The organism is Streptomyces sp. NPDC000348 (assembly GCF_042898795.1).
Taxonomy (GTDB): domain Bacteria; phylum Actinomycetota; class Actinomycetes; order Streptomycetales; family Streptomycetaceae; genus Streptomyces.
The window spans coordinates 57,672-115,342 of record NZ_JBIAZD010000015.1; the positions used below are offsets into that span (position 1 = coordinate 57,672).

39 protein-coding genes and 1 riboswitch (2 of these 40 cut by a window edge) are annotated in these 57,671 nt (G+C 72.8%); of the genes, 9 read left to right on the forward strand and 30 right to left on the reverse strand.

What is annotated here, in order from left to right; translation table 11 throughout:
* Positions 1 to 1,174, reverse strand: partial view of an MMPL family transporter gene (locus ACFY3N_RS26400; RefSeq protein ID WP_390819215.1) — the 5' portion only. Its footprint begins 1,073 nt before the window's first position; 1,174 of the gene's 2,247 nt are visible here — the first part of the coding sequence; its start codon is at positions 1,172 to 1,174; its stop codon lies beyond the left edge, outside the window.
* 411 nt (positions 1,175 to 1,585) lie between these two features.
* On the opposite strand from ACFY3N_RS26400, the gene ACFY3N_RS26405 reads away from it, so the two are divergent.
* Positions 1,586 to 2,389, forward strand: coding sequence for a methyltransferase domain-containing protein (locus ACFY3N_RS26405; protein ID WP_390819216.1), 804 nt, complete (start codon positions 1,586 to 1,588; stop codon positions 2,387 to 2,389).
* A gap of 66 nt (positions 2,390 to 2,455) precedes the next feature.
* Here the strand turns inward: ACFY3N_RS26405 and gatB are convergent, their stop codons facing one another.
* The 9 genes from gatB to ACFY3N_RS26450 form a co-directional block, all read right to left on the reverse strand.
* Positions 2,456 to 3,970 (reverse strand): Asp-tRNA(Asn)/Glu-tRNA(Gln) amidotransferase subunit GatB, encoded by a 1,515-nt coding sequence (gene gatB, locus ACFY3N_RS26410; protein WP_390819217.1) that lies wholly within the window; start codon positions 3,968 to 3,970, stop codon positions 2,456 to 2,458.
* A 15-nt stretch (positions 3,971 to 3,985) separates the two neighbouring features.
* Positions 3,986 to 4,225 carry a hypothetical protein gene (locus ACFY3N_RS26415; RefSeq protein ID WP_390819218.1) on the reverse strand — a complete coding sequence of 80 codons (240 nt, stop codon included), beginning with the start codon at positions 4,223 to 4,225 and terminating at the stop codon, positions 3,986 to 3,988.
* Complete coding sequence (gene gatA, locus ACFY3N_RS26420) at positions 4,222 to 5,718, reverse strand: Asp-tRNA(Asn)/Glu-tRNA(Gln) amidotransferase subunit GatA (RefSeq protein WP_390819219.1); 1,497 nt, start codon at positions 5,716 to 5,718, stop codon at positions 4,222 to 4,224. The genes ACFY3N_RS26415 and gatA overlap by 4 nt, the downstream gene beginning before the upstream one ends.
* Positions 5,719 to 5,724: 6 nt before the next feature.
* The gene (gatC, locus tag ACFY3N_RS26425) at positions 5,725 to 6,021 is read right to left on the reverse strand and encodes an Asp-tRNA(Asn)/Glu-tRNA(Gln) amidotransferase subunit GatC (protein WP_003973500.1); all 297 of its coding nucleotides are present in this window, start codon (positions 6,019 to 6,021) and stop codon (positions 5,725 to 5,727) included.
* 803 nt (positions 6,022 to 6,824) lie between these two features.
* A complete protein-coding gene (locus ACFY3N_RS26430; RefSeq protein ID WP_390819220.1) occupies positions 6,825 to 9,140 on the reverse strand; it encodes a putative bifunctional diguanylate cyclase/phosphodiesterase in 2,316 nt (771 codons plus the stop codon).
* A 260-nt stretch (positions 9,141 to 9,400) separates the two neighbouring features.
* The gene (gene ligA, locus ACFY3N_RS26435) at positions 9,401 to 11,596 is read right to left on the reverse strand and encodes an NAD-dependent DNA ligase LigA (protein ID WP_390819221.1); all 2,196 of its coding nucleotides are present in this window, start codon (positions 11,594 to 11,596) and stop codon (positions 9,401 to 9,403) included.
* A gap of 15 nt (positions 11,597 to 11,611) precedes the next feature.
* Positions 11,612 to 12,613: a methionine synthase gene (locus ACFY3N_RS26440; protein ID WP_390819222.1), complete on the reverse strand. Its 1,002-nt coding sequence runs from the start codon at positions 12,611 to 12,613 to the stop codon at positions 11,612 to 11,614.
* A 119-nt stretch (positions 12,614 to 12,732) separates the two neighbouring features.
* A complete protein-coding gene (locus tag ACFY3N_RS26445; RefSeq protein ID WP_390819224.1) occupies positions 12,733 to 13,431 on the reverse strand; it encodes an SDR family oxidoreductase in 699 nt (232 codons plus the stop codon).
* A gap of 18 nt (positions 13,432 to 13,449) precedes the next feature.
* The gene (locus ACFY3N_RS26450; RefSeq protein WP_390819225.1) at positions 13,450 to 13,989 is read right to left on the reverse strand and encodes a TIGR00730 family Rossman fold protein; all 540 of its coding nucleotides are present in this window, start codon (positions 13,987 to 13,989) and stop codon (positions 13,450 to 13,452) included.
* Between the two features lie 128 nt (positions 13,990 to 14,117).
* Here ACFY3N_RS26450 and ACFY3N_RS26455 point away from each other — a divergent pair, with 128 nt between their 5' ends.
* On the forward strand, positions 14,118 to 14,441 hold the full coding sequence (locus ACFY3N_RS26455; protein ID WP_390819226.1) for a DUF427 domain-containing protein: 324 nt from the start codon (positions 14,118 to 14,120) through the stop codon (positions 14,439 to 14,441).
* Between the two features lie 96 nt (positions 14,442 to 14,537).
* The gene (locus tag ACFY3N_RS26460) at positions 14,538 to 15,317 is read left to right on the forward strand and encodes an alpha/beta fold hydrolase (RefSeq protein WP_390819227.1); all 780 of its coding nucleotides are present in this window, start codon (positions 14,538 to 14,540) and stop codon (positions 15,315 to 15,317) included.
* Between the two features lie 28 nt (positions 15,318 to 15,345).
* Here the strand turns inward: ACFY3N_RS26460 and mnmA are convergent, their stop codons facing one another.
* Positions 15,346 to 16,476 carry a tRNA 2-thiouridine(34) synthase MnmA gene (gene mnmA, locus ACFY3N_RS26465; protein WP_390819228.1) on the reverse strand — a complete coding sequence of 377 codons (1,131 nt, stop codon included), beginning with the start codon at positions 16,474 to 16,476 and terminating at the stop codon, positions 15,346 to 15,348.
* A gap of 60 nt (positions 16,477 to 16,536) precedes the next feature.
* Between mnmA and ACFY3N_RS26470 the strand changes: the two genes are divergently transcribed.
* Positions 16,537 to 17,241, forward strand: coding sequence for an N-acetylmuramoyl-L-alanine amidase (locus ACFY3N_RS26470; RefSeq protein ID WP_390819229.1), 705 nt, complete (start codon positions 16,537 to 16,539; stop codon positions 17,239 to 17,241).
* On the opposite strand, the gene ACFY3N_RS26475 is transcribed toward ACFY3N_RS26470, so the two are convergent.
* From ACFY3N_RS26475 to ACFY3N_RS26485, 3 genes are all read right to left on the reverse strand, one after another.
* Positions 17,238 to 18,407 carry a cysteine desulfurase family protein gene (locus ACFY3N_RS26475; RefSeq protein ID WP_390819230.1) on the reverse strand — a complete coding sequence of 390 codons (1,170 nt, stop codon included), beginning with the start codon at positions 18,405 to 18,407 and terminating at the stop codon, positions 17,238 to 17,240. The two genes, ACFY3N_RS26470 and ACFY3N_RS26475, sit on opposite strands and share 4 nt — an antisense overlap.
* Positions 18,408 to 18,476: 69 nt before the next feature.
* Positions 18,477 to 18,743: a DUF4190 domain-containing protein gene (locus ACFY3N_RS26480; RefSeq protein WP_390819232.1), complete on the reverse strand. Its 267-nt coding sequence runs from the start codon at positions 18,741 to 18,743 to the stop codon at positions 18,477 to 18,479.
* A 64-nt stretch (positions 18,744 to 18,807) separates the two neighbouring features.
* Positions 18,808 to 18,975 (reverse strand): hypothetical protein, encoded by a 168-nt coding sequence (locus ACFY3N_RS26485; RefSeq protein ID WP_390819233.1) that lies wholly within the window; start codon positions 18,973 to 18,975, stop codon positions 18,808 to 18,810.
* 112 nt (positions 18,976 to 19,087) lie between these two features.
* On the opposite strand from ACFY3N_RS26485, the gene ACFY3N_RS26490 reads away from it, so the two are divergent.
* The gene (locus tag ACFY3N_RS26490) at positions 19,088 to 19,738 is read left to right on the forward strand and encodes a TetR family transcriptional regulator (RefSeq protein ID WP_390819234.1); all 651 of its coding nucleotides are present in this window, start codon (positions 19,088 to 19,090) and stop codon (positions 19,736 to 19,738) included.
* A gap of 112 nt (positions 19,739 to 19,850) precedes the next feature.
* Here the strand turns inward: ACFY3N_RS26490 and ACFY3N_RS26495 are convergent, their stop codons facing one another.
* The 10 genes from ACFY3N_RS26495 to ACFY3N_RS26540 form a co-directional block, all read right to left on the reverse strand.
* On the reverse strand, positions 19,851 to 20,711 hold the full coding sequence (locus ACFY3N_RS26495) for a thioesterase family protein (RefSeq protein WP_390819235.1): 861 nt from the start codon (positions 20,709 to 20,711) through the stop codon (positions 19,851 to 19,853).
* Between the two features lie 59 nt (positions 20,712 to 20,770).
* Positions 20,771 to 21,427, reverse strand: coding sequence for a trimeric intracellular cation channel family protein (locus tag ACFY3N_RS26500; RefSeq protein ID WP_390819236.1), 657 nt, complete (start codon positions 21,425 to 21,427; stop codon positions 20,771 to 20,773).
* A 118-nt stretch (positions 21,428 to 21,545) separates the two neighbouring features.
* Positions 21,546 to 23,078: an ABC transporter ATP-binding protein gene (locus ACFY3N_RS26505; RefSeq protein ID WP_390819237.1), complete on the reverse strand. Its 1,533-nt coding sequence runs from the start codon at positions 23,076 to 23,078 to the stop codon at positions 21,546 to 21,548.
* Positions 23,075 to 24,076, reverse strand: a complete 1,002-nt coding sequence (locus tag ACFY3N_RS26510) for an ABC transporter ATP-binding protein (RefSeq protein WP_390819238.1) — start codon at positions 24,074 to 24,076, stop codon at positions 23,075 to 23,077. Before ACFY3N_RS26510 ends, ACFY3N_RS26505 begins: the two co-directional genes overlap by 4 nt.
* 6 nt (positions 24,077 to 24,082) lie before the next feature.
* A complete protein-coding gene (locus ACFY3N_RS26515; protein ID WP_390819239.1) occupies positions 24,083 to 25,042 on the reverse strand; it encodes an ABC transporter permease in 960 nt (319 codons plus the stop codon).
* A 1-nt stretch (position 25,043) separates the two neighbouring features.
* Positions 25,044 to 26,048, reverse strand: coding sequence for an ABC transporter permease (locus ACFY3N_RS26520; protein WP_390819240.1), 1,005 nt, complete (start codon positions 26,046 to 26,048; stop codon positions 25,044 to 25,046).
* Between the two features lie 107 nt (positions 26,049 to 26,155).
* The gene (locus tag ACFY3N_RS26525) at positions 26,156 to 27,826 is read right to left on the reverse strand and encodes an ABC transporter substrate-binding protein (RefSeq protein ID WP_390819241.1); all 1,671 of its coding nucleotides are present in this window, start codon (positions 27,824 to 27,826) and stop codon (positions 26,156 to 26,158) included.
* Positions 27,827 to 28,224: 398 nt separating this feature from the next.
* Positions 28,225 to 28,974, reverse strand: a complete 750-nt coding sequence (locus tag ACFY3N_RS26530) for an enhanced serine sensitivity protein SseB C-terminal domain-containing protein (protein WP_390819299.1) — start codon at positions 28,972 to 28,974, stop codon at positions 28,225 to 28,227.
* A 227-nt stretch (positions 28,975 to 29,201) separates the two neighbouring features.
* Complete coding sequence (locus tag ACFY3N_RS26535; RefSeq protein ID WP_390819242.1) at positions 29,202 to 29,981, reverse strand: enhanced serine sensitivity protein SseB; 780 nt, start codon at positions 29,979 to 29,981, stop codon at positions 29,202 to 29,204.
* A gap of 52 nt (positions 29,982 to 30,033) precedes the next feature.
* The gene (locus ACFY3N_RS26540) at positions 30,034 to 30,702 is read right to left on the reverse strand and encodes an AAA family ATPase (RefSeq protein ID WP_390819243.1); all 669 of its coding nucleotides are present in this window, start codon (positions 30,700 to 30,702) and stop codon (positions 30,034 to 30,036) included.
* A 222-nt stretch (positions 30,703 to 30,924) separates the two neighbouring features.
* A riboswitch (glycine riboswitch) is annotated at positions 30,925 to 31,025 on the forward strand.
* Positions 31,026 to 31,231: 206 nt separating this feature from the next.
* On the opposite strand from ACFY3N_RS26540, the gene gcvT reads away from it, so the two are divergent.
* The 4 genes from gcvT (at position 31,232) to ACFY3N_RS26560 (ending at position 35,655) form a co-directional block, all read left to right on the forward strand.
* Positions 31,232 to 32,350: a glycine cleavage system aminomethyltransferase GcvT gene (gene gcvT / locus ACFY3N_RS26545; protein WP_390819244.1), complete on the forward strand. Its 1,119-nt coding sequence runs from the start codon at positions 31,232 to 31,234 to the stop codon at positions 32,348 to 32,350.
* 124 nt (positions 32,351 to 32,474) lie between these two features.
* Positions 32,475 to 32,852 carry a glycine cleavage system protein GcvH gene (gene gcvH / locus ACFY3N_RS26550; RefSeq protein WP_390819245.1) on the forward strand — a complete coding sequence of 126 codons (378 nt, stop codon included), beginning with the start codon at positions 32,475 to 32,477 and terminating at the stop codon, positions 32,850 to 32,852.
* A 14-nt stretch (positions 32,853 to 32,866) separates the two neighbouring features.
* Positions 32,867 to 34,126, forward strand: a complete 1,260-nt coding sequence (gene glyA / locus ACFY3N_RS26555) for a serine hydroxymethyltransferase (protein WP_390819246.1) — start codon at positions 32,867 to 32,869, stop codon at positions 34,124 to 34,126.
* 161 nt (positions 34,127 to 34,287) lie between these two features.
* Positions 34,288 to 35,655: an L-serine ammonia-lyase gene (locus tag ACFY3N_RS26560; RefSeq protein WP_390819247.1), complete on the forward strand. Its 1,368-nt coding sequence runs from the start codon at positions 34,288 to 34,290 to the stop codon at positions 35,653 to 35,655.
* A gap of 368 nt (positions 35,656 to 36,023) precedes the next feature.
* Here the strand turns inward: ACFY3N_RS26560 and ACFY3N_RS26565 are convergent, their stop codons facing one another.
* The 6 genes from ACFY3N_RS26565 to ACFY3N_RS26590 all read right to left on the reverse strand — a co-directional run.
* The gene (locus ACFY3N_RS26565; protein ID WP_390819248.1) at positions 36,024 to 37,241 is read right to left on the reverse strand and encodes an FAD-dependent monooxygenase; all 1,218 of its coding nucleotides are present in this window, start codon (positions 37,239 to 37,241) and stop codon (positions 36,024 to 36,026) included.
* Positions 37,238 to 38,716, reverse strand: coding sequence for an MFS transporter (locus ACFY3N_RS26570; protein ID WP_390819249.1), 1,479 nt, complete (start codon positions 38,714 to 38,716; stop codon positions 37,238 to 37,240). Before ACFY3N_RS26570 ends, ACFY3N_RS26565 begins: the two co-directional genes overlap by 4 nt.
* A 251-nt stretch (positions 38,717 to 38,967) precedes the next feature.
* Complete coding sequence (locus ACFY3N_RS26575; RefSeq protein WP_390819250.1) at positions 38,968 to 39,660, reverse strand: response regulator; 693 nt, start codon at positions 39,658 to 39,660, stop codon at positions 38,968 to 38,970.
* On the reverse strand, positions 39,657 to 40,883 hold the full coding sequence (locus ACFY3N_RS26580; protein WP_390819251.1) for a sensor histidine kinase: 1,227 nt from the start codon (positions 40,881 to 40,883) through the stop codon (positions 39,657 to 39,659). The genes ACFY3N_RS26575 and ACFY3N_RS26580 overlap by 4 nt, the downstream gene beginning before the upstream one ends.
* 177 nt (positions 40,884 to 41,060) lie before the next feature.
* Complete coding sequence (locus ACFY3N_RS26585; RefSeq protein WP_390819252.1) at positions 41,061 to 41,645, reverse strand: type VII secretion system-associated protein; 585 nt, start codon at positions 41,643 to 41,645, stop codon at positions 41,061 to 41,063.
* Positions 41,629 to 57,671, reverse strand: partial view of a lonely Cys domain-containing protein gene (locus ACFY3N_RS26590; protein WP_390819253.1) — the 3' portion only. It continues 8,737 nt past the right edge of the window; 16,043 of the gene's 24,780 nt are visible here — the last part of the coding sequence; its start codon lies off the right edge, out of view; it ends in the stop codon at positions 41,629 to 41,631. Before ACFY3N_RS26590 ends, ACFY3N_RS26585 begins: the two co-directional genes overlap by 17 nt.

The window sequence follows — 57,671 nt, forward strand, 5'->3', positions numbered from 1 at the left end:
CGGAGGTGCCCAGGTGCAGCGAGAGGGTGGGCAGGGCGAGGACGGTCATGACGACGATCGCGACGGCGCCGAGCAGCTTCGGGTGGCGCTCCACGAACGCCGACCAGCGGGCGGCGAACCCGGTCGGCACCTCCGGCTCGGGCCCGTGCTCCGCCAGCCGGCGCCGCTCCCGGCGGCTGAGCGCGCGCGTGCCGATCAACGACAGCAGCGCGGGCAGCAGGGTGACGGAGGCGGCGACGGTCAGCACGACGGTGAGCGAGGCCGCTATGGCGACGCCGTTGAGGAAGTTCAGCCGGAGGATCAGCATGCCCAGCAGGGCGATGCACACGGTGGCGCCCGCGAAGACGACCGCCCGTCCGGTGGTGGCGACGGCGTTGGTGGCGGCCTCGGTGACGGTGAGGCCGCGTTTCAGTCCGCGCCGGTGCCGGGTCACGATGAACAGCGCGTAGTCGATGCCGACACCGAGCCCGATCAGCATGCCGAGCATGGGGGCGAAGTCGGCGACGGTCATGGCGTGCCCGAGGAGCACGATCCCGGCGTAGGCGGTGCCGACGCCGACCAGGGCGGTGGCGATGGGCAGCAGCGAGGCGGCGAGCGAGCCGAAGGCGAGGAACAGCACGACGGCGGCGACCAGCACGCCGACGATCTCGGCGACGTGTCCGCCGGAGGACTCGCTGAGCTCGACGGCGCTGCCGCTCAGCTCGACCCGGAGTCCGTCGGTCTCGGCGGCCTCGGCCGTTTTCACCACGGCGGCGGCCTCGCCCGCGTCGATGTCCTTGGCCTGGTCGTCGAAGGTGACCGTGGCGTAGGCGGTGCGGCCGTCCGCGCTGACCCGGCCGGCGCCCTGACCGTCGTACGGACCGCTCACCGCGGCCACGCCGGGCAGGTCCCCGATCCGGTCCAGGGTGCGGGTCATGGTCTGTTCGACGCCGGTGTCCCGGACGCTGCCGGACGTGGTGTGCCAGACCACGGTGTCGCTGTCGCCGCCGAGATCCGGGAAGCCCTCCTCCAGCAGCTGGGTGGCCCGTCCGGACTCGGTGCCGGGCACCTGGTAGTCGTTCGAGTAAGCGGAGCCGGCGGCGAAGGCGCCGGCGGAGACCCCGCCGAGGGCGAGGAGCCAGAGCAGAACGGTGATCAGACGGCGTTGGACACACCAGCGTGCGAGGGCTGCCACGAAACGTGCTCCCGGAGTGACTGAGGTGTGGATCTTTGACCGGGAACAGTTGCGTATGAGCCGAACATCCCGCAAAGAACGCATGGGTAATGCACTGACCACTGTTGCAGGTAAAAATGATCGTTTGTCGATTTCGTGTACTAATTCACATTTCCCGGGCATCTCGGCCGGATCGGTCCCCAGCACCATGACCATGGGTTCCGCAGGCCTACGCGGCGGGGACGGGGACCGGCGCGCGGTGTCCGGCCCCCGGAAATCCGGATGCGGGGGCGCGGGGACGACTGCTAGCGTCGCCCGGTCCGACGTTCCGCGGCAGTCCGCCGCCGGCCGAAGCAGGTGCTTTGATGCTTGTCCGTCCGATCTCCGACGCGACCCCTTCCCCCTTCACGGCCCCAAGGAGCCCGTTCACCGATGTCGGACATCACACCGAACACCCCGCACGACGACCTCGCTAGCCGCATCGCCCTGCCCCGGTACCCCCGCAGCAGCGCCTACGACGCCCGCTGGGCCGTCGACAACCAGATGGGCCCGCACGCGCTGTGGCTGCTGGAGTGGCTCGCCCCGGCCCTCGGCCTCGACACCCTGCGCCCCGGCGCGCGCGTGCTCGACCTGGGCTGCGGACGCGCCATGACGTCGGTCTTCCTGGCCAGGGAGTACGACCTCCAGGTCACCGCGGCCGACCTGTGGATCAGGCCGGACGACAACGCGCGCCGCATCGCCGAGGCGGGCGTCGCCGACCGGGTGTTCCCGGTCCTCGCCGAGGCGCACGACCTGCCCTTCGGGGAGGAGAGCTTCGACGCGATCGTCTCCGTCGACGCGTACCAGTACTTCGGCACCGACGACCTGTACCTTCCGACGCTGACCCGGCTGCTGAAGCCCGGCGGGCGGATCGGGGTCGTCGTCCCCGCGCTGACCGGGGAGATCGAGGGCAGCGAACCGCCGGAGCACCTGAAGCCCTTCTGGGACCCCGCTTTCTGGTGCTTCCACACCCCCGCCTGGTGGCGCCGCCACTGGACCCGCAGCGGGGCCGTGGAGGTCGAGACGGCCGACTGGCTGGAGGACGGCTGGCGGGAGTGGCTGCTCTGGTGCGACGTCGTCCACGAGGAGAGCACGGAGGAGTTCCACGTGCGGATGAGCCGGGAGTGCGCGGAGATGCTCCGCGTGGACCTGGGCCGCACGCTGGGCTTCGCACGCGTGGTGGGCCGCCGCCCCTGACCGCGTGACCGCATGAGGGAGGGGGCGCATCGAATCCGATGCGCCCCCTCCCGCCCCCTTCGGCGATCAGCCCTCGGCGACGCCCAGCTTCTCCAGGATCAGCTCCTTGACGCGGGCCGCGTCCGCCTGTCCGCGCGTGGCCTTCATGACCGCGCCGACCAGGGCGCCGGCCGCGGCCACCTTGCCACCGCGGATCTTGTCCGCGATGCCCGGGTTGCCGGCGATGGCCTCGTCGACGGCGGTGCCCAGGGCACCCTCGTCGGAGACGACCTTCAGACCGCGCTTGTCGACCACCTCGTCGGGAGTGCCCTCACCGGCGAGCACGCCCTCGATGACCTGACGGGCCAGCTTGTCGTTGAGATCACCGCCGTTCACCAGTTCGGTGACCCGGGCCACCTGCTCCGGGGTGATCGCCAGCTCGTCGAGTCCCTTGCCGGACTCGTTGGCGGCACGGGCCAGCTCGCCCATCCACCACTTGCGGGCGGAGGCCGCGTCGGCACCGGCGTCGATCGTGGCGACGATCGGGTCCAGCGCACCGGCGTTGAGGATGGCCTGCATGTCGGTGCCGGAGACGCCCCACTCCTCGCGGAGCCGGTTGCGGCGCACCAGCGGCAGCTCGGGCAGGGCGGAACGGATCTCCTCGACCCACTCGCGGGGCGGGGCGACCGGCACCAGGTCGGGCTCCGGGAAGTACCGGTAGTCCTCGGCCTCCTCCTTCACGCGGCCCGAGGTCGTGGACCCGGTGTCCTCGTGGAAGTGACGGGTCTCCTGGATGATCGTGCCGCCCGAGGAGAGGACCGCCGCGTGCCGCTGGATCTCGAAGCGGGCCGCGCGCTCCACGGACCGCAGCGAGTTGACGTTCTTCGTCTCCGAGCGGGTGCCGAACTTCTCGGTGCCGTGGGGGCGCAGCGACAGGTTCACGTCGCAGCGCATCTGGCCCATCTCCATGCGGGCCTCGGACACGCCGAGCGCCCGGATGAGCTCGCGCAGCTCACGGACGTACGCCCGGGCGACCTCGGGGGCGCGCTCGCCCGCTCCCTCGATCGGCTTGGTGACGATCTCGATGAGCGGGATGCCGGCGCGGTTGTAGTCCAGCAGGGAGTGGGAGGCGCCGTGGATGCGTCCGGTGGCACCGCCCACGTGCGTGGACTTCCCGGTGTCCTCCTCCATGTGGGCGCGCTCGATCTCCACGCGGAAGGTCTCGCCGTCCTCCAGCTGCACGTCGAGGTAGCCGTTGAAGGCGATCGGCTCGTCGTACTGGGAGGTCTGGAAGTTCTTCGGCATGTCCGGATAGAAGTAGTTCTTCCGGGCGAAGCGGCACCACTCGGCGATCTCGCAGTTCAGCGCGAGACCGATCTTGATCGCCGACTCGACGCCGGTCGCGTTGACGACCGGGAGCGCGCCGGGCATGCCGAGGCAGACGGGGCAGGTCTGGGTGTTCGGGTCGGCGCCCAGGGCGGTCGAGCAGCCGCAGAACATCTTGGTGCGGGTGCCGAGCTCGACATGGACCTCTAGGCCCATGACGGGGTCGTACGACGCCAGCGCGTCCTCGTACGACACCAGGTCAGTCGTGGTGGTCACGGTGAAACTTCCCTCTCAGCCCAGCAGGACGTCGTCGTCGCCGAGGCTCTTCAGCTCGCGGTAGAGGATGGCGAGGTTGGTGACGACCGCGGCACCGGTGACGACGGCGTCGAGCAGCCGCAGCGTGTCGTTCTCGCCACGCGCCTTCTTGATCTGCTTGTACACACCGACGGCGCCGAACGCCGAGGTGGCCATGGAGACGTACAGACCGGACTTGGACTTCCTGAAGCCCTTGGCCTTGGACAGTGCGCTCACAGCGACGGTGCCTCCTCGATCAGCGGGTGGCCCCACTTTTCCACGAAGGCGGCCTCGACGGCGGCGCCGACCTTGTAGAGCCGGTCGTCCTTCAGGGCGGGGGCGATGATCTGCAGACCCACCGGCAGGCCGTCCTCGGGGGCGAGGCCGCAGGGCAGCGACATGGCCGCGTTGCCCGCCAGGTTGGTGGGGATGGTGCACAGGTCGGCGAGGTACATCGCCATCGGGTCGTCGGCGCGCTCGCCGATCGGGAAGGCGGTGGTCGGGGTCGTCGGGGAGACGATCACGTCGACCTGCTCGAAGGCCGCCTCGAACTCCTGCTTGATCAGGGTGCGGACCTTCTGGGCGCTGCCGTAGTACGCGTCGTAGTAGCCGGAGCTGAGCGCGTACGTGCCGAGCATGATGCGGCGCTTGACCTCGTCACCGAAGCCGGCCTCACGGGTCAGCGAGGTGACCTCCTCGGCGGAGCGCGAGCCGTCGTCGCCGGTCCGCAGCCCGTAGCGCAGGCCGTCGAAGCGGGCGAGGTTGGAGGAGCACTCGGAGGGCGCGATCAGGTAGTACGCGGAGAGCGCCAGGTCGAAGGACGGGCAGTCCAGCTCGACGATCTCGGCGCCCAGCTCCTTCAGCAGCTCGACGGACTCGTCGAACCGCTGGACGACACCGGCCTGGTACCCCTCGCCGCGGAACTGCTTGACGACGCCGACGCGCATGCCGGCGACGCTGCCGTTGCGGGCGGCCTCGACGACCGGCGGGACCGGGGCGTCGATGGAGGTGGAGTCCATCGGGTCGTGCCCGGCGATCACCTCGTGCAGCAGGGCGGCGTCCAGGACCGTACGGGCACAGGGCCCGCCCTGGTCGAGCGAGGACGAGAAGGCGACCATGCCGTACCGGGACACGGCGCCGTAGGTCGGCTTCACACCGACGGTGCCGGTGACGGCGGCCGGCTGGCGGATGGAACCGCCGGTGTCGGTGCCGATGGCGAGCGGCGCCTGGAACGAGGCGAGCGCGGCGGACGAGCCGCCGCCCGACCCGCCGGGGATCCTGGTCAGGTCCCAGGGGTTGCCGGTCGGCCCGTAGGCGCTGTTCTCGGTGCTGGACCCCATGGCGAACTCGTCCATGTTGGTCTTGCCGAGGATGACCACGTCGGCGGCCTTCAGCCGCTTGGTGAGCGTCGCGTCGTACGGCGGGATCCAGCCCTCGAGGATCTTGGAACCGACCGTGGTCGGGATGCCCTCGGTGGTGAAGATGTCCTTGAGCGCGAGCGGGACGCCGGCCAGCGGACCGAGCTTCTCGCCGCGGGCCCGCTTCTCGTCGACGGCACGCGCCTGGGCGAGGGCGCCCTCACGGTCGACGTGCAGGAAGGCGTGCACCTTCTCGTCGACGGCCTCGATCCGGGCCAGGTGCGCCTCGGTGACCTCGACGGCCGTGAGCTCACCGGAGGCGATCTTCTCGGCGGTCTCGGCGGCGGTGAGCTTGATGATGTGATCGCTCATGGCGGGTTACTCCTCCCCCAGGATCTGCGGCACCTTGAAACGCTGCTGCTCCTGGGCCGGGGCGCCGGAGAGCGCCTGCTCGGGGGTGAGCGAGGGACGGACCTCGTCCGGCCGCATGACGTTGGTCAGCGGGAGCGGGTGCGAGGTCGGCGGTACGTCTTGGTCGGCGACCTCGCTGACGCGGGCGACCGCGCCGATGATGTCGTCCAGCTGGCCTGCGAAGTGTTCGAGCTCTTCGGGCTTCAGCTCCAGACGCGCCAGCCGGGCGAGGTGGGCGACCTCCTCGCGCGTAATGCCAGGCATGCAGCGATCCTCTGGGGTGAGTGTGTGTGGTTTGGGGCCAATCCTATGGGGCGGGGGGCCGTGCCCGTGAAACCCTTTCCCCGGGCCCGCCCCGTCGGACGCCGTACGGCGTTTCTCCGCCTGCGCCGGAAGGCCGGGGACGCTTCGCGTCGCCGGCGAGCGGGGGTGGTTTCGCGGGTTGCCCCGCGCCGGTGCCGGGTGGGATCACGCGGCCCGGCGCCTTGCGGGTGCCCCGCGTCGGTGTGGGCCGGAGGTGTTCGCGCAGCCCGGCGCTTGCGGGGTGCCTCCCCCAGAGGGGGTACCCCCAGCGCCCACCCGTGCCGCCCAAGCGGCACGACTGCCCGCGGGAGCGGTCGCCTGCCTGCGGGAGCGGTCGCCTGCCTGCGGGAGCGGAGGCGGCGGCAGCGGCTGCCCGCAGGAGCGGCGGGGCGGCGGCAGATAGCCGCGTACGGCGGGAAGGGGTCGGGGCGGGGGTGGCCGCCCGCAGTGGCCGGCGCGTCCGCGCCCCGCACCCCCTCCAAGTGACGTGATCCGCGCCGGTCCGAGGACGGCCACCCCCGACCCGGCCCCGCCCCACCCACCGGACAGCGGGCGCCGCCCAAGCCCTCACCGGCCCGACGCACCGCACCGCAGGCACCCCACCCGCACCCCACCGAAGCCCCGGGCGGCCACGCCCACCCCCACCGGACCGAACACCGCACCGCAGGCAGACCACCCGCACCCCGCCCAAGCCGCAGGCGCCACGCCCACCCCCACCGGCCCGACGCACCGCACCGCAGGCAGACCACCCGCACCCGCGGGGGCTATTCGTCGCCCGTAGTCGTCGCGGCCGGAAGCGCGGCGGCCGGGCGCTGCCAGCCGCGCGAGCCGCGGGCGAGGAGCCAGGCCGTCGTCTCCTCGGGCGGCATCGCCGCGGCGACCAGCCACCCCTGGACCGCGTCGCAGCGAAGATCCCGCAGCCGCTCCCACGTCTCGTCGTCCTCGACGCCCTCCGCGACGACGAGCAGCCCCAGCGAATGCGCCAGATCGATGGTGCAGCGCACGATCTCCGCGTCCTCGGCGTCCAACGCCAGCCGGGCCACGAACGACCGGTCGATCTTCAGCTCGCTCACCGGCAGCCGCCGCAGATGCACCAACGACGAGTACCCCGTACCGAAGTCGTCCAGCGACATCTTGACCCCGTGCCCGGTCAACGCGTTCAGCGTGTCGGCCGCACGCTGCGGATCCTCCAGCAGCACATGCTCCGTGATCTCCAGCTGCAGCGCCCCCGCCGGCACCCCGTGCCGAGCCAGCCGCGCCGCCACGGAGCCCGCGAAGCCGGGCGTGTGGACATCGCGCGGAGACACGTTCACGGCCACCGGCACGAACAACCCCTGGGCACGCCACGACGCGACCTGCCCCAGCGCGGTCTCCAGCACGTACTCGGTGAGATGCGGCATCAGCCCGGACGACTCGGCGATCGCTATGAACTCGTCCGGCGGCACCTTCCCCCGCTCCGGATGCACCCACCGCACCAGCGCCTCGAGCCCCGCGACCTGCCCGTCGAACCGGACCTTGGGCTGGTAGTGCAGCTGCACCTCGCGAGCGTCCAGCGCCCGCCGCAGATCACCCAGCAGCCCCAGCCGGTCAGGAGTGTTGGAGTCCCGCTTGGACTCGTACGCCTCGACTCCCGTACGGTCCCGCTTGGCCTGGTACATCGCCACGTCCGCCCGCCGCAGCAGCCCCTCCGCGTCGTCCGCGTGGTCGGGAAAGACGGCGACCCCCGCGCTCGCCTCCAGGACGAGGGTGAGCCCGTCGAGGTCGAGCGGGGAGCTGAGGGCGGCGACGAGGCCGCGGGCGACACGGGTCGCGGACGTCGTGGAGTCGGCGACGGGCAGTAAGACGGCGAACTCGTCACCGCCGAGCCGCGCGGCCTCCGCCCCGCGCGGCAGGGCGAGTCTGAGCCGGTCGGCTATCTGCAGCAGCAGCCGGTCACCGGCGAGGTGACCGAGGGTGTCGTTGACCGACCGGAACCGGTCCAGGTCGATCAGCATGAGCGCGGCGCGGGCACCGATCCGCTCCGCGTCGTCCAGCGCGGTCCAGATGCGTTCCAGCAGCCACTGCCGGTTGGGCAGTCCGGTCAGCGGATCGCGCAACTGCTCCTCGGCCCGCGCGCGGGCTATCCACAGGGTGGAGTCGAGGGCGATCAGCGGAATGGAAAAGAGCGGCAGCAGCACCGGCTTGGCGACCGCGACCACGCACACCAGGGGCGTGATGCCGAGCAGGGCGACCGCGACGAGCCCTTGGCGGACCAGGGCGGTACGGGCCACGGTGGGCAGCCCCGCGCGCGGGGTGTGCAGGTACCAGAGCAGGGCGCGCGTGACGACGAGGTACGCGGCGGCGACCAGCACCACCTCCGGGGCGGTGTACAGCGTCCAGGTGTCCGGAGTCGACGGCGACTCGACGGACGGCACGGAGCCGAACGCGGCCAGCACCAGCGCACCGGCGCCGATGCCGAGCAGATCCACCGCGCCGTGCAGCACACCCTGCCGCCAGCGGCCCCGCCGGGCCATGCCGACCAGTACGACGACGGTGAGGCTGACCATCCCGGCCGGGACCCAGCCGTAGAGCAGCAGCACGGCAAGGGTGAGGGCGGCACCCGAGCCGGTGCCCCCCCACCACCGGGAGCGGCCCAGCATCACCAGATGGCCGACGATGATTCCGGTCAGCACGGCCAGGGACCAGCCGACGGCCCCGGACGGGAAGAGCGCGTACCCTCCGGTGAACGCCCGCAGGAAGCCGGCGCCCAACACGAAACCGGCGGCGGCGACGACCGCCGTGGGCAACGCGGGCCAGGACGGGTGCCGTTCCGTGTCCGCCCCGGACAGCTCCGCCAGCCCGGTACCGTGCCCGGCGGCCGACTGCCCGACACCGCGCACGTCCGCACCGCGCACGTCCGCACCGCGCACGTCCGCACTACGCACGTCCGCACCGCGCACGTCCGCGGTACGCGCCCCGGTACGCCCCTTTGCGCCCGGTCGCCCCGCGGGCCGCCCGTCCTCACGGCCGCGCAGCCATGCGACCGCCATGCGGCGCAGACGCAGCCGTGAGCCCGTGGCGGCGCTCTCGGTCGGTTCCATTCCCGTCCCTCTCCCAGCCGGCGGTGCCCACGCCACGCGGCCCGATGCCCGACGACTCTCAGCGGCTCCGCGGTGGAAAGCCCTTACCCCGGACCTCTCACGAGTGCGGGGTTGCCCCGACCGCAGCTGGGCACGGCAGGCGCACCTCTCAACAGTAGGCCGCACAGGGCCTGTACGGGCACCGGTCGCCGACGGTTGCCCGAATGCGCCCCAGCCACCCGTATGCATCTGGTATGCACCGATCGAGTGGGCTTCAACCGCTACTCCTCGGCCGAAAGAGCGACGTCCGCCGCGGCCTCCGGGCCTTGCTCCAGGAGGACGTTGAAGCCGTCCTCGTTCAGAACCGGCACCTTGAGCTGCATCGCCTTGTCATATTTCGTCCCTGGATTGTCACCCACGACGACGAACGAGGTCTTCTTGGAGACGGATCCGGTCACCTTCGCCCCCTGGCTCTGCAGCGCCTCCTTCGCGCCGTCCCGGGTGAAGTGCTCCAGCGTCCCGGTCACCACGACGGTGAGCCCTTCCAGCGGACGCGGCCCCTCGTCCTCCCCCGATCCCTCGTCCTCCATGCGGACGCCGGCCGCTCTCCACTTGCGGATGATCTCGCGGTGCCAGTCCTCGGCGAACCACTCCTTCACGGAGCGGGCGATGATGTCGCCGACCCCCGGGGCCTCCGCCAGCTCCTTCTCGGTGGCCTGCTCGATGCGGTCGACGGAGCGGAACTCACGGGCCAGCGCCTCCGCCGCGACCGGACCGACGTGACGGATCGACAGACCGGTCAGCACGCGCGCCAGCGGACGCTCCTTGGCCGCCGCGATGTTCGCCAGCATCGCGACCGCGTTCTTCCTCGGCTCGCCCTCCTGGTTGGCGAAGACGGTGGCGATCTTCTCCTCGCCGGTCTTCGGGTCCCGCTTGGGCAGTCCGCTGTCCTGGTCGAGGACGTACGCCCTGATGGGCAGCAACTGCTCGACGGTGAGGTCGAAGAGGTCGCCCTCGTCCTTCAGCGGCGGGTCCTCCGGCTCCAGCGGCCCGGTCAGCGCCGCCGCCGCGACATAGCCGAAGTGCTCGATGTCCAGCGCCTTGCGCCCGGCGAGGTAGAACAGCCGCTCCCGCAACTGGGCCGGGCACGTACGGGCATTGGGGCAGCGCAGGTCGACGTCGCCCTCCTTCATGGCCTTCAGCGGCGTACCGCACTCGGGGCACTCGGCCGGCATCACGAACTCGCGCTCGCCGCCGTCCCGCAGGTCGGCGACCGGGCCGAGGATCTCGGGGATGACGTCACCGGCCTTGCGCAGCACCACCGTGTCGCCGATGAGGACGCCCTTGGCCTTGACCACGTCCTGGTTGTGCAGCGTGGCGAACTCCACCTCGGATCCGGCCACCGTGACCGGTTCGACCTGGGCGTAGGGCGTGACCCTGCCCGTACGCCCCACTCCCACCCGGATGTCGACCAGCCTGGTGTTGACCTCCTCGGGCGCGTACTTGTACGCGATGGCCCAGCGCGGGGCGCGCGAGGTGGTGCCGAGGCGGCCCTGGAGCGGGATCTCGTCGAGCTTGACGACGACGCCGTCGATCTCGTGCGCCACGGAGTGCCGGTGCTCGCCGTAGTGGGCGATGAACTCCCTCACCCCGGCGAGGTCGTCGACCACCCTGTTGTGCGGGGAGGTCGGAAGTCCCCAGGTCTTCAGCAGGTCGTAGCCCTGGGAGAGGCGGGTCATGCCCCGGTAGCCCTCCAGGGCGCCGATGCCGTGGACCACCATGTGCAGCGGGCGGGTGGCGGTGACCCGGGGGTCCTTCTGGCGCAGCGAACCGGCCGCCGCGTTGCGCGGGTTGGCGAAGGGCTTGTCGCCGGCCGCGTTCAGCCGCGTGTTGAGCTCCTGGAACTTCTCCATCGGGAAGTAGACCTCGCCGCGGATCTCCACGAGGTCGGGGACCTCGTCGCCCTTCAGCCGATCCGGGATCTCGGCGATGGTGCGCACGTTGGGCGTGATGTCCTCGCCGGTGCGGCCGTCGCCGCGGGTCGCCGCGCGGACGAGCCGGCCCTTCTCGTAGGTGAGGTTGACGGCGAGGCCGTCGACCTTCAGCTCGCACAGGAAGTGGTACTTCTGCGCGCCCAGCTCCCGGTGGATGCGCTCCACCCACGCGGCGAGGTCGTCGTCGTTGAACGTGTTGTCCAGGGAGAGCATGCGCGAGCGGTGCTCGACGGAGGTGAACTCCGTCTCGTACGCCCCGGCGACCTTCTGGGTCGGCGAGTCGGGGGTGCGCAGCTCGGGGTGCTCCTCCTCCAGCGCCTCCAGTTCGCGCAGCAGCCGGTCGAAGTCGGCGTCGCTGATGACGGGGGCGTCGTTCACGTAGTACCGGAAGCGGTGCTCCTCGATCTGCTCAGCGAGCCTGGCGTGCTTCTCCCGTGCCTCGGCGGGCACGCTCGTCGTCTCCGCTTGCTTGTCGCCGGCCACCGTGTGTCCTCCCGGTTACTCTGGGTTGTCCGCGAGTGATCTCGCCGCCCGGACGCAATGGGCGAGGGCCCTCCGCGCGTACTCCGGGGAAGCCCCCGCGAGTCCGCACGCCGGAGTGAGCGTGACCGCCTCCGGGAGGAGTCCCGGCCGCAGCCCCAGCCTGCGCCAGAGCGTCCTGACACCCATGACGCTACCGCCCGGGTCCGACAACGGGCCGTCCGTGCCCGGGACGACGCCGGCGAACAGCCGGGTCCCGCTCTCCACTGCTTCCCCGATCGCCTCGTCGTCACGCTCGGTGAGGAGGGAGAAATCGAAGGAGATCGCCGCCGCGCCCGCCCGGCGCAGCAGGGCGAACGGAACGTCCGGTGCGCACGAGTGGACCACGACGGGCCCGCCGTCGTGCACCCCGACGACGTCCCGCAGCGCGGCCTCGACGACCTGCCGGTCCACCGCGCGGTGGGTGCGGTAGCCGCTGGCGGTCCGCACGTGGCCGCGCAGTACGGCGGTGAGGGAGGGTTCGTCGAGCTGCAGGACGAGCCGCGCGCCGGGTACGCGCCGCCGCACCTCGGCGAGGTGCAGGCGCAGTCCCTCGGCGAGGGAGGCGGCGAGGTCGCGGCAGGCGCCGGGGTCGGAGAGGGCCGCCTCGCCGCCTCGCAGCTCCAGGGCGGCGGCGAGCGTCCACGGGCCGACCGCCTGGACCTTCAGGAGCCCCTGGTGGTCCTGGGTGAACTCCTCCAGCGCGTCGAGGTCCTCGCCGAGCCAGGAGCGGGCCCTTCTGGTGTCGCGGCCCGGGCGGTCGCCGATGCGCCAGCCGCTGGGCTCGACGCGGGCGTAGAGCTCGACGAGCATGCCCGCGGTGCGGCCGATCATGTCCGCGCCGGGGCCGCGGGCGGGGAGCTCGGGGAGGTGCGGGAAGTCCTCGAAGCTTCCGGTGACGGTCCTGGCGGCCTCTCGGGCGTCCCCGCCCGGCATGGAGCCGATGCCGGTGGCGGGTCCGAAGCGAAGGTTGTCGTTCACGGGTGAAGCGTACGCAGGGGTGCGGCCGGAGGGGTCGCGCCCCCGCCGCCCCTTCCCGTCCCGTCCCCGGGGGCACTGCCCCCGGCCCCCCGCTCCTCGAACGCCGGAGGGGCTGATCATCACCCTCCCGGTCGGACCGTCAGGTCGTTGACCTCGGCGTCTCGCGGCAGGTCCAGGGCCATCACGATCGTCGTGGCGACCGACTCGGGGTCGATCCACCTGCCCGGTTCGTACTCCTTGCCCTCCTGCTGGTGGACCTTGGCCTGCATGGGGCTGGCCGTGCGGCCGGGGTAGACCGAGGTGACGCGGACGCCGCCCGCGTGCTCCTCGTGGCGCAGGGAGTCGGCGAGGGCCTTCAGGCCGTGCTTGGAGGCGGCGTAGGCGGACCAGTCGGCGTGGGCGTTCAGTCCGGCGCCGGAGTTGACGAAGACCACGTGGCCCCGGCTCGCGCGGAGCTGGGGCAGGAAGTGGCGGGTCAGCTCGGCGGGGGCGATCAGGTTGACGTTGAGCTGGTGCCGCCAGGTCTTCGGGGTCAGCTCGCCGACCGGACCGAGGTCGACCACGCCGGCGATGTGGAGGAGGGAGTCCACCCGGTCCGGGAGCGACTGGTGCGAGAAGGCCCAGGAGAGCCTGTCCGGGTCCGCCAGGTCGCCGACGAGGGTGCGGGCACCGGGGAACCGGGCCGCCAGTTCCTTCGCCCGGCCCGCGTCGCGCGCGTGCAGCACGAGTTCGTCGCCGCGCGCGTGCAGGCGGCGGGCGACGGCCGCTCCGATGCCGGAGCCCGCTCCGGTGATCACATGTGTAGCCATGCCCGCCATGCTCGCATCACCGGGCGGTCACTCGACGCCCAGGCTCTCCTCCAGGTACGCCAGCGCGCCCACCGGCTCCTCGGCGAAGAACACCAGGTCGGTCAGCGGGCGGGGCAGGAAGCCCTCGTCCTCCATGCGGCGGAACTGCTCCTTGAGGCCGTCGTAGAAGCCCGCGGTGTTGAGCAGGAGCACCGGCGTCTCGGTGTGCCCGTGCTTCTTCAGCTCCAGGATCTCGGTCGCCTCGTCGAGGGTGCCGGTGCCGCCCACCATGACGACCACGGCGTCGGCCTTCTCCAGCAGCAGCCGCTTGCGCTCGGCGAGGTCCTTGGCGATCACCATCTCGTCGACGCCGTCGCGGGCCTTCGCCGCGAGGAACTCCACCGAGACGCCGCAGAGCCGGCCGCCCGCCTCGTGCACCCCGTCGGCGACGACCTTCATCAGACCGGTGTCCGAACCGCCCCACACCAGGGTGTGACCGCCCTTGCCGAGCAACCGCCCGAACTCCCGCGCGGGGCGTATGTAGCGTTCGTCGAGGTCGGCGGCGGAGAGGAAGACACAGATGTTCACGGGCACAGGGTACGGGCCCGGCCGGACGTCACGGCCGGCCGCTCCCCGTCGGCCGGATCCCCCTCGGGAAGAACTCCGCTCCGGCGTGCGCTGTACTGGCCGAGTCGGCCACCCGAGGAGGGACGATCGTGACCACAGGCCACCGCATCACCGTCGAGGCCAGTGACCGGCACGTGCGCGTGGTGCACGGCGGACGGGTGCTCGCGGAGAGCGACCGGGCGCTGGTGCTGCACGAGACGGGCTGTCCCGCGCGGTACTACATCCCGCCCGAGGACGTACGGCTGGACCTGCTGACGCCCTCGGAGACGCACACGCGGTGCCCCTTCAAGGGCACGGCGTCCTACTGGTCGCTGCCGGACGCGGCGGATCTGGCCTGGGCGTACCCGGAGCCGAAGCCGGACGTCGCGCGGATCAGGGACCACCTCTGCTTCTACGACGTGGAGGTCGGCTGATCGCGCAAAGGCCGATCGCGCGAAGAGGGCCGTGATCGGCGGACGCGCCGCCCGCCTCACCGACGAATGCCGTGCCGTGCGGCAGTCTGGTGTGACATGGACAAGAACATCTCTTCGCGTGACGGCACCTCCCTGGCGTACGAGAGCGCCGGGCGGGGTGCCACGGTCGTTCTGGTCAGCGGCGCGATGTCGACGGGCGCCACGGTGGCGCCGATGGCGGCGCCCCTCTCGGAGCGGTTCCGGGTCGTCGTCTACGACCGCCGGGGCCGGGGCGGCAGCGGGGACACGGCGCCGTACGCGGTGGAGCGCGAGGTCGAGGACCTGGCGGCGGTGATCGGGGCGGTGGGCGGCGAGGCCGCGCTGTACGGCGTCTCCTCGGGCGGCGCGCTGGCGCTCAGGGCGGCGGCGAGCGGACTGCCGGTGCACCACGTCGCCGTCTACGAGACGCCGTACGCGATGTCCGAGGAGGACCTCGGGGAGCGGGCGCGGTACACCGAGCGGCTGACGGCCGCGCTCGCCGAGGGACGGCGCGGGGACGCGGTGGAGCTCTTCCTGCGGCTGACCGGGCTCGGCGAGGACGTCATCCGGGGCGCGCGGCAGTCACCGATGTGGGCCGGGATGGAGTCGATCGCGCCGAGCCTGGCGTACGACGACGCCGTGATGGGCGACGGGAGCGTTCCGCGCGGGCTGCTGGCGTCGATCCGGGTGCCGGTGCTGTCGATCGCGGGCGACGCGAGCCCGGCGTGGATGCGCGAGGCCGCGCGGGCGATCGCGGAGTCCGCCCCCCGGGGCACGTACCGCACCCTGGAGGGCCAGACCCACATGGTCGAACCGGACGTCCTGGCCCCGGTGCTGGCGGATTTCTTCACGCGGTGAGCGCCCCGCCGGGCCCGAAGGAGCGCCTTCAGGCCACGCCGGCCGTCGCCCGCACCGTCGACGCGATCGTCGCCGAGCCCACCACGCGCGTGCCGTCGTACAGGACGATCGCCTGGCCGGGGGCGACGCCGCGGACCGGCTCGGTGAAGCGGACCTCCAGCCCGCCGTCGGACGGCTCGGCGGTCACCTCGGTCTCGCCGCCGTGCGCCCGCAGCTGCGCGGTGTAGGTGCCGGGGCCGGTGGGGGCGGCGCCGCACCAGCGGGGCTTGATCGCGGTCAGCGCGATGACGTCCAGGGCGGCCGCCGGGCCGACGGTCACCGTGTTGTCGACGGGCGAGATGTCCAGGACGTAGCGCGGCTTGCCGTCGGGGGCGGGGGTGCCGATCCTGAGGCCCTTGCGCTGGCCGATGGTGAAGCCGTAGGCGCCCTCGTGGGTGCCCACCTTGGTGCCGGTCTCGTCGACGATGTCGCCCTCGGCCCTGCCGAGGCGGTCGGCGAGGAATCCCCGGGTGTCGCCGTCGGCGATGAAGCAGATGTCGTGCGAGTCGGGCTTCTTGGCCACCGCCAGCCCCCGGCGCCCGGCCTCCGCGCGGATCTCCTCCTTGGTGGTGACCGTGTCGCCGAGCGGGAACATCGCGTGGGCGAGCTGGCGGTCGTCGAGCACGCCGAGGACGTAGCTCTGGTCCTTGGCCATGTCGGAGGCGCGGTGCAGTTCGCGGGTGCCGTCCTCGCGCAGGATCACCTTGGCGTAGTGGCCGGTGCAGACCGCGTCGAAGCCGAGCGCCAGCGCCTTGTCCAGCAGGGCGGCGAACTTGATCTTCTCGTTGCAGCGCAGGCACGGGTTGGGGGTGCGGCCGGCCTCGTACTCGGCGACGAAGTCCTCGACGACGTCCTCGCGGAAGCGGTCGGCGAGGTCCCACACGTAGAACGGGATGCCTATGACGTCGGCGGCGCGGCGGGCGTCGCGCGAGTCCTCGATGGTGCAGCAGCCCCGCGCGCCGGTACGGAACGACTGCGGGTTCGCGGAGAGCGCCAGGTGGACGCCGGTCACGTCGTGGCCCGCTTCGGCCGCGCGGGCGGCGGCGACGGCGGAGTCGACTCCGCCGGACATGGCGGCCAGGACGCGGAGGGGGCGGGAGCGCTGCGAGGTGTCAGTCATAACCCCTCCAGAGTACGGGGGGACGGGAACCACGGCCGCCGGGTATCCGTTCCTGATCACATGGGGGCACGAAGAGCATCCGAGGACGGGGACCGGCGCATCGGGCGGCGGGCCCTGATCGTGGGCGGGGTGGCGGCCGCGGCCGGCACGGCGGCGCTGGCGCGGGACGAGCTGGCGCGGCTGTGGTGGCGCGTGCCGGGCGTCGAGAAGCCGCGCGAGCAGGGCGTGGTGGACTACGCGGGCGCCCGCTGGGTGGCGGCCTCGGACGCCAACTGGCGCCGCGCGGACCGGCCGGACGACTTCGGCGTGGACATGGTGATCATGCATGTCACCCAGGGCAGCTTCGACAGCGCGGTGCGGGCGTTCCAGGACCCGGGGCACAAGGCGGCGGCGCACTACATCGTCGGCCAGGACGGCCGTATCACCCAGATGATCCGCGAGCTGGACGTGGCGTACCACGCGGGGAACCGCGACTACAACGAGCGCAGCGTCGGCATCGAGCACGAGGGCTTCGTGGACCGCCCCGAGGACCTCACGGACGAGATGTACGAGGCCTCGGCCCGCCTCACCGCCCGCATATGCGCCCGCTACGACATACCGGTCGACCGCGACCACATCATCGGCCACGTCGAGGTCCCCGGCACGGACCACACCGACCCGGGCCCGCACTGGGACTGGGACCGCTACATGGAGCTGGTCCGGCGGGCGCGCACGGAGCAGGCCCGGACCGGCCGCCCGGCCTCCCCGTCGGCCACGGCGGGCTAGGTCAGACCCGCCGCCCGGGCCCGTTCCACCGCCGGCCCGATGGCCTTGGCCACGGCCTCCACGTCGGCCTCCGTGGAGGTGTGCCCCAGGGAGAAGCGAAGGGTGCCGCGGGCCAGGTCCGGATCGGTGCCGGTGGCCAGGAGCACGTGGCTGGGCTGGGCGACGCCGGCGGTGCAGGCGGACCCGGTCGAGCACTCGATGCCCTGCGCGTCCAGGAGGAGCAGCAGCGAGTCGCCCTCGCAGCCGGGGAAGGTGAAGTGCGCATTGGCCGGAAGACGTCCCCCGGGGGCGGGGTCGCCGCCGAGGACGGCGTCCGGGACGGCCTCGCGGACCGCGGCGACCAGGTCGTCACGGAGCCTTCCGATCTCGCGGGCGAACCACTCCTGCTGCTCGGCGGCGAGCCGCCCGGCCGCCGCGAAGGAGGCGATGGCGGGCACGTCGAGGGTGCCGGAGCGGACGTGGCGTTCCTGGCCGCCGCCGTGCAGGACGGGCACGGGGGTGTGCTCGCGGCCCAGGAGCAGCGCGCCGATGCCGTACGGGCCGCCGATCTTGTGGCCGGACACGGCCATCGCGGCAAGCCCCGACGCGGCGAAGTCCACCGGGACCTGCCCGAACGCCTGGACCGCGTCGGAGTGCAGTGGCACGCCGAACTCGGCGGCTGCCTCGGCGAGTTCACGGACCGGCAGGATCGTCCCGATCTCGTTGTTGGCCCACATGACCGTGGCGAGGGCGACGTCGTCGGGGTTGCGGGCGACGGCCTCGCGCAGGGTGTCCGGGTGGACCCGGCCGTGGGAGTCGACCGGCAGGTACTCGACGGTGGCGCCCTCGTGCTCGCCGAGCCAGTGGACGGCGTCGAGGACGGCGTGGTGCTCGACGGGGCTGGCGAGGACCCGGGTGCGGGCCGGGTCCGCGTCGCGGCGGGACCAGTAGAGCCCCTTCACGGCGAGGTTGTCGGCCTCGGTCCCGCCGGAGGTGAACACGATCTCACTGGGCCGGGCGCCGAGGGCCTCGGCGAGGGTTTCGCGGGCCTCCTCGACGGTGCGCCGGGCGCGGCGGCCGGCCGCGTGGAGGGAGGAGGCGTTGCCGGTGACGCCCAGGTGCGCGGTGAGCGCCTCGACTGCCTCGGGAAGCATCGGGGTGGTCGCGGCGTGGTCGAGGTAAGCCATGGTGGGGCCGATTCTACGGGGCTCCGTGCACCGGCCACGGGTCGCGGTCGGCCGGGATGCGCCGCCCGCTCAGAAGTTCCACGAGATCGTGTCGTCCGCCTGCATGAACGCGGCGAGGACGAGGAGGTCGGCGACGCCGAGTCCGAGTCCCAGGAAGGCGCGGCCGCGCCGAGCCGTGCCCCGCCACAGTGCCAGGGCCGCCAGCACGATGGCGGCCGGGCCGAGGAAGACGTTGAGGACGAGCAGGCCCAGCAGGCCCAGGACGAAGGACGCGACGGCCATGCCGTCGGCGTCACGGAGACCGGTGCGTCGGGTGGCCGGTGCGGTCAGGTGCATGGTGATCGGCTCCCACGGTCGGAGGGACGGGGTTCGGACTGCCTGGTGCGGGTCGGTGGGCGGGTCAGTGCGCCGAGCTGCCGCGTCCGCGGCCGTGACGCTCGCGCAGGGCGAAGACGCCGAGCCACACGAGGATGACGGCGCCGACGACGACGGAGAAGGAGAGCGGGGCGTGGGCCACGGTGCCCAGGACGACGCCCAGCAGCAGAAGCGCGGCGACGAGGAACAGCATGAGTGGATCCCCCAGGTCGGTGAACGGTTGTAGTTACAGTTGTTCACTGATTTCCCAGCCTAACGCGACCCATGACTTCCCCATGACGGAGAACAGTTGTTGACTGGATGGCATGAGTCACACCCTCGGCGTCCGGCAGGCCCAGAAGCAGAAGACACGGCGGGCGCTGCTCGACGCGGCGCTGGAGCTGCTGGAGGAGCAGAGCCTGAGCAGCCTGGGACTGCGTGAGGTCACCCGTGTGGTGGGGGTGGCGCCGACCGCCTTCTACCGGCACTTCCGTTCCGTCGAGGACCTGGGGGTGACGCTGGTCGAGGAGGCCCTGGGCAGTCTGCACCCGATGATCCGGACGATCGTGTCCACGACCGGCGACGGCGAGGAACGCATCGCGCGGGCCGTCGAGCTGATCGCCGGTCACGTGGACGCGCATCCGGCGCACGTGCGGTTCATCGCCCGGGAGCGGCACGGTGGGGTGCAGCCGGTGCGGGAGGCCATACGGGATCAGCTGGCCCTGTTCACCGTGGAGGTGGCGGAGGCGTTGGCGGAGGATCCGGTGTCCGCGGGGTGGGACGAGGAGGATCTGACGATGCTGGCGCAGGTGTACGTGGATCAGATGCTCGGGACCGCTTCGCTGTTCCTGGAGGCGCAGGTGAGGGGGGCGGGAGCGGAGGCGCGGGAGCGGGTGTTCCGGATGGCGGCGCGGCGGTTGCGGCTGATCGGCATCGGGCGTGCGCACTGGCTGGACGGGGTGGGCGGGGGCGGGTGAGGGGTTTTCGCCCTCGCCGCCCCTGCCCGACCCGCACCCGGGGGCTCCGCCCCCGGAGCCCCGCTCCTCAAGCGCCGGAGGGGCTGGTTGGCGCGGGACGCGCCGTCTGACGTCAGGCCAGGCGGGCGCGGGCCAGTTGGCGGGACTGGGCGACCAGGCGGTCGGCGCTGTCCCAGACCTCGGCGTCCTCCTCCAGGAAGCCGCCGGCGAGGTTGCGGGTGGTGACGGAGACGCGCAGCGGGCCCGGAGCCGGGCGGGAGCGGACGTGGACGGTCAGCTCCACCGTCGGGACCCAGCCGGACAGACCCAGTTCGAAGGCGGTCGGCGGCAGGGCGTCCACCGCGAGGAGCAGCGCGAACGGGTCGGGGTCCCGGCCGTCCGCGAGACCGAACCAGGCCCGCATCTCGCCCTTGCCGGAGGGCTGCCCGAGCGCCCATCCCAGGGTCGAGGGGTCGAGCTTGAGCATCAGGCGCTCGGTGATCGCGGAGCTGCCGTCGACCGGGGCGGGGCCGTCCTCCGGGCCGAAGCACTGCTCCATCGGCGGCATCCCGGGCGGCTTGGCCGTCGTGCGGACGTCGTCGGGAAGGGAGTCCAGATCGCCGTAGGAGGCGAGGACGCGGATGCGCTCCACCTCGCGGCCCTCCTCGTCGACCTGGAAGAGGGAGGCCTGACCGGTCGACAGGGTCCGTCCGGTGCGCACGGTCTCGGTGCGGACGACCGCCGGGCCCGGCTGGGAGGCGGTCAGATAGTGCGCGGAGATGGTGAACGGGTCGGAGTGCGGCAGGGCGTCCGCGAGCGCGCGGCCCAGGACGGCCAGCAGATAGCCGCCGTTGACGGCGTTGATGATCGTCCAGCCGGCGGAGAGGTCGATGTCGTAGACGCCGGGCGCCCGTGGGGTGACCGCGGTGTCGCGGTCGAACTCACTGGCGCCGGTGGTGGCCCTGGCGGGCTGGGCGGAGGCTGCTTCTGGCATGGCTGAACAGTACAAGACGATAATACTAAGCGGTAGCTTTGTTCATGTGCCCCGGGGGACTACTCCTCCTGGACCGTCGAACGGCGGTGCCAGGCGCGAGGAGCCCGCCAGTGGTAGCGCATCGCGAGCAGCCGCAGCACGAAGGCCGTGACCACGGCGAGGCCGCTGGTCCCCGGGTTCAGCGCGTCGTAGCGGATGCACAGCGCGGTCAGGGCGGCGCCGACGACGGCCGGGACGGCGTACAGGTCGCGGTCCCAGCGCAGCAGCGACGGCACCTCGTTGGCGAGCACGTCGCGCAGCACACCGCCGCCGACCGCGGTGGCCAGGCCCAGGCAGGCGGAGGCGGTCAGGCCGAGGCCGTAGTCGTACGCCTTGGTCGTGCCGACGACGCAGAACAGGCCGAGGCCGGCCGCGTCGAACACGTTGACGCCGGTCTGGATGCGTTCCACGTGCGGGTGGAGGAAGAACACCAGGACCGTGGCGAGCAGCGGGGTGACGAAGTACCCCAGATCCGTGAAGGCGGCGGGCGGTACGGCGCCGATGACCAGGTCGCGGAAGAGTCCGCCGCCGAGCGCGGTGACCTCGGCGAGGACGGCGATGCCGAAGACGTCGAAGTTCTTGCGGACGGCCAGCAGGGCGCCGGAGATCGCGAAGACGAAGATGCCGATCAGGTCGAGCGTGTGCAGGACGGACGGACTGAACAGTTGCTGGAGCACCTTTACATTCTCACCCGGCAAGAACCCCTCGCCTTGCAAACCAAGGCGAGGGGCGGTGTGAACTTGCTGTCCGTGACTCCGTCGGGGGATGCCTCGGACGCGGGCGAAGGCCCGCGGGCTATACGGCCTTCTCGGCGGCCTCGGCTTCCTTGACGGCCTCGGCCTTCTCGGCCTTGTCCGCGCTCTCCGCCTTCGCCTCGCTCTCGGCGTTCTCGGCGGCACCGGCTTCGTCGGCGGCCTCGACCTTGTCGGCCTTCTCGGCGCTCACGGCCTCGTCGGCCCCGGCAGCCTTCTCCGCCTTGTCGGCGGCCTCCGCCTCGTCGGCCCCGGCAGCCTTCTCGGCGGCCTCGGCTTTCTTGACGGCTTCGGCCTTCTCGGCGGCCTCGGCTTTCTCGGCCCTGTCGGCCCCGGCAGCCTTCTCCGCCTTGTCGGCGGTTTCGGCCTTCTCCGCCTCGGCCGCCTTCTCGGCGTTCACGGCCTCGGCGGTCTCGGCGGCCTTCTCCGTCGGCTCGGGCGTGTCCTCCTGCTCCGGGGCGGTCTCCTGCCGCGGCGGTCCGGACTGTTCCGGCGCCGTCGGGGTGCCGGGCTCCTCGGACGTCGGGTTGTCGTCCACGCCCTCGCGGGTCGCCGGCACGACCTCGCCCATGGTCCGCTTCAGCGTCCCCGCCGCGATCTCCTCGGCGTAGTGGCACGCCACCCGGTGGCCGCCGCCGAGGTCCCGCAGCTGCGGCCGCTCGGTCGCGCAGCGCTCGGCCTGGGCCCAGGGGCAGCGCGTGTGGAAGCGGCAGCCGGTGGGCGGGTTCGCCGGCGAGGGCAGGTCACCGGTGAGCAGGATGCGCTCGCGCTTGTCCTCCACCTCCGGGTCCGGCACCGGCACGGCCGACATCAGGGCCTTGGTGTACGGGTGCTTCGGCTCGGCGTACAGCGCGTCGCTCGGCGCCTCCTCGACCAGCGAGCCCAGGTACATCACGCCGATCGTGTCGGAGATGTGCCGGACCACCGCGAGGTCGTGGGCGATCACCACATAGGTCAGGCCGAGTTCCTCCTGGAGCTCGTCCAGCAGGTTGATGACCTGGGCCTGGACCGACACGTCGAGCGCGGAGACCGGCTCGTCGCAGATGATCACGTCGGGTTCGAGGACGAGGGCACGGGCGATGCCGATGCGCTGGCGCTGGCCGCCGGAGAACTCGTGCGGGTAGCGGGCGAGCGCGTTGGAGGGCAGGCCGACCTTGTCCAGGATCGACTTGATCTTCTCCCGGCGCTCCTCCTGGTCCTTGCCGATGCCGTGGGCGATCATGCCCTCGGACAGGATGGACTCGATGTTCTGCCGGGGGTTGAGCGAGCCCAGCGGGTCCTGGAAGACCATCTGGAGCCGGCGCCGGAAGCGGCGCATCTCCTCGCCGGGCAGCTTCGCCAGGTCGGTGCCGTCGAGGACGACGGACCCCTCGGTGATGTCGACCAGCCGCAGCACGGACCGCCCAAGGGTGGTCTTGCCGCAGCCGGACTCGCCGACCAGACCGTAGGTCTCGCCGGCCTCGACCTTCAGCGACACCCCGTCCACGGCGTAGACGTGACCGACCGTGCGGTCGACGAAGACGCCCTTCTTGATGGGGAAGTGGACCTTGACGCCGTCCAGTTCGAGCAGGCTCATGCGGTGACCTCCTCGGCCTTCGCGTCGTCGAGTACGGGGTTGACGCACCGCACCTGGTGGCCGGCCGCACGCGGCTCGGTGAGCTGCGGGGTGCCGGTCAGGCAGCCCATCTCGTACCGGTCGCAGCGGGGCGCGAAGGCGCAGCCGTCGGCCCAGGCGATGCGGTCGTTGATGGAACCCCGGATGGGCTTGAGGGGTTCGCCCCGGGGAGCGTCCAGACGCGGGATGGAGCCCAGCAGTCCGTGCGCGTAGGGGTGGGTCGGGTGGCCGAACAGCTCGCGGCGCCCGGCGGACTCGACGGTCTTGCCCGCGTAGAGCACGTTGACCTGGTCGCAGAGGCCGGCGACCACGCCGAGGTCGTGGGTGATCATCAGCAGGGCGGTGCCCTCCTGGTCCACCAGTTCCTTGAGCAGCTCCAGGATCTGCGCCTGGATCGTCACGTCGAGGGCCGTGGTGGGCTCGTCGGCGATGAGCATGCGCGGGGCGCAGGCCACCGCCATGGCGATCAGCGCACGCTGGCGCATACCGCCGGAGAGCTGGTGCGGGTACTCCTTGAGCCGCCGGGTCGGGTCGGGGATGCCGACCCGGTCCAGCAGGTGGGCGGCCTCCTTGCGGGCGGCCTCGCCCTTCAGCCCGCGGTGGCGCTCCAGGATCTCGGTGACCTGCACGCCGATCGGCACGACCGGGTTGAGCGAGGACAGCGGGTCCTGGAAGATCATCGCCATCTCGCTGCCGCGCAGGTCGCGGCGGGCGGAGGAGCTCATCGTGAACAGGTTCGCGCCGTCGAAGTCGGCGCGGCCCCCGATGGTGACGCCCTTGTGGGGCAGCAGGCCCATCAGGGCCAGGGAGGTGACGGACTTGCCGCAGCCGGACTCGCCGACCAGGCCCACGACCTGGCCCTGGTCGACCTCGAAGGAGACGCCGTCGACCGCACGGGACTCCTTGCGGCCGCGTCCGCCGAAGGTGATGGTCAGTTCGTCGACAGTGAGCAGAGACATGGTGGTTCAGCCCCTCAGCTTCGGGTCGAGGGCTTCCCGCATGGCCTCGCCGAGGAGGGTGAAGCCGAGGGCGGTGATGATGATGCCGACGGCGGGGTAGACCGCCATCATCGGCGCGTTGTCGAAGAACCGCTGCGCCTGGGTGAGCATGACGCCCCACTCGGGGATGGCCGGGTCGGGGTTGCCGAGGCCCAGGTAGGACAGGGCGGCCGCCTCGATGATCGCGGTGGCCAGGGAGAGCGTGGCCTGCACGATCACCGGGCTGAGCGAGTTGGGGATGATCTGCGAGACGACGATGCGCCGCTTGCGCACACCGAGGGACCTGGCCGCGAGCACGTACTCCGCGCTGCCCTGGGCCAGCATGGAGCCGCGCAGCAGCCGGGCGAAGACCGGGATCTGGACGACACCGACGGCGATCATCACGGTGGTCAGCGACTGCCCCATGACGGCGGCGATGGACACGGCCAGCAGCAGCGAGGGCAGCGCCAGCATGATGTCGATGAAGCGCATGATGACGGAGTCGATCCGCTTGCCGGTCTCGCCGCCGAGGGTGGCGAAGGCGCCGGCGAGACCGCCGATCAGGAAGCCGATGATCAGGCCGATCAGCGTGGCGACGACGCCGACGAGCAGCGTCTGGCGGGCGCCGACCAGCATGCGGGAGAACATGTCCCGGCCGAGGTGGTCGAGCCCGAACCAGTTCTCGCCGCGCATGCCGACGAACTCGCCCCGGTTGGGGAAGACCTCGTTCCGCCAGGTCTGGGCGGTCGGGGAGTACGGGGCGATGTAGGGCCCGACGATCGCGAGGACGACGAACAGGGCGATGACGACCGCGCCGATGATCGCCATCTTGCTGCGCTTGAGGCGGCGGAAGGCCTCCCGCCAGAGGCTGGCGCCGGTGCTGGTCTCCTTGGTGGCGGCCAGTTCCGCGAGGCGCTGGATCTTGTCGGTCTTGGTGGCGACACTCATGTCAGTGCACCCGCACTCTCGGGTCGATGAGGCTGTACGCCAGGTCCACCAGCAAGTTGATCAGGACGTATATCAGCGCGATGAACATGATGAACCCGACGAGCACGGGGTAGTCGCGGCCGTCGATCGCGGTCCGGATGAAGGAGCCGATGCCGCCGAAGGAGAACACGGACTCGGTCAGGACCGCGCCGGACAGCAGGGAGCCCGTGAGCAGGCCGACCGCGGTCACCACGGGGAGCATCGCGTTGCGCAGCACGTGCCGGCTCCGGATGACGCTCCGCTTGAGGCCCTTGGCCTCGGCGGTGCGGACGTAGTCCTCGTCCTGCACCTCGAGGACGCTGGCGCGGGTCATGCGCACGATGACCGCGAGCGGGATGGAGGCCAGGGCGACGGAGGGCAGGATCAGGTGCATGATCGCGTCCCAGGAGGCGTCGAACTCCCCGGTGAGGACACCGTCCAGGACGGCGAAGCCGGTCACGTCGGTGGCGTTGATGCCGGTGTCCTGGCGCCCGAAGGCGGGGAAGATGCCGAGGTTGACGGCGAAGACCTGCTTCAGGAGCAGAGCCAGGAAGAAGACCGGGATACAGATGCCGACGAGCGAGCCGGAGACGGACGTGACGTCGAGCCAGCCGCCGCGGTTGCGGGCCGCGAAGTAGCCGAGGGGCACGCCGACGGCGACCGCGATGAGGATCGCGAGGAGGGACAGCTCCACGGTCGCGGGGAAGCGCAGGACGAACTCGTCCCACACCGGCTGTCCGGTCTGGGTGGAGGTGCCCAGGTCGAGTTCGGCGATGCGCTTGAGGAAACGCCAGTACTGGACGTAGACGGGCTGGTCCAGCCCGAGCGCGCGGTTGATGCGCGCCACTTCGGCCTCGGTGGCCTTCTCCCCCAGGATCGCTGAGGCGGGTCCACCGGGCAGACGGTCGAGCCACAGGAAGAGCAGAACCGACAGGCCGAGCAGCGTGGGTATGAGCTGGAGCAGTCTTCGTACGACGAGACGCAGCACCCCGCATGCCCCTTTCTTACGTGATGTCTTACATGAATGGACCCGCCCGGCCGCCGAGTTGCGACGACCGGGCGGACCCCCCGTTTTGGTTTCCTACCGCTGTTCGCCTACTTGAAGGACGTCTCGGCGAAGACCTCCTGCGTCAGCGGGGAGACGTTCGGCGGGTTCACGTTCTTGGCGAAGGCGATGGCCGGCGGGGAGGACGAGATCGGAACACCCGGGAGGTACTCCATGATGGCCTCGTTGGCCTTCTCGTACGCGGCGGTGCGCTCCTCGGCCTTGCCCAGCTTCGAGCCGGCGTTCACGGCGTCGAAGACCTTCTTGTCCTTGAAGCCCCACTGCTTGTCGTACCCGGCGAACCAGGTGCCGATGAAGTTGAAGCCGTCGTTGAAGTCACCGGTCCAGCCGAGCATGTGCAGGTCGCAGGAGCCCGCCTCGGTGGCGTCGATGTAGTCCGGGGCCCACTTCATGGCCTTCGGCGTGACGGTGATGCCGGCCTTCTCCAGGTCGGCCTTCATCAGCTCGAACAGGTCCTGCGGGGCAGGCATGTACGGGCGGGTGACCTCGGTCGGGTAGCAGAACTCGACCTTGAGCTTCTCCTCACCGGCCTTCTTGAGGAGGCTCTTCGCCGCGGCGGTGTCGAACGGGTACTTCTTGACGTTCTTGGAGTAGCCCGCGATGGTGTCCGGCATGAACTGGTCGGCGACCTTGCCGCCCTCGGGCAGCTGGGTCTTGACCAGGTTCTCCTTGTCGATCGCCTGAGCGATCGCCTGGCGGACTTCCTTCTTCTTGAGCGCCTTGTTGGCGCCCTGGCTCATGCCGACGTAGAAGAGGTTGAAGACGCCACGGGTCGGGACGACGTAGCCCTGGTCCTCGAGGGTCTTGACGTCGGCCGGGGCGACGAGGTCGTAGCCGTCGATGTCACCGGCCTGGAGCGCCTGGCGGCGGCCCTCCTCGGTGTCGATGGTGCGGAAGACCAGGTTCTTGATCTTCGCCTTCTCGCCCCAGTAGTCGTCGAAGCGGGTCAGGCTGACTTCCTTGTTGCCCTTGTTCCACTTCGTGATCTTGTACGGGCCGGTGCCGGCGACCGTGCCGGCCTCCTGGCTGTACTTGGGGTACGTGATGGCGTCGCCCTTGGCGGTCGCCTCTTCCTTCTCGTACTCCTTGAGGGCCTTCGGCGAGTGGATCGCCAGGGCCTGGAGGGAGAAGCCGCCGGGGAGGTTGGCGGAGGGCTTCTTGACCTCGATGACGGCGGTGTTCTCGTCCTTCGCGGTGCAGGACTTGTAGTTCGCCTCGGGCGTCTCCTTGTCCTCGTTCTTCGCGAAGCCGCCCATGATGGTCTGCCAGTAGTACGAGACCGCGCTGGACTGGTAGGTGCCCTTCCAGTTGAACCAGTGGTCGTAGTTGGCGCAGACCGCCGCGGCGTTGAACGACTCGCCGTCGTGGAACTTCACGCCCTTGCGGAGGTTGAAGGTCCAGACCGTGCCCTCGTCGTTGCTCGACCAGGTCTCGGCGAGGCCGCCGACCAGCTTGGTGCCGCCGGACTCGTGCTCGAGCAGGGCCTCGAACGCCTGGCGCGTCACGCGGAAGGTTTCACCGTCGCTCGCGAGGGCAGGGTCCAGGGAACCCGGGTCACCCGCACCGGCGAACACGAAGGTGTCCTTCTTGCCGCCGCTTTCGTTGTCAGCGTCCCGTTCGCTGGAGCAGCCCGTGGCGATCAGACCGACCGCCACCGCGGCCGTGATCGCCCGAGCGGCTCGGGACTTGAATATGCGCATACTGGGGCCACTCCGGGTCCGCTATGTGGATGCATCTTGACCGGCCGAACACTACAGACGATCGCAGCGCGTCAGGAACAGTCCGGATAGCGGTGATACCTACCTGAGATCTGAACAGTTGACATAAGGGACGGTTCAGGCGTTCCCCTGTCGGGATTTAACCCGCCGGACACAGAAGCGTCTTTCCGGCGGTCGCCCAGGTGGCGCCGGACGGCGTGAAGAACAGGTGAAACCGCAGGTGACAGGCGGTCAGCGCGCTGTCGCTGAGCGCGCATGGCCGAAAATCTGGCGCGAAATCAGCAGTGCGCGACGGGCCGGGCGGACGCATCGGTTCCGGCCCGCGCCCCTGTCCACTCCGTGGACCGTGACGGACCGTCAGGAGGGCGGCGTCCGGCCGGTCAGCCCCGGTGCGCGGGCGGGTAGCCGTAGGCCGTCGCGGGGGACGGCACGGCGCCGTGGGCCTCACGGTCGTAGAACGGGCGGGAGTTGGCGCGCAGCCACATCGCGACCGGGTCGTGCTCGTCGGACATCGCGACGGTCGACACGGGCAGTCCGTCCGGGACCGCGCCGAGGGACTGCTGCATCATCGCGCGCACCGCGTCCACGGCCGGCGGGGAGGTGTCGTACACGTCCAGGCCGATGGCGAGGTACGGGGCGCCCAGTGCGGGCTGCACCCAGGCGCGGCGCAGGGCGCGGACGGCCGGGGTGCGGTGGGCGTTCTGCGCGAGGAGGGCGTAGAACTGAGGGATCGCGATGGCCGGTTCGGACAGGCGCAGCGGTCCGGCGGGCTGGCGGTCCAGGCCGCCGGCGATCCGGCGCAGGTCCAGCCAGGGGATGCCGACTCCGCCGCCGGGGGCGTGCGGATTGAGCCAGAGTCCGTAGCGGTCGGGATAGAGGGCGCGGGCCACTTCGAGGCCGTCGACCACCTCGTACGACCGGTTCCAGCCGCTGGCGGAGAGCTCCTGGGCCGAGGTGACGCAGGGCGCGTAGCCGAAGCCGTCGACCTCCATGTTCCCGTACTGGGCGTCCGGGGAGCCGGCCTGGCCGTGCCAGAGCAGCATCCAGACCTGGCCGGAGGCGGGGGTCGCGAGGGCGCGCAGCAACGCCTCGTACGCGTCGTAACGCCCGGGCGTCACCTGGCGCAGCATGTGCTCGACCTGTCCGGTCGCCGCGGTGCCAGCGCTCACTTGTATCGCCCCTCCGTACCTCGCCAGCGGATGAACCTAGCTTAAGCCGACGCCGTGCGGCGGGCTCCTGTCCGGCGGGCGCGCGGAGGAGCCCGGGGCCGCGCGTCGTCCGGCGGGGGCGGGGGCGTTGGGGCGGGGCGCGCCCGCGCGGCGGAGCCGCACCTCGACACGGCCCCGCGCCCCGGGGGTCACCGCGGCCGTTCGTAGAAGGGGCGGACCCTGGTGCGGAGCCAGTCGCCGACCGGGTCCTGGGCTAGGTCCAGGACGATGAGGTTGACCGGCCAGGGGGCGGGGGTCCGGCCCAGGGCCCGGCCCAGGGCGTCGAGGGGGAGGGTGCGGGCGTCGCCCTCCCACTGGGAGAGTTCCACGCCGACGAAGAGGACCGGGTCGGCCGTCTCGATCGCGGCGAGGCAGCGGCGGGCGGTGGTCACCACGCCGATGGAGTCGAACTCCGCCGAGGCGGCGGCGAGGAAGTCCAGCGGGTCGTCCTGCCAGTCGGGCTCGAACAGCCGGACCCGGCCGCCGGTCGCCGGGCCGTCCAGCGGGGAGCGTCCGGCCCGGCACAGCTCGGCGACGGCCGGCGGCGGCAGCGGGATGCCGACCACGCCGCCGGGGTTCACCGCGATCCCGGCCTGCGGCGGCAGGCCGCGGGCGAACTCCACGGCGGGCGCGACGGTGTACGACAGGTGGGGGCCGACGGCCTGGCGGAGCTGCTCCTCGGAGCTGAAGACGGGGACGTAGGCCTGGCCGTCGATCTCCAGGGTGGGCAGGTCCAGCGGGCCGCTGTCCGGGCCCCCGCCGTTCGGCAGCGGGACCCAGACGAAGCTGCGGCCCAGCACCTCCACGATCCTGCCGCCCGCCGAGGGGACGCCCAGGGAGACCGAGAGCACCTCCTCCAGCTCGTTGCCGGGCCATCCGCCGTGCGGATGGGGGTGCGCCTGTGCCGGGAAGTCCGCCGGGAAGTCCATCTGCCTACCGCCTGCTGCCTGGAACCACTGCTGTGACCGAAAGGCTATCCGGTCAGCCCGTGAAGGCGACCCGGCGCAGCGCGTCCGCCGCGTCCCGGTCGATCAGCACCGCCGATCCGCAGCCGGCCGGCAGGACGCCCCGCTCCACCGCGCGCAGCAGCCGCTCGCTCGCCGTGCGGTGGCGCAGGAACGCGTACCGGGAGACGCCGCGCCCGCGTTCGCGCTGGCCGGCCAGGGCCTGCTGCGGGGTGACGTCGAGCAGCAGCAGGTGCAGGTCCGCGCCCCGGCGCCGGGCCTCGCGGGCCAGCCAGCGGCGCACCCAGGCCTGCGTACCGCAGTCGTGCACGACGACCGGCCCTCCGGCCCGCAGCACGCGGCGCAGCCCGGCGTAGTGGACGAGGCGGACCAGCGGGCGGTACACCGCGTACGGCAGCAGGCGCGGCATGCGGGGGTCCCAGCGGTCCCGGGCGTCCTGGGAGTCGACGCGGGCGCCGCGCACCGTGCGCCGCATCAGCGTGGACTTGCCGCTGCCGGGCAGCCCGGTGACCACGACCAGGTCCCGGGGCCCGAAGAGCAGCGCGCGCGGGCTGCGGCCGCCCCGCGCGCGCAGATCGCGGACGACGGGCGCCGGCAGCGCGCCGCGGGCCCCCCGGGCCTGAGCGGCCGGCTGCTGGGGCAGCGCGACGCCCGTGGTGGTGGCGCACGCCGTGGTCCTGTTCACCGTGATCGTCCTCCCCTGGGGCCGGGTACGAGTACCGATCCCCGCCGAGTGTAAAGAGAAGGTAATGCCGGATGTCGTCGTTTCCGTCCGTTTCCCGGAACAGGCTTGTCACAGCCCCCTGTGACGGCGCCCGCACATCCTGCGCACCCCCTGGGAAGGGTCCCCCTGCCGTGCCCCCGCGATGCGTGCAATGATGTGCGCGCCAACTGCATACCGGCCGCTTGAATCCGCGCGGGAGAGTCCCCGGCACCGTTTGCCGCCGGGGCGCCGAAGGAGCAAGTCCCTCCCTTGAATCTCTCAGGCCCCGTTACCGCGCGGGCGAGGCACATCTGAAAAGCGGGCCGTCGAAGGGCATCCAGCGGTGCTCCGGCGGCCCCACCCAAGGTGCAAGCCAGGACCGTCCCCGCGTGGGCGTCATGGCGAACCTCTCAGGTTCCGATGACAGATGGGGAGGAAACGTCCTCGCCTTCCCCCACGCTCGAATGAACTCGCGCGGGAGGGACCCCCATCGCCTCTGGGAGACCGACCGATGAGCAGTACCGAACCCCGCCGGACCGCGCTCGACGCCCTGCACCGTTCGCTCGGCGCGACGATGACCGACTTCGCCGGCTGGGACATGCCCCTGCGCTACGGCTCCGAGCGCGACGAGCACAACGCCGTGCGCACGAGGGCCGGCCTCTTCGACCTCTCGCACATGGGCGAGATCACGGTCGCCGGCCCCGGGGCGGCCGCGCTCCTCGACTTCGCCCTGGTCGGCAACATCGGGGGCGTCAGGCCCGGCCGCGCCCGCTACACCATGATCTGCCGCGAGGACGGCGGCATCCTGGACGACCTGATCGTCTACCGGCTCGGCGAGTCGGAGTACCTGGTGGTCGCCAACGCCTCCAACGCCCAGGTCGTCCTGGACGCCCTGCGGGAGCGCTCGGCCGGCTTCGACGCCGAGGTCCGCGACGACCGCGACGCGTACGCGCTGCTGGCCGTGCAGGGCCCCGAGTCCCCGGGGATCCTCGCGTCGCTGACCGACGCCGACCTGGACGGCCTGAAGTACTACGCGGGCCTGCCCGGCACGGTCGCCGGCGTCCCCGCGCTCATCGCCCGCACCGGTTACACCGGCGAGGACGGCTTCGAGCTGTTCGTGAAGCCCGAGCACGCGGTCGAGCTGTGGCAGGCGCTGACCAAGGCGGGCGAGGGCGCCGGCCTGGTCCCCTGCGGGCTGTCCTGCCGGGACACGCTCCGCCTGGAGGCCGGCATGCCGCTGTACGGGCACGAGCTGACCACCGGCCTCACGCCCTTCGACGCCGGTCTCGGCCGGGTGGTGAAGTTCGAGAAGGAGGGCGACTTCGTGGGCCGTGCGGCGCTCGCCGAGGCCGCCGAGCGCGCCGCTTCCGAGCCGCCGCGCGTCCTGGTCGGCCTGGTCGCCGAGGGCCGCCGGGTCCCGCGCGCCGGGTACGCGGTCGTGGCCGGCGGCGAGGTGATCGGCGAGGTCACCTCCGGCGCGCCCTCCCCCACGCTGGGCAAGCCGATCGCGATGGCGTACGTCGACGCGGCGCACGCGGCGCCGGGCACCAAGGGTGTCGGCGTGGACGTCCGCGGCAGCCACGAGCCGTACGAGGTCGTGACGCTGCCGTTCTACCAGCGGCGGAAGTGACACCGTCGTAGCCGGTTCCCGCGCCGGTTCCCGCGCGTGAGGTGAGCACGTCATGCCTGCTCACGGGCGCCGTACGCAGTCCCCTCAGTCATCCGCAGTCCCCCCGTACAGGAGAATTCAGGCCATGAGCAACCCCACGCAGCTGCGTTACAGCAAGGAGCACGAGTGGCTGTCGGCCGCCGAGGACGGCGTGTCGACGGTCGGCATCACGGAGCACGCGGCCAACGCGCTCGGCGACGTGGTCTTCGTCCAGCTCCCCGAGGTCGGTGCCGGCGTGACCGCGGGCGAGACCTGCGGCGAGCTGGAGTCCACCAAGTCGGTCAGCGACCTGTACTCCCCGGTCAGCGGTGAGATCACCGAGGTGAACGAGGACGTGGTGAACGACCCGTCGCTGGTGAACTCGGCCCCCTTCGAGGGCGGCTGGCTGTTCAAGGTGCGCGTCACCGACGAGCCGGCCGACCTGCTGACCGCCGCCGAGTACGACGCCCACACCGCGGGCTGAGGAGCCGTATCCGCATGTCGCTTCTGAACACCCCCCTGCACGAGCTCGACCCGGCGGTGGCCGCCGCGGTCGACGCCGAGCTGCACCGCCAGCAGTCCACCCTCGAGATGATCGCCTCGGAGAACTTCGCCCCGGTCGCGGTCATGGAGGCCCAGGGCTCGGTCCTCACCAACAAGTACGCCGAGGGCTACCCCGGCCGCCGCTACTACGGCGGCTGCGAGCACGTCGACGTGATCGAGCAGATCGCCGTCGACCGGGTCAAGGAGCTCTTCGGCGCCGAGCACGCCAACGTGCAGCCGCACTCCGGCGCGCAGGCCAACGCCGCCGCGATGTTCGCGCTGCTCAAGCCCGGTGACACGATCATGGGCCTGAACCTCGCGCACGGCGGGCACCTGACCCACGGCATGAAGATCAACTTCTCCGGCAAGCTCTACGACGTGGTCGCGTACCACGTCGGCGACGACGGCCGGGTCGACATGGCCGAGGTGGAGCGGCTGGCCAAGGAGAGCAGGCCGAAGCTGATCGTCGCCGGCTGGTCGGCGTACCCGCGCCAACTGGACTTCGCCGCGTTCCGCCGGATCGCGGACGAGGTCGGCGCGTACCTCATGGTCGACATGGCGCACTTCGCCGGACTGGTCGCCGCGGGTCTGCACCCGAACCCGGTGCCGCACGCCCACGTCGTGACCACGACCACGCACAAGACCCTCGGCGGCCCGCGCGGCGGTGTGATCCTCTCCACGGCCGAGCTGGCCAAGAAGATCAACTCCGCGGTGTTCCCCGGCCAGCAGGGCGGCCCGCTGGAGCACGTGATCGCCGCCAAGGCGGTCGCCTTCAAGGTGTGCGCCTCCGAGGAGTTCAAGGAGCGCCAGCGCCGCACCCTGGAGGGCGCCCGCATCCTGGCCGAGCGCCTGGTCGAGGACGACGTCAAGGCCGTGGGCGTGGACGTGCTGTCCGGGGGCACGGAGGTGCACCTGGTCCTGGTCGACCTGCGGAACTCCGAGCTGGACGGGCAGCAGGCAGAGGACCGGCTGCACGAGGTCGGCATCACCGTCAACCGCAACGCGATCCCGAACGACCCGCGCCCGCCGATGGTCACCTCGGGTCTACGGATCGGCACGCCCGCCCTGGCCACCCGCGGCTTCACCGCCGAGGACTTCGCCGAGGTCGCGGACGTGATCGCCGAGACGCTGAAGCCGTCCTTCGACGTGGAGGCGCTCCGGGCCCGGGTGACGGCACTCGCCGCGAAGCACCCGCTGTACCCCGGTCTGCAGTAATTCCGTACGCTTTCCTTCGTACGGACATCAGGGGCACCGCGCACACTGGACCGGTGGGCGCGGTGCCCCGCACCATGCGCCCCGCATGAACGTTCCCTCTTCTGTGCACCACCTCTTCCCCGGTGGACAGCGTCGTCCGCCGAACCCTTAGGAGTCCTCCCGTGGCCATCTCGGTCTTCGATCTGTTCTCGATCGGCATCGGCCCGTCCAGCTCGCACACGGTCGGCCCGATGCGGGCGGCCCGGATGTTCGCCCGACGGCTGCGCAACGAGGACCTGCTGGACTCGGTCGCCTCGGTCCGGGCGGAGCTGTACGGCTCCCTCGGCGCCACCGGTCACGGCCACGGCACGCCCAAGGCGGTGCTGCTGGGCCTGGAGGGCGACTCGCCGCGCACGGTGGACGTGGAGTCGGCCGACGAGCGGGTGGAGAAGATCAGGGACGGTGGCCGGATCCGGCTGCTCGGCGAGCACGAGATCGCGTTCTCCTTCGACGACGACCTGGTGCTGCACCGCCGCGAGGCGCTCCCCTACCACGCCAACGGCATGACCCTGGGGGCGTACGACGCCTCCGGCGCGAAGCTGCTGGCGAAGACGTACTACTCGGTCGGCGGCGGCTTCGTCGTGGACGAGGACGCGGTGGGCGCGGACCGCATCGTGCTGGACGACACGGTCCTGAAGTACCCCTTCCGTACGGGCGACGAGCTGCTGCGTCTCACCGAGGAGACCGGCCTGTCCATCTCCGCGCTGATGCTGGAGAACGAGCGCGCCTGGCGGAGCGAGGAGGAGATCCGCGCGGGCCTGCTGGAGATCTGGCGCGTGATGCGGGCGTGCGTGGACCGGGGCATGTCCCGCGAGGGCATCCTGCCGGGCGGTCTGAAGGTGCGCCGGCGCGCCGCGAACACCGCGCGCAAGCTGCGCTCCGAGGGCGACCCGCAGGCCCTCGCCATGGAGTGGATCACGCTGTACGCCATGGCCGTGAACGAGGAGAACGCGGCCGGCGGCCGGGTCGTCACGGCGCCGACGAACGGCGCGGCCGGGATCATCCCCGCCGTCCTGCACTACTACATGAACTTCGTGCCCGGCGCCGACGAGGAGGGCGTGGTCCGCTTCCTGCTCGCCGCGGGCGCGATCGGCATGCTCTTCAAGGAGAACGCCTCCATCTCCGGTGCCGAGGTCGGCTGCCAGGGCGAGGTGGGCTCCGCCTGCTCGATGGCGGCGGGCGCCCTCGCGGAGGTGCTGGGCGGCTCCCCGGAGCAGGTGGAGAACGCCGCCGAGATCGGCATGGAGCACAACCTCGGTCTGACCTGCGACCCCGTCGGCGGCCTGGTGCAGATCCCGTGCATCGAGCGCAACGGCATGGCGGCGGTGAAGGCGGTCACGGCGGCGCGGATGGCGATGCGCGGCGACGGCTCGCACAAGGTGTCCCTGGACAAGGTCATCAAGACGATGAAGGAGACCGGCGCGGACATGTCGGTCAAGTACAAGGAGACGGCCCGGGGCGGGCTCGCGGTGAACATCATCGAGTGCTGAGGGAACGGGCCCCGGCCGCCGCGTCCGCACCCGGTCGCCGACGGGACGGGGGCGGCCTCCCGCCGCAGGCGTCCACGGCGGCGCTTCCCCTGGCGGGAGTCGCCCGTCCGGCCGCCCCTCGCCTCGTCCCCGTCCCTGATTCCAGGGACCCCCACGGCCCCTTCCTCGTGTTCCCCGCGGACGCCGGGAGCCGGTTCGTGGAGGCCCTCAGGGACGAGTCGAACACCGTAGCGGGCACGGAGGCCGTCATTCCCCTCCAGCCGTGTCACCGCCGCTGAACCGTGAATCCACGGAACCCGGTCGGCCGACCCGGAGCAGGAGCGCTCCGCGGTCGGCGTCCCCGTCGTCACCGGCGCGTGCGCCCGGGCTCACGTCCCGGGCGTGAATGCGGGCAGGGTGAGGGCCGAGTGGGCGGGCCGTCCCTCCCCGGAGGGGGCGGCCCCGAGTCCGCGGAGCCTGTTGTTGCGTTCCTCCAGGGCCCGGGGGGTGGTCGGGAAGAGCGTGGCGCCGCCCTTGCCGACCAGCGCCTGGTTCAGGGTCACGAACTCGCGGGTGCCGTGTTCGTAGGCGGCGAAGCCGGTGGTGTGGTCCTGGTGGGCCAGGGAGCCGGCGAGCATGTAGGCGCCGACGAGTGCGAGGCTGGTGCCCTGTCCGGTGAGGAACGAGGGCGCCCAGGCGGCGTCGCCCACCAGCGCGACCCTGCCACTGGACCAGCGGGGCATACGGATCTGGCCGACCGCGTCGAAGAACAGGTCGTCCGCGTCGCGCAGGGCGGCCAGCAGGCCCGGGACCTCCCATCCCGCGTCGGCGAAGGACGAGGCGACCAGGTCCCGTTGGGCCTCCGGGTCGCGGAACACGTCCCGCGGCGGTTTCGGATGGGCGAAGTTCAGGAAGGCGTGCACGTCGTCGTCCCCCACGGCGTAGAGCGCCGCGGCCAGGCCCGGAGCGTTCCACATGACGGTCTCGTGGGAGAGGCCGAAGGTGTTGGGCAGGGTGAACACGGCGAAGCAGTGGCCGAGGTGGTGGTGGAACCGCTCTTCGGGGCCGAACAGCGTCTCCCGGGTGGACGAGTGCAGACCGTCCGCCCCGAACACCATGTCGAACGTGCGCCGGCCGCCCCCGCGGAAGGTGACGTCGACCCCGTGGCCGGACTGCTCGAGGGTGTCGACGGAGTCGCCGAACACGAACTCCACGTCGTCACGGACCGCTGCGTAGAGGGCGTCGGACAGATCTCCGCGCCGCACCTCCAGGTCCCGCCCCGCGACACCGCCGGTGACGTCGTGCGGGCGGAGCGAGGCCACTTCGTCGCCGTCGCCCTCGAGGAAGGTCAGCCGGCGCAGGTCGATGTGCGCGTCCCGCAGCCGCGGCAGGATCCCCATCCTCGCCACGACGTCCAGTGCGGTGCCGCGCACGTCGACGGGGTAGCCACCGCCACGGAGCGCGGGCGCCTTCTCGACCACCGTCACCGCGTATCCGTAGCGGTTCAGCCAGAACGCCAGGGCAGGACCGGCGATACTGGCTCCCGATATCAGGACCTCGCGCCTCGGCGTGGTACGGGTGCATGCCGGCTGATCGGTGCGGGTCATCCCTTGACTCCTTTGCCCATGGTGCGGGTGACGAGCAGGGCCGGCACCATGACGGCGCCGGCTATGACGAAGCCGGTGACGTAGGCCGATTCGGCCGCGACATCCGCCCCGGAAGGGGTTCCGGCGGTGAGGAGCGCACCACCGAGCTGCCCGCCGACGGCGTAGCCCAGCACGCGGGTCACCAGGATCAGGCTGGTGGCGATACCGGTGTCGCTCCGGTCGACGGATGTGGCGGTGCTGGTCATCATCGCCGTGACGCACAGGCCACTGGCCAGCGCGATCAGCGCCTTGCCGACGACGAGGTGCCAGACCTCGGTGTGTACGGCCGCCAGGGCGAACAGGGAGGTGGCCAGGACGACGACTCCGGCGGTGACCATGGCACGCGAGCCGAAACGCCGGTCCCCGATCCCGCCGAGCGGCCCGGCCAGCGACGCGGCCACGGCGCCGGGCAGCAGGAAGAAGCCGATCTCGGTGGCGCCGGCCCCGAAGCCGTAGCCGTCGCCGGTCTCGTCGAACAGCTGCGGAACGAGATAGACCGCCGTCGAGGTACCGACACAGATCACGAACGTCAGCACGCACGCCTTCCACATCGCGGGCCGTGCCAGCATGCGCAGGTCGATCATCGGTGCGGCCGCACGCCGTTCGACGGCCACCCATCCGGTGACGAAGACGGCCAGGGCCGCGACGAGGGCGCAGAGCACGAGTGGCTGCGAGGCGAGGTCGGGCGCCAGCGCGAGGACGAGCATGAGCGTGACCAGCGTCCCGCTCAGCAGGAGCAGGCCGGGCCAGTCGGTCCCGGCGTCGTCCGACCGGCCCGGTGGATCGTTCGGCATCAGCCGGTTCACCAGCAGGGTGGCCCCGATGACCGCGATCGTCGGCAGCGCGAACATCCAGTGCCGGGAGAGCTCCTCCGCCACGGGCCCGGCCGCCAGCATGCCCACCATCCCGCCCCCGACGAACAGTCCGCTGACCACCCCGATGGCCACCTTCGCCTCTCCCGCGGGGAGGTGCGTGCGCACCACGACGAACGAGAGGGGCAGCGCGCCCACCATCGCCCCCTGCAGTACCTGGCCGAGCAGGAGCACCGGCAGGTTCGGCGCCAGTGCGGACACCAGACCACCGGCACAGACCACCGCCATCAGCCGGATCAGGATCCGTTTTCCGCCGTGGCGGTCGCCGAGCCTGCCCGCCAGCGGTGTGATGAGCGCGCCGGTGATGAGGAGCACGATGCCCAGCAACGCCCCTTCGGCCGGACTCATGTCCAGCTCGCGCTGCAGGAGCGGGAGCGTCGGCGTCACCGCCGACTCCAGGGCGCCGGTGGAGAGTGCCAGTGCGCCGAGAGCCCCGACGGCGGCCTTCCCGACGGGGACCGCGGGAACCGCGGCGCCGCGCGGTCCGGTGGCGGGAGCGGATGTGGTGGGTGGGTCCTCCGGTCGGTCGTCCGTCTTCCGCCGCTTGTCGTTGCGCAGTCTCATGTTCCGCCCTCTCGCGTTCTCCCGTGCTGTCGGGTGGAGAGTGCGGGGACGGATGCGCGCCGGGCGTCATACCCGGGAGCCAAGGTGGAGGTGCTACCGCGGTAGGGGGTGGAGGAGGGGCGGGCTTTGCCCTCCGCCGGGGCCGCCCGTGCCGTCCGGGTGCGTGGAGCGGGCCGCTCCGACGGACCGCGGGCCGCCCGACACGGTTCGGGGACGCCGGCACCCGCGCCGTACGCGTGCCCGGAGCAGTCCTACTCGCCCGGGGTCACCAGCCCGGATTCGTAGGCGAAGACCACCGCCTGGGCGCGGTCGCGCAGGTCGAGCTTGGTGAGGACGCGGCTCACGTGTGTCTTCACGGTCTGCTCGGCCAGCACCAGCGTCGACGCGATCTCCGCGTTGGACCGGCCGCGGGCCACCAGGGTGAGGACCTCGGTCTCGCGCTCCGTCAGGGCCTTGAGCCGCAGCGCGGGCCTGCCCCGGCCGGCGGGACGCTGCCGGGCGAAGTCCGCGATGAGGCGGCGCGTCACGGAGGGGGCGAGGAGCGCGTCGCCCGAGGCGACGACGCGTACCGCCGCGATGAGGTCGGCCGGCGGGGCGTCCTTCAGCAGGAAGCCGCTCGCGCCCGCCCGCAGCGCCTCGTAGACGTAGTCGTCGACGTCGAACGTGGTGAGCATCAGGACGCGCGGCCGGTGCTCCCTCAGGGGGGTGTCCCCACCGCCCGGCGGGGGCGCGAGGAGGCGGCGCGTGGCCTCGAGGCCGTCCATCTCGGGCATGCGGACGTCCATCAGCACGACGTCGGGACGGGTGCGCCGGCTCAGCTCGACGCCCTGGGCGCCGTCGGGGGCCTCGCCCACCACGTCGATGTCGCTCTGGGCGGCCAGCAGCGCGGCGAAGCCGGCCCGCACCATGGCCTGGTCGTCGACGACGATGACGCGGGTCGTCACGTGAGGTCCTTTCCGTTCAGGGGGATCCGGGCCGCCACCCGGAAGCCGCCGTCCGGCAGCGGCCCCGTGTCGAGGGTGCCGCCGACGAGCCGCACCCGCTCGCGCATGCCGACGAGGCCGTGCCCGGTGCCGCCCTCCTCGAGCGGCGCGGCGGGCGGCTCGGGCGGCGGCCCGTTGACGACGAGGACGGTGAGCCGCGCCCCGTCCTGCGCGGTGGACACCGACACCTGCGTCGGAGCGCCCGGCGCGTGCCGCACCACGTTCGCGAGGGCCTCCTGGACGATGCGGTACGCGGAGAGGCCCACCGCCTCGGGCACCTCGGCGTCGCAGGGGGTGAACTCCACCGGCATGCCCGCCCTCGCCGTCGCCTCCACCAGCTGCCCGATCCGCGTCAGGCCCGGCTGGGGCGCGAGCTCGCCGTGCGCCTCCTCGTTCCGCAGCACGCCGAGGAGCCGTCGCATCTCGCCGAGCGACTCGCGCGCGGTCGCCGCGATGGACGTGAACTCCTCCCGCACGTCCGGCGGCAGTCCGTCGAGGCGGTACGCCGCGGTGTCCGCCTGCACCGTGATGACGGACATGTGGTGCGCCACCACGTCGTGCAGCTCGCGTGCGATGCGGGCGCGTTCCTCCAGCAGCGTGCGCCGGCCGCGCTCGGTCTCGCTGATCGTCTCCTGCTCCGCAAGCCTGCGCTGGACCTCGTACCGCTCGCGGAGCGCGCCGGCGAGCAGGAGCGCGACGCCGCTGAGGATGGTGAGCAGGAGCTCCATGGCGCTCGTGCCGTGGGGCGCGACGAACCCCAGGCCGGCGTTGGCGGCCGCCGTCGCCAGCCACACCAGCAGCAGCGTCCGGCGCGGCTCGCGCAGGCCGAGGGCCAGGCAGAGGCCGACGTACCCGACGATCTGCATCGGCGGGAACGGCCACAGGAGCCGCTCCTCGAAGTCGACGGTGAGCAGGGCGAGCGCCCCGGCCACGTCCGCGGCGAAGATCACGCACCAGGCCCGCAGCGGACGGACGACGGCGAGCAGCAGGGGTGCCGACTGCGCGACGGCCAGCGCGCTCGCGACGCCGCCGTGCAGCCCGTAGTCGGCGGTCAGCACCTGGATGGTGGTGGGCAGCAGGGCGACGCACAGGACGAACGCCACGCCCCGGGGCAGCAGCCGTACCCACCGGCGCGAAGCCCCCGCGAGCAGCGCGCGCGGCGGCTCCTCCTCGGCTGACGTCATGGGCTCCACCCTAGGCGCGGCGGGACGGTGTCGGGGGACGCGCGGCCCCCAAAAGCACCCGAAACAAACGGAGTTACCGGCTCCGGCGGTGTCGGCGCGCCGGGGACACCCCGGTCGCGGCGGTGGGCCTTCACCACGGAAGGGGCGGGGCAGGGCGGGGAGCGGGTGGTGCCCGGCCTATCCGGCCGCGATCGTCTCCGCGAGCCGGTCGGGCTCCAGGACGGTGCCCGCGGGGCCGGCCGGGTTGACGTAGAGCGCGTGGCCGGGCGGGAGGCGGTCCAGGAGGGCCGGGACGGTGACGCGTTCGGAGGCGAAGCCGCCCACCGCGGTCAGGTGGGGCGGGGCGGTGAAGACCGGGACCACGGGCCTGCCGTCCGCCACGGCGGCGGTCACCGGGGTTCCGTCCGGCAGGGTCAGCACCGCCACCTCGGCGGTGGCCAGGGCGCGCAGGGCGTCCTCGACCGGCCCGTAGCCGGTGACCGCGAGCTGGAGGGCCGCGTCGACGTCGTCGGTGGGCTCGGGCCAGCCGAGCGCCTCCGGGGAGGGGCGGTACGCCTCGTTGTCCTCCCACTCCTCGATCCCGCCGGTCGCTCCGGTGCGCCAGCGGCCGACCACGACCCGGTCGGGCGGCACGCCCTCGCCGTCCCAGCCGGGGTCGATCATGCTGATCCAGTGCTCCGGCGCGAGCAGTGCGGCCGCGACGACGTCTTCGGGGGGTGTGGGCATCGTCGCCGGTCCGCGCTGTTCACTCGCCTCGTTCATCGGTCGCTCCACTCGTCGCCTGCTTCGTGTCCGTCCCCAGGGGCGGCAGTCCGAGGATCTCCCGGAACCGTGCGGCGAGGCCCGCGGCCGACCTGGGGTCCGTCCCTCCCGCCGCCAGCAGCACGGCGAGCCGGCGCACCGCGTCGCGGAACTCCTCCCCGGCGTACCGCCAGTCCCCGAGCGCGGCGTCCGGTTCGCCCGGCAGGAGCAGCCCGAGGGCCGTCTCCCAGGCCCGGGCGGCGTCCGGGTCCGGGGTGGCGCCCTCGAAGTCCGTGAACGCCGAGCGCCAGATCCGGCGCGACACCGTGGCCGCGACGGCGTCGAGGGCGTCCGGCCACGGGCCGGGGCGGGCCAGCAGCAGCCGCACCTGGTCGAGCGGCGCCAGTCCGCCGCCCCGGACGCCTCCGCCGAGCTGTGCCTCGACGTCCATCCCGGGAGTGATCCCGATGCCCGCGTCCCTCAGTTCGGCCAGGGTGACGAGCTCGGCGCCGGTGAACCCCGGCGGATCGCCGGGCAGGTCCTCCGCGCTCACCCGGCCGGCGATCCACCGGCGCCGGGCCTCCTCGGACGGCGGCGCCTGGAGCGGGGTGTCGTCGCCGGCCGTGACGACGCCGGGGGCGGGTCCGGAGGGCCGGACCGCGATCTCGGGCGGACGGGTCCGCGACCAGTGCGCCCCCGTGTCGTCCTGAGGCGAGGTCATCACGAGGAGGGTCTCGTCCACCGCTGGCCGCCGGTCGAGGAGCCGGAGCGGCCGCGTCGGCAGCCACACGGTCCGGGCGGCCCCCGTCCGGGCCGCGACCGCCTCGGCCAGGGCGGTGCCGTCCGCCCCCGCCCCGACGGGCACGACCGTGACGTCCTGGTCGAGCCGCGCCAGGACGGGGTCGTGGGAGAGCAGTTCGGCGATCTCGTCGTAGGGCACCGGGCGGGTGGTGCCGTCCGGCCAGGGCATGTCGGCCCGTCCCGGGGTGGTGCCGCTCAGGTCCAGTACGTACCCGCCGGGATGGGCGCCCTTCCCGGCATCCTTCCCGTACCAGGGCGCCAGGGCCCCGCGGCTGTTGTTCAGGCCGCCGTCGGGTGAGATCACGTAGCGGTCCGCCCACATGCGGCCCGGGGCGGGCTTCCCCGTCCAACTGCGGCCGGCGCTCGCGCCGTTCACGGAGGTGATGAGGGTGCGGGCGTCCAGCGCGCCGTGGCGTTCGAGGTCGTACGCGGCGAGGACCGTGGGGTTGTGGACGTCGCGGCCGAGGGCCGCCGCCGCGGCCGCCATCCGGAGCAGGTCCGTCCGCAGGGTCTCGTCCCGCGGATCCTCGCCGGTGGTCAGATGGAGCGCCTTCGTCGTCAGGGCGTCGGGGTCGGGGTGGTTCTCCACGCCCTCCACGGCCTTGACCGTGGCCCACAACGCGTTCTGCCGGTCGGCCGCGGTGACCGGCGCCGACGCGCGCAGCCCCAGCACCTGGCGGGTCCACCGGTCCGGGTCGTGCCGTGCGATCAGTTCGCGGGCCCGGTCCACGGAGGGCAGGGCGACGAAGCCGGACAGCGCGGAACCGGGATCGGCGGACAGGCGCGCCGAGGCGGCTTCCAGCATCGTCCGTACGTCGTCGGGGGCCGGCGGCGCGGGCCGGGTACCGGGGGCGGTCGTCGGGCCGTGGTGCGCGCGGGTGACCCGGTCGAGCAGATCGAGCGTCAGCTCGCCGTGCTCCCGCAGGTTCCCGTCCGCGCGGCGCATGACCTCCAGGGCGCCGATGCCGCGCAGCAGCCGGTGGTACGTGCCGGGCGGGACGCCCTCGTCGTCCTCCACGTCGACGCCGAACGTGGCCCGCAGGGCGCGGACCAGGCGCAGCGCCGTGTCCCGGGCCATGGCCGGGGTGAGGTCGGGGGAGGTCTCCAGGCCGGCCCGCGCGGCCAGGGCGTCGAGTTCGTCCGGGGTCGGTTCGGGGCGCAGCTTCACCATGTCCACCGGGTCGTTCGCCGGTGTGGTGCCGATCCCGTGGTCGTACAGCCTCCCTCTCTTCCCCTTCGTGTAGCGGCTCAGGTGCTGCCGGTCGGGGGCGTAGACCTCGCGCCGGGTCACGTTGGAGACGCCCTGGGCCGCCGACAGGACGGCGAGCGGGTCCGGGACGAACGGGGTGCTCCGCTTCAGGGCGGACTCGGTGTGTCCTTCCGGTCCGCTCCCCCAGCAGGACAGGAACACGATGGGGGTGTCCCGGTCCAGCCGGGTCACGCTCGGGCGCCGCCGGAGGTAACCGCCGGTTTCCGAACCCGGGACCGGGACGTTGTTCTGGAACATCCGCTCGACCATGAGGGTCTGTCCCGGAACGCCGTGGACCACGAAGAAGTAGGGCTTCCGGCCCTGCCACGGCACCGGCCGGGGACTGCCGACCGGCTCACCGGTGACCGGGTCGTAGACGGACCACTCCGTCGACCGGATCAGATCCTGGAGCCACGGCTCGCGCTGGAGCAGGTCCGAGCCGCTGACCACCGCGCGGCCGACGGGCCGGCCCTCGTCGGTGAGGGTGACCGACTTGACGTCCGCGTCCCTCAGGGTCTTCCCGTCGGCCGTGCGCAGGACGCCTTCCCCGGGTTCCGGCCGTCCCCCGTCCGGCCCCAGGTCGTCGGGGCCGCTGGCGATCCACTCGCCCATCGGCTCGCCCATGGGCTCGTCCACGAGGTCGTCGACGGGGTCGTCCACGGGGTCGTCCACGGGGTCGTCCGTCGGCTCGCCGCCGAGGCCCCGGTCGTCGGTCACCTCGATGCGGTGCCGGCCGGTGTCGGGGTCCGGCTTCAGGGCGACCTCGCCGCTGTGCGACCACAGCGTCCTGCGCGCCCGGGCCGCGGCCCTGCGGGGCAGGTCCAGCCCCATGGCGCCGGCGTACTGCGACACGACCACCACCTCGGCGGCTTCCTCACGGTCCGCCAGTTCCCCGTCCTGCGCCAGCAGTTCGGCGAACTCCTCCGGCGACAGCCGCCACCGCCTGCTGCCGTCCGGCAGGACCAGCACGACCTTCGTGTGGTCGCCGCCCTTCGTGCCGATCACGTACGGGAGGGGAGCGCCGGGCCGGCGTGCCCACGGGGACGGCCGGGGGTCCCGGTCGTCGCCGTCGACCACGTCGTACGAGGAGACGTCGACGTCCCGGGCGGGCCGGCCCGTCCAGTTCCGGCCCAGCGGGGTGCCGTCCGGTGCGGTCAGGCGGGTGGCGTCGGAGAGCAGGCCCTGCCGGCCCAGGTGGTACGCGGTCAGGGAGGCCGCACTGGTCGCCCGGCCGGCCGCCATCGCCGCGTCCACCAGCTCGTACAGCCGGCGGACGCGGTGCGACAGGTCGTCGGCGTCGAAGCGCACGGGTGCGGGGGCGGAGTCCGTGGACGCGGTGTCCGAGTCGCTGTCCGACCCGCTGTCGGAGTCGTCGTCCGAGTCGGGGTCGTCCCCGGGGTTGTCGTCGAGGTGCAGGAGGTTCCTGGCGAGCCGGTCCGGGCCGGTGAAGTAGTCCGGCTCACCGAAGTCGTCCGGGCTCAGTTCCGCCAGCCGGGCGGCGGCCTCCGACAGGGGGGAGCGGTCGACGGTGACGACCGCCTGCCGCCGTGCCGCCCGCCCGGTGGCGCCGTCGACCGGGCCGACGGCGCCGATGTCCCGGCCGCCGCTCTCCGTGGTGATCGGGAAGTCCTCGGCCCGGACCGTGCGGCCGCGTACGTCCGCGACGTTGCGCACGGCCGGCTCGTGGAGCTCCAGTTGACGCCGGATCTCGTCGAGGAGGAAGTCCCGTACGGCCTCCGCCCGCTGCCGGCCGACCGTCCCGGCGTGCTCGACCGCGCCGCCGGACAGCGCGAAGCGCGGGCCGTTGCTGTAACCGGTGACCGTGATCGTGGGGAGCCGGAGACCGGCCCTGAGGTCCCGCAGGCCAAGGAGCACGATCTGCTCGGCCAGGTCGGCGAGCCGGCGGCGCCCGTCCGGATCGGTGATGTCCCGGTGGCGGTACTCGAAGGCCACCCGGGCCGCGGACGGGGGGAGCGCCGGGGCGGTCTCGGCGGGCCCGGCGTCGTCCGGCACCGCCACGCTCTCGGCCTCGTCGAGGTCGGAGTCGAGGTCGAGGTCGGAGTCGAGGTCGGAGTCGAGGTCGAGGTCGGAGTCGAGGTCGAGGTCGGAGTCGAGGTCGGAGTCGAGGTCGGGATCACCCTCGGGGACGGTGTCCGACAGCGCCTCCCGGCCGGCCGGCCGCGGCACCGTGTCCGTCGGGGCCGGGGCGTCGGTGGAGGTGGGCGGCGCGGCGGGGGCGTTGGGTCCCTCGGCGTCGGAGGGCCGCAGCCGGCCGGTGCGCGCGGCGTGCAGCAGGTGGGCCAGGGAGCCGGCGGTCACGGACCGGTCCCAGCCCTGCCGGGCGGCGTACTGGCCGACGATGTGCCGGAGCCCGCCCCAGGTGAGCGGGCCGGGGTCGGCGTTGCCGGCCGCCTGGAACCGCAGCCCTTCGAGGGCGCCGAAGCCCTCGATCAGCTCGTGGAACTCCGCCTCGCGGTCCGGGTCGGAGTCGATGTGCACCCCGTGGGTCTGCCGCAGGGCCCGCACCCAGTGCAGGGCGCGCTCGGTGCGCCCCGGCACCTGGGCGGGCAGTCCGCCCAGGTCGGCGAGCGCGTCGAGGGCGGCGCTGCGGGGCTCGGGACGGAATTCCTCGATGTGGCCCACGGGGCGGTCGGGGTCGTCGTCCACGACCAGGCGCGGCGGCAGACCGCCCTCGGCCTCGGTCGGCGAGATCTGCCGGTCCACGGTGAAGACGGTGCGGCGGGTCTCGTTGGCGACGTACTGGGCGGAGGAGGGGTGGGCGAGCAGGTCCTGGTCGGCGCGCGTCATGGACATCTCGCAGATCAGCAGCCACACCGGCGCCTCGGGAGGCAGCGCCTGCATGCTCCTGCGCCGTGCCAGCATCCGGCCCAGCTGCCGGGGGTGGACCGCTTGGTTGGCGCGGGTGCTGCGGCGGGGCACGGTGGTGCGTCCGCTGTCGCCGTGGCCGACGAAGATGTAGGAGCCGGCCAGGCCGCGCGGCAGGGGCAGCAGGCCGCCCTGCCGCGCGGGGTACACGCCGGGCAGCCCGTCCACCTCGTTGGTGTAGTGCTGGATGGCGGACACCACCCGCAGGGCCTCCTCCCGCAGCGCCATGTCGTGCGCGTCGAGGAACGCCCGCCCGGTCAGTGCCTGCCCGTCGACCGTGACCAGCGGGTACGAGTGCAGGTCGGTGTCGGGGAAGACGATGCCGTTCGCGGCCCTGACGGTGGCCGCCGGGTCGTCCGGGACCAGTCCGGGGTCGGCGGGGATCCAGGTCCCCACCGGATCACTCCCGGGGGTCGGCGCGGCCAGGACCGGCACCCGGCGGCCGGACGGAGCCGTCTCCAGCCGCAGGTCGCCGTAGGTGAACCAGACGCGGGCGCCGGTGCGGTCGGCGATCACCCGGGCGAGGGCCTCGTTGCGGCCGTCCTCCTCCCCGATCAGGAGCACCACGGGCGCGCCCGGCCGCCGCTCCGGGTCGTGCAGCACCAGTTCGGCGAACTCCTCGTCCGACACCGGTGTTCCGTTCGCCAGCACCACCCCCTCGTCGTTCCGTTCGGCCACCATCGCGTAGGCGCCGGGCCCCCAGGGCGCGGGGTGGACGCCCCGGGGATCGGCGACCACGTCCAGGTGCAGGCGGATACCGGGACGTCCGCTCCAGTTCCTGCCGTACGGCGCGCCGTCGTCCCCGCTGAGCCGGGACTGCTCCGCGTAACCCTGCCGGGTCAGCCCGTAGGCGGCGATGGCCTCCAGGCTGCCGGCCCGGCCCCGGCGGTGGGCGCTGCTCGCGAGGGAGAGGGCGTCGTAGTGCCGGGCCGCGTCCACCGGCGCGTCCGGCGCCAGGTGCAGCAGCATCCGGGTGATGCCCTCGAGGTCCAGGCCGGCGCCGAGGCGGGGGTGCCCGACGCGCGCCGCTTCGATCACGCGCAGCGAGTTGAACAGCCCGTTGCGCAGCTCCGGCGTGAGCGGCTGGGAGCCGAAGGTGGCGTCGACGACCGCCCGGAGTTCCTGAAGGCGTTGCTGGACCGCGCCCTCGGTGGGCGGCGGTGCGGCGGCGGACCGTGTCTCCGGCGCCGGAGTGGGCAATGGCAATGGCGCGGGGGTGTGCGGCTGCGGCGCGTGCGCGCCGGTGGTGCCGTCCCACAGGGCGCGGACGGCCACGTAGGAGTCGCTGCCGTCACCCGGTCCGCCCTCGGCGGCGTCCCACAGCGCACGGGCCCGGGCCAGCGCCTCGTTCTCCACGTCGGTGGCCTCGACGGGGTTGACGTCCGCGGGACGCGTCCCGCGGGGACGGGCCGGTTCGACGCTGCGCGGGTGGCGGGGCTCCGGCCGGGGGCCCTCGCCGTACAGCCGGCGCAGCAGGGGGTACAGGGCGGGCTGGCGGGTGCGCACCCACTCCGGGCCGGCGTTGACGCGGGGCAACCCGGTGTAGGGGTCGTTGCCGCCGTTGGCCATGAGGTAGACGTTGGTGAGCTGGGCGAAGAACTCGCGCTCGTCGCGGCTGCTGTAGTTGGGGGCGCTGCGGCGGCCGTCGGCGTCGCGGCTGTACAGGGGGCCGTCGGGCCAGTTGCCCGCCTCGCCGGCCCGGGTGGTGGTGCGGAAGGCGTTGGTGATGCGCTGCCGGTCGACGGGGTCCAGACCGTGCAGGTGGATGGTGTGGGCGAATTCGTGCAGGGTGGTCGAGTAGCCGTCGGGGTAGGCGGACTTGCCGGTGCCGACGGTGGTGCGCTCGCCGAGCAGGTTCTCCTCGGTGACGGCCGCGGTGTGCGTGCCGACGCCGCGGACGTCGTCCCAGGGGCGGCCGTCGCCGGTGGCGGCGCCCCGCAGGAAGCGGAAGGCGTCCAGGGAGGTCAGGGCCTTGTCCCTGGGCACCACCACGACCCGTGAACCGCCCTTGAGCAGCCGCGCCGCGACGTCGGGGTCCCGCAGCATCCGGGCGATCTGGGCGCGGGCCCGGTCACCGGCGGAGACGGGCTGCTCGACCCCGTCGGGCACCTGCGTCATGAGGCGCGCCGCGACCGAGGCGAACTCGGCCGGGTCGCGCCCGGCGCGCAGGGCGTCCACGAGCACCGGGTCGGCGGCCAGCCGCTCGCGGTCCGCGGGCGACAGCGCCGCCAGCGCCGCGTCGCGGTCGGCGGCGGACAGGCCGGGCAGCCGGGCGGCGAGCGCCCGGACCGGGTCCGCGGTCACCTCCGGACGGACCCGCAGCCCGTCGGCCAGCGCGGTCAGCTCGGCGCGCAGCGCGGGCAGGTCGGCGTCGGTGACGCCGAGGGCGCGCCAGGTCTCCTCGTGGCGGGCGAGGGCGTCGGGGTCCCGGGCGGCGGAGTCGAGCAGTTCGCTGAGCCGTACGGCGAGGGAGCCGGCGGCGCCGGCGGGCCGCGCGGCGCGGTAGGCGTCCTCGCGCGCGAGGACCGGCGTGAGCGTGCGGGGGCCGTCGGCGGGGGTGCGGTGCAGCGCCCACAGCAGGTCGAGGAGGTCGCGTCCGCGCAGCTCCCGGTCGGTCCCGGTGGCCAGGGCGAGGGCGGCGTCGGCCAGGGAGTCCGCGGGCGCGGGCACGGTGAAACCGTCGGCCGTGACCGTGCCCGAGGCCGGCCGGTCCACCGCCGTGACCGTGATGTCGACGCCGTTCACCGACAGGTCGAGCACACGGCCGCCGCCCCTGACGGACCGGACCCGCACCGACGCTCCGGGCATCTCCCGCTCCAGCGCCCCGCGGATCCCGGCGGCGGCGGGCAGGGCGGCCGCGGAGAGCCGGAACTCCACGGCGCCCAGCGGCCGGGGCTGGCCGAACTGCACCCGGCCGCGGGCGGCTCCGGCCAGCACCACGGGATGGCCGAGGCCGTGCAGCACGGCGCCGACCCGGCGGGCGACGTCCAGCTTGCCGGTGTCGTCGCCGTACGGGGTGCCCTGCCCGTCCGCTCCCTGGGGGGCCGGGGCGCCGGGGCCGGCCGGGCCGGCGGTGGGGGCCGACGGCGGGGGCGGGGGCAGCGCGGGCTCCTTCGGCGGGGCCGGAGGCGGTGCGGGGACGGCCGCGGCGGTCTTCACCTGGTCGGTCCGGACGACGACGCCCAGCCGTTCGCTGAACAGGGCCGCCACGTTGGTCAGCCAGTCGGCGGCCTCCGAGGCGTCCAGACCCGGCCGGACCGACTCGCTCATGTAGCGGCCCGACTTGTCGTTCACCACCCAGGAACCCAGCTTCTGGCTCCAGCGGAACTCGCCGGACACCCGGCTGCGGCCCGGCAGCGTCCGGCCGGCCGTCTCCCCGCCGTCGTCGACGAAGCCGGCGGCGATGCCGGTGTGGCCCAGCCCGTCCAGCGTCCTGCGCAGCGACTCCGCCGTCAGATCGGGGTCCTTCTCCCGCATCCCCGCCAGCAGCGCGTCGAACTGCTCCGGCGTGATGATCCCGCTCAGGTCCTCCGTGCCCAGGATCACCCGCCCGTCATCGGTGACCGTATACAGCCATACCGCGTCCCGGTTGCCGGTGATCAGCAGGTCCGGATCGACCTCGTCCAGCGGCACCCACAGGGGGTTCAGCCGTACGTCACCGTCCTGGTCGCGTTCCTCGTCCTTGATCCGCTTCGGGAGGACCGGGTCGCCGAACCGGTCGCGGGCTCCGGCGTCGCTGCCGTCGTAGTGGTTGACGCCGTTGTAGTAGACCTCCGTCTGCCGCGTGGCGTTGTCGGGCCCCGCGCCGCTGACCCGCCGGGCGCCCGACGGGAGCGACCGCACCACGTCGACCCGCAGGTCGAACGCGTGCGCGAGGAGAGGCAGGAAGACCTCCCCCGCCGGTGTCTCCCAGCGCTGCTCCCAGTTGGCGACGGCGTCGAGGAGCGTGAGCAGTTCCGTGTCGTCCAGCGGTGCGGCGCTCTGCGTGTAGACGGTGCTGAGCAGGCGGCCCAGGGCGTGGTCGTCGAGGTCGTCGGGGGTCGGCAGCAGACCCTGCCGATCGAGGTGCTCGAACATCTGGCGCGGGCTCAGGTCCTCGGCCTCGGCCTCCATGACGGCCCGGGCGTCCTGCGGGGAGACGGCCGGGCCGGCGGGCTGCGACGCCATGCGTGCGTCGACGTACCGCCTGAGCAGATCGGCGGGGTCGAGGGCCTCGGGGACGGGGACGTGCCGGACGCCGTGGTGGTCGAGGAGGGCGAGCATCCCGGCCCGGTCCATTCCCCGGACGTGTGCGTCGAAGGCGTCGGCGACCGTCTGCCGGAACTGGCCGATGATCTGCGGATGCAGCCGCCCCCCGCTGCGGGCCACGTAGTCCTCCACGTAGGACCGCATGGCGTACAGCGCGGCCTGCGAAGGGCCGGTCGGTGCCTTGCCGGTCCCGGCGCGGACCGCGGCCTGGTGACGCAGTTCGGCGCGTACGGCGTCGGGGTCCCCGAGCCAGTCGTACGCGGCGCGGTCGGTGGCGGCGAGGCCGCCCAGACGGCTACGGATGTGCACGGGGTCGCCGGCCATGAAGGAGTACAGCAGGCACTCCCCCGTGCCGGGCACCGGCACCCGGCGGCCCCTCGCCCGGCCGCTGCCGCTCTCCGGCTCGGCACCCTTCTTGCCGTCCCCCTGAGGCGGAACGTCCGGTGGCCGGGACTCCGGCCCCGCGTCCTTCGGCAGCGGATCCACGCCCTTCGGCAACACCCCCGCGTCCTTCGGCAGCGGATCCACGCCCTTCGGCAACACCCCCGCGTCCTTCGGCAGCGGATCCACGCCCTCCGGCAACACCCCCGCGTCCTTCGGCAGCGGATCCACGCCCTCCGGCAACACCCCCGCGTCCTTCGGCAGCGGATCCACGCCCTTCGGCAACACCCCCGCGTCCTTCGGCGTTGTCTGGGCGGTCGGCAGGGCCAGTCGGTAGTGGCGGTCGTCGAGGCTCAGCACCACGTGTGCGCCGGAGTGCGCGGGTGTTCCGACGAGTCCCTGGAGGTTGCCCGTCGGGTCCCCGGGAGTGAAGTCCTGGAAGGCGCCGTCGCTCCCGACCACCGTGACGCGCACGCCGAAGGTGCGTGCGGCGAGCAGCGGAAGCAGGTCCGCCGCGGCATGGTTCCAGCCGGCCTCGGACGGAGCGTCGCCCCGTCGGAGGAGCTGCGCGATCGCCAGTCCGGCCCGTTGTGCGGGGCTCAGGTCGACGGCGTGCGGGATCAGACCGCCGAGGCCGTCGAACTCACGGCGGGCGGGTGTGTCCGTCCCGAGGTCCAGGTTCGCCGCGGCGATCTCCTCCGCGCCGAAGGCGTCGGTGTCGTCCGGGGCGACGGCGGCCAGCAGGTCCTCGTCGGCATGGTCGGTGAGCCAGGAGGCCATCCTCCGGCGCAGCCCGGCCATCGCCCGCGGATCGCCGAGGTCGATGCCCTCCGCGGCCAGCAGCCCCGGGGCGGCGCGTTCGAGGCCCTGGGCGAACGCGCGGAAGAAGGCCTCACCGTCCCTCGGCACGTCGTGCAGCGTGTACGTCTCGTCCGTGGGGGACGTGAGGACGGTGTCCGGTCCCGTACCGGTCCTGGTGTAGCGGGGCGGGGCCGGGGGCTTGGCCGCGGGCGCCTTGGCCGGCGCCTGATATATCACAGCCGGCGGTTCGGCGAGACCGTCCAGCTCCTCGCGGCCCTGAGCGGTGGCCGCGAGCCGGTGCCAGCGGGTGAGCTGGTCCGCCCCGGACCGTACCCGGTGGTACTCCGCCGCGGCCCGCTCCGCCGCGGCCCTGAGCGCGTCCAGCTCGGCCCGTCGGGTGTCGAAGGCCGCGCGTGCCGCGTCCCGGCGGGCGGTGGCGGCGTCGAGAGCCCGGCCCGGTGCCCTCGCGGACAGCAGGGCCGCATCGAGCCGCGCGTCGGCCGCCTCCTTCTCGGCGCGCGCGGTCTCCACCCGCAGATCGGCCGCCCTGCGCAGCTTCCCGGCGTCCGCTGCCGCCTCGGCCAGGCGGGTCAGGGCAGCGTCCCGCTCCTCGCGCAGGAGGTCCGCCCAGCCGTCGTGCTCGGCCTGGACGTACTCGTCCTCGGGGAAAGCGTCGACCTCGGCCTGCGCGGCGGCCACGTTCGCGTCCGCGATGCCGTGGTCCCGGCGTGCGTCGGCCTCGGCCTGTGTCAGGGCGTCGGTCGCGTCCTTGACGCCCTGACGGGCGAGGTCGACGGGGCGCTCCGCCGCGCGGGCGGTCCCGGTGGCCTCGTCGAGGGCGGTCCGGGCCGCGTCAAGGTCCGCGCGCAGCCCGCCGGAGGCGCGCCGCTTCTTCCAGTAGGCCTTGTCGGCGTCGACCCACGCCTTGCTCGCGCTGCCGACCGCGTCCCATGCCTTGGCGACCTGCTCGGGGAAGTTCGCATCGGTGACGAGCCTCAGTTCGCGGGCGACGTCCTCCCGGATCCAGGTGACGACGTACGCCTCGGCCTTCATCGCCTGTGGACCCGACCGGGCCTTGGCGAAGGTGCCGCCCCGGATGCGGTTGGCGAGCCTCGAGTCCACGATGGTGCGGTGCACGTCGCCGACGCCGGTCCAGGTGGCCGGGACGGCGAAGAGGAAGGACCGGTCCGTCTTGGGCTTGAGGTTGCGCGAGGACAGATGGTCGTCCCCGACCGGCATGCCGTCGCCGTCGAGGTCGTTGGGGCCGGGTCCGGAGGCTCCGATCTGGTTGAGGCCCACCTGGTCGGGAGAGTTGTACAGGAAGGCGCCGCCGAGACCGCCGGACTGAGTGTGCTCGCCGGCCGACGACGTGCCCGCGTTCTCCCCGTACTGTCTGAGCACCTCCAGTTTCTTGCCGTCGGCGACCGTCAGCAGCAGCGCGCGGCTGAAGTCGGGCGCCGAGCGCAGGGTGAGCCGTCCGATGTCGGTGCCCATGAGGGACTTCTCGGTCAGTCCCACCACCTCGTAGCCGTCCGGTTCGGTGGTGCGCGGGAAGAACGACGTGACCGCCATGTCGCTGATGCCGTCCTCCATGGCCTGCGCCGAACCGGTGCCCAGCCGGGTCAGGCCGGTCTTCCTCGTCGTGCGGAGGAGTTCGGTGAGGGCGTCGGCGTCGGGACCGTCCTCGGCCTCCAGGGCGCTCAGCGAGAAGCCGGTGTCGTACGCCTTCGTCAGGAGGAGGTCGCCCGCGGCGCGGATGTTCTCGATGCCGATGATGCCGCGTGGGTGCATGCCGTTGTCGGGGAAGACGAACGGCCGTGTGACGCCGTCTCCGTACCGGACCGTCAGTTCCTCGCCCACTTCGGGAAGCGGCACCGGCCGGGGCGGGGCGGACAGGACGGGGTCGGCCGCCGGATCGGGCGCGGGCAGCAGCCGGGCTCCGGACGTGCCGGTGCCGTCCGCCGTGTCCGCCTCCGACGGCACCGGCTCCATCAGGCTGAGCGGCACCTGCTCGCGCAGCTCGCCGACGTCGTCCTCCTCGACGATGCGCAGCCGTCCCCGGAAGCGGTCGAGGGCCGTGGCCTCCCCCTCCGTCGACTCCTCCTCGGCCGGTGCGCCGGTGTGGGGGGTGTCGTCGGCCTCCAGGGTGATCCGCATCCGGTACGGGGTGACGACCTCCGCGTGCGGCTCGGTGGACGCCGCCCGGTAGATGGTGACGGTGGTGACCGTGTGGCTCGACGCGACCGTCTTGCGGTGGGAGCCGCTCTCGGCGTACGTCGGTCCGGCGGCCACCACCTGCGCGTTGTCGGTGTACACCAGCTGGCTGGTCAGGAAGCCCACGTCCGCGCCGGAGGCGGACTCCGAGTTCTGCTGGGCGGTCTCGGTGGCCCGCCGGTTCTCCTCCAGCTCCACGCTGTGGTCGAGTCCGTCGAACACGGGTGTCCCGGCGATCAGCTCGACGCGTGCCCGCACCTGCCGGCTGCCGATCCGCACGCTGCCCCAGCCCCAGCCCCCGGCGGTGACCGTCGTCGACGGGGCGGTGGTGGTCATCTCCCCCTTCAGGGCCCGCGTGGCGCGGCCCGTCACCAGCTGCCGGATCCGCTCCCGGCTCGCCTGGTCGAGCCCCAGCTCCCCGAGCCGCCGGTCGAGCGCGAGCAGCACGTCGGTGGGGTCCAGCGCGTTGACCGCGTGGGTGCCGAAGGCGGCACGCCCCAGCCAGGGCTGCGGCGCCCAGACCTGGCGCGTGTAGCGGGGGACCTCTCCCATGCCGTCGTCGAGCAGCCCCATCCGGTGCGCGCTCTTCTCCGGCAGGTGCGCGAGCAGACCGCCGGGGATCGTCAGCTCCGTCCCCGCCGCTCCGGCGAGTGCGCCCGGTACGTGGGCACTGGCCGCCGCGGCCGTTCCGATCCGGCCGGTGCCCAGCCGGCTGGAGAACAGCGCGAACCAGTGGTGCACGTCGCCGGCCACCAGCACGTGGTGGGTGAAACCCTTGCGGTTCAGGTCCGCCACGACCGTGCGTACGACGTTGACGCTGCGCGTGTGGGACCTCGAGAGGGGGTTGGCGGCGAAGCCGTACGCGCCCATGACGCCCTGGCCCCGGTGCTGGGGTGTGGAGTAGACGAACTGGCCGCCGAAGACGAGGCTCCTGCTGTCGCTGGTCTTGCCCGCCCCCTGCCGGGAGCCGCCGAGCGTCGTCTCGGTGTCCATGGGCACCGACGGGGTGAGGACGCGCAGGTTCCCGACCGCCGTGGCGTACCGGAAGGTGCCCCACAGCTCGCCGTACGGCCCCTTGCCAAGCAGGCCGCTGCCCACCAGGCCCAGCGGTCCCGAACTCTGGTCGAAGCTCGCCGTGAGGTACTGGGGGGTGAAGGTGCGGACGATCGCGTCCCGGGTGGGCGCGCCCTCCTTGACCAAGTGCCAGGCGCTGCCCGACGCCTCCTTCAGGACCCGGTCCACCTCCGCGGCCAGCGTGGGTGACAGCACCACGTTCACGATCACGAACGAGTGCTGCTGGAACTCCTTGGACTGCCGTGGCCCGCGGTCGCCGAGCCGTCCGGCGGGCCGGCCCCCGCCGGAGGGCAGGACGAGATCGCCCTTGGCCAGGGCGAGGGCCCGCTCGGTGTTCATGGCCGTAGGGGCGGGTTCGTCGGACAGATAGGGGTTGAGCGCCCCGTCCGCGTGCGGGTCCGCTTCGGGGGTGTGCAGGACGGGGACGCCGAGGAGCACCTTTCCGGTCATCGGGCCGCCGCCCGCCAGGAGGCCCGTCGGCGTTCGGCCGAAGAGCACGTTGAGCGGCTCGTCCAGGACCAGCAGTCCCGGCAGGCCGAGGCCGAGGCCGCGGATCAGGCCGCGGGGCCGCCAGTAGCCGCTCATGGTCGCGGTGAGGGAGAGGTCGTAGCGGTACAGGTGGGTGGGCTGGCTGGTCACCGACATCAGCTCGTTGGTGACCGTCGAGCCGAAGGAGGTCTCCGTCTCCCACTGCCATCCCCGGCGCAGACCCAGGGTCAGCCCGAGCGTGTTCTGCGGCAGGCCGGCGCTGTCCCGGTCGTTGTCGCGGCCCGAGAACGTGCCCTCGAAGCCCAGGTCCAGGCCGCGTTTCGCGCCGGCCTGGCCGTCGATCCGGTCGGCGCCCTGGACGCCGAAGCGCATGCCCTCGTCGACGTCCTTGCCCTCGTACCGTCGTCCGGTCAGCGTCCCGTACGCCCGGACGGTGTAGTAGGTCTGGCCGACGGAGTCGGGGTCGGTGAGCCGGATCGGCAGGCCGACCGTGGTCAGCGCCTCCAGGTTCGCGGTGACGTTCTGCTGGGACAGCACGCCGAGGATCTGGAGGGTGTTCTGGAGCGCGGTCCGGTACTTGACGGGATCGGTCCACCGGGGCGGCATGGGCAGGCTCTGAACGGCCTGGAGCACCCGGTCGGGCTCACGCCCGAGCAGCTCGCCCAAGCGGGTGCGCCAGCCCTTCGGCAGGTTCGGCGGAAGCAGCTGGTCGAGGGGCACCACCAGTCCCTGGCGCAGGCTCGCGATGGCGTCCACCAGGTTGTCGGCGAACGCGTCGAGCAGGGTGCGGCCGACGCCGTCCGCCGCGTCCGGTGCGACACGGGTGCGCAGACCGTCGTCGAAGGTGAACTCCTTGACCCGGTGCATGCCCAGGGTGCGCGGGCGGTCCACGGTCAGATAGGCGGGGACGAACGGCGGGGCGACGCCGTTGCGCAGGGCCAGTGTGCTCCCGTCGTCCCATCCGGCCAGCCGCCGTGCCTCGGAGCTGGTCATCCGGTCCAGGCTCCAGGTGAGGAAGCGTGCCGGTGGCGCGGTGTCACCGGAGCGCCGCACCCGCACCGACTTCACGACCAGGTAGAGGGCGGTCCTGGGGCCCTTGACGTGTCCGGCCGACGTGAGGGTGCCGGCCCCGCCGAGTCCGGCCGACCAGGTCTTCGCGAACGAGGCCTGGAGGGTCGGTCCGAACTGGAGCCGCAGGTCGAAGGGGGCCGTGCCGGGGTCGTGGAAGTTGAAGGCGGGTCCGGCGACGGCCTGCAGCAGCAGGCTCCTGCCCTGCGCCCGGCTCCGTTCGCTGCGGACCGTCGAGATGTTGAGGTCCCGCATCTCGGCCTGGTCGGTCTCGCCGACGAGCACCGCCGCCTGCGGGATCAGTTCCTCCACCACGAAGACGCCCAGCGGTGACTTCTTCTTGTCGTCGGCGAACAGCGGCGGGGTGGTGATGCGGCCGCGCGCCATCGTGCCGCCGTGCCGCTGGAAGCTGTCGCCGGAGAAGAAGACGTCCAGCTCGGTGTAGGCCGAGCTGCCGGGGAGGACTCCGATCTGTGCGGCGGCCCAGTCGCGGATCGCCGCGACGGGGCCGAACCCCTCGATGCGGACGAAGCGGTACTGGGAGTTGCGGTCCAGGGTGATCGACCGGGGGATCCGGCCCGGCTTCGGGGTCTTCGTCACGCTGTCGGGCAGGCGGACCAGGAGGCCCTTGCGGATGCCGAAGCCGAACCGGGCGGGCGCGGCCGGGTCGGTGTCGGTGCCGGTGACGACCCGTCCCGCGGTGTCGGTGACGCGTATCTCGTAGTGGATGTCGTCCAGGTACGACCGGGACTTGTCCAGCGTGCGGGTCTCCATCTGGTTCATGCGCTGGTCGGTCAGGGTGTAGCCGACCTTGTTGATGAAGCCGAACCGCAGGG

Coding starts and splice junctions, on each gene's coding strand:
- ACFY3N_RS26405 (WP_390819216.1), top strand. CDS start 1,586: ATGTCGGACATCACACCGAACACCCCGCACGACGACCTCGCTAGCCGC.
- gatA (WP_390819219.1), bottom strand. CDS start 5,718: ATGAGCGATCACATCATCAAGCTCACCGCCGCCGAGACCGCCGAGAAG.
- gatC (WP_003973500.1), bottom strand. CDS start 6,021: ATGCCTGGCATTACGCGCGAGGAGGTCGCCCACCTCGCCCGGCTGGCG.
- ACFY3N_RS26430 (WP_390819220.1), bottom strand. CDS start 9,140: ATGGAACCGACCGAGAGCGCCGCCACGGGCTCACGGCTGCGTCTGCGC.
- ACFY3N_RS26445 (WP_390819224.1), bottom strand. CDS start 13,431: ATGGCGGGCATGGCTACACATGTGATCACCGGAGCGGGCTCCGGCATC.
- ACFY3N_RS26460 (WP_390819227.1), top strand. CDS start 14,538: ATGGACAAGAACATCTCTTCGCGTGACGGCACCTCCCTGGCGTACGAG.
- mnmA (WP_390819228.1), bottom strand. CDS start 16,476: ATGACTGACACCTCGCAGCGCTCCCGCCCCCTCCGCGTCCTGGCCGCC.
- ACFY3N_RS26470 (WP_390819229.1), top strand. CDS start 16,537: ATGGGGGCACGAAGAGCATCCGAGGACGGGGACCGGCGCATCGGGCGG.
- ACFY3N_RS26475 (WP_390819230.1), bottom strand. CDS start 18,407: ATGGCTTACCTCGACCACGCCGCGACCACCCCGATGCTTCCCGAGGCA.
- ACFY3N_RS26480 (WP_390819232.1), bottom strand. CDS start 18,743: ATGCACCTGACCGCACCGGCCACCCGACGCACCGGTCTCCGTGACGCC.
- ACFY3N_RS26485 (WP_390819233.1), bottom strand. CDS start 18,975: ATGCTGTTCCTCGTCGCCGCGCTTCTGCTGCTGGGCGTCGTCCTGGGC.
- ACFY3N_RS26490 (WP_390819234.1), top strand. CDS start 19,088: ATGAGTCACACCCTCGGCGTCCGGCAGGCCCAGAAGCAGAAGACACGG.
- ACFY3N_RS26495 (WP_390819235.1), bottom strand. CDS start 20,711: ATGCCAGAAGCAGCCTCCGCCCAGCCCGCCAGGGCCACCACCGGCGCC.
- ACFY3N_RS26505 (WP_390819237.1), bottom strand. CDS start 23,078: ATGAGCCTGCTCGAACTGGACGGCGTCAAGGTCCACTTCCCCATCAAG.
- ACFY3N_RS26510 (WP_390819238.1), bottom strand. CDS start 24,076: ATGTCTCTGCTCACTGTCGACGAACTGACCATCACCTTCGGCGGACGC.
- ACFY3N_RS26515 (WP_390819239.1), bottom strand. CDS start 25,042: ATGAGTGTCGCCACCAAGACCGACAAGATCCAGCGCCTCGCGGAACTG.
- ACFY3N_RS26525 (WP_390819241.1), bottom strand. CDS start 27,826: ATGCGCATATTCAAGTCCCGAGCCGCTCGGGCGATCACGGCCGCGGTG.
- ACFY3N_RS26530 (WP_390819299.1), bottom strand. CDS start 28,974: ATGCTGCGCCAGGTGACGCCCGGGCGTTACGACGCGTACGAGGCGTTG.
- ACFY3N_RS26535 (WP_390819242.1), bottom strand. CDS start 29,981: ATGGACTTCCCGGCGGACTTCCCGGCACAGGCGCACCCCCATCCGCAC.
- gcvT (WP_390819244.1), top strand. CDS start 31,232: ATGAGCAGTACCGAACCCCGCCGGACCGCGCTCGACGCCCTGCACCGT.
- gcvH (WP_390819245.1), top strand. CDS start 32,475: ATGAGCAACCCCACGCAGCTGCGTTACAGCAAGGAGCACGAGTGGCTG.
- glyA (WP_390819246.1), top strand. CDS start 32,867: ATGTCGCTTCTGAACACCCCCCTGCACGAGCTCGACCCGGCGGTGGCC.
- ACFY3N_RS26565 (WP_390819248.1), bottom strand. CDS start 37,241: ATGACCCGCACCGATCAGCCGGCATGCACCCGTACCACGCCGAGGCGC.
- ACFY3N_RS26570 (WP_390819249.1), bottom strand. CDS start 38,716: ATGAGACTGCGCAACGACAAGCGGCGGAAGACGGACGACCGACCGGAG.
- ACFY3N_RS26580 (WP_390819251.1), bottom strand. CDS start 40,883: ATGACGTCAGCCGAGGAGGAGCCGCCGCGCGCGCTGCTCGCGGGGGCT.
- ACFY3N_RS26585 (WP_390819252.1), bottom strand. CDS start 41,645: ATGAACGAGGCGAGTGAACAGCGCGGACCGGCGACGATGCCCACACCC.